42 protein-coding genes (2 of these 42 only partly in view) are annotated in these 57,671 nt (G+C 73.7%); 21 read left to right on the top strand and 21 right to left on the bottom strand.

Translation table 11 applies throughout. The features are described from left to right. Window positions 1-939, bottom strand: the 5' portion of a protein-coding gene (locus tag IE219_RS17515; protein WP_189978564.1) for a SulP family inorganic anion transporter. 720 nt of this gene lie to the left of the window's left edge; 939 of the gene's 1,659 nt are visible here — the first part of the coding sequence; it begins with the start codon at window positions 937-939; its stop codon lies off the left edge, out of view. Window positions 940-1,279: 340 nt separating this feature from the next. Between IE219_RS17515 and IE219_RS17510 the strand changes: the two genes are divergently transcribed. The 3 genes from IE219_RS17510 to IE219_RS17500 are packed head-to-tail and all read left to right on the top strand — an operon-like array spanning window position 1,280 to window position 8,349. Further along, complete coding sequence (locus tag IE219_RS17510) at window positions 1,280-3,277, top strand: SPFH domain-containing protein (RefSeq protein WP_189978350.1); 1,998 nt, start codon at window positions 1,280-1,282, stop codon at window positions 3,275-3,277. A 49-nt stretch (window positions 3,278-3,326) separates the two neighbouring features. Continuing rightward, a complete protein-coding gene (locus tag IE219_RS17505) occupies window positions 3,327-7,961 on the top strand; it encodes a DNA repair ATPase (protein ID WP_189978349.1) in 4,635 nt (1,544 codons plus the stop codon). A 46-nt stretch (window positions 7,962-8,007) separates the two neighbouring features. Continuing rightward, window positions 8,008-8,349: a GNAT family N-acetyltransferase gene (locus tag IE219_RS17500; RefSeq protein WP_189978347.1), complete on the top strand. Its 342-nt coding sequence runs from the start codon at window positions 8,008-8,010 to the stop codon at window positions 8,347-8,349. A 106-nt stretch (window positions 8,350-8,455) separates the two neighbouring features. On the opposite strand, the gene IE219_RS17495 is transcribed toward IE219_RS17500, so the two are convergent. Both IE219_RS17495 and IE219_RS17490 read right to left on the bottom strand, forming a co-directional pair. Beyond that, window positions 8,456-8,824, bottom strand: a complete 369-nt coding sequence (locus IE219_RS17495; protein WP_189978345.1) for a BlaI/MecI/CopY family transcriptional regulator — start codon at window positions 8,822-8,824, stop codon at window positions 8,456-8,458. A 96-nt stretch (window positions 8,825-8,920) separates the two neighbouring features. Continuing rightward, window positions 8,921-9,139, bottom strand: a complete 219-nt coding sequence (locus tag IE219_RS17490) for a heavy-metal-associated domain-containing protein (RefSeq protein ID WP_189978343.1) — start codon at window positions 9,137-9,139, stop codon at window positions 8,921-8,923. A 553-nt stretch (window positions 9,140-9,692) separates the two neighbouring features. On the opposite strand from IE219_RS17490, the gene IE219_RS17485 reads away from it, so the two are divergent. From IE219_RS17485 to IE219_RS17475, 3 genes are all read left to right on the top strand, one after another. Next, window positions 9,693-11,102 (top strand): family 2B encapsulin nanocompartment shell protein, encoded by a 1,410-nt coding sequence (locus tag IE219_RS17485; protein ID WP_189978341.1) that lies wholly within the window; start codon window positions 9,693-9,695, stop codon window positions 11,100-11,102. A 116-nt stretch (window positions 11,103-11,218) separates the two neighbouring features. Further along, window positions 11,219-12,463 (top strand): family 2 encapsulin nanocompartment cargo protein terpene cyclase, encoded by a 1,245-nt coding sequence (locus tag IE219_RS17480; protein WP_189978339.1) that lies wholly within the window; start codon window positions 11,219-11,221, stop codon window positions 12,461-12,463. A 3-nt stretch (window positions 12,464-12,466) separates the two neighbouring features. Further along, window positions 12,467-13,360: a geranyl diphosphate 2-C-methyltransferase gene (locus IE219_RS17475; protein ID WP_373298851.1), complete on the top strand. Its 894-nt coding sequence runs from the start codon at window positions 12,467-12,469 to the stop codon at window positions 13,358-13,360. 33 nt (window positions 13,361-13,393) lie between these two features. Here IE219_RS17475 and IE219_RS17470 read toward each other — a convergent pair whose 3' ends face one another. The 5 genes from IE219_RS17470 to IE219_RS17450 all read right to left on the bottom strand — a co-directional run bounded on the left by IE219_RS17470 (window position 13,394) and on the right by IE219_RS17450 (window position 19,327). After that, the gene (locus IE219_RS17470; RefSeq protein WP_229849820.1) at window positions 13,394-14,278 is read right to left on the bottom strand and encodes a glycerophosphodiester phosphodiesterase; all 885 of its coding nucleotides are present in this window, start codon (window positions 14,276-14,278) and stop codon (window positions 13,394-13,396) included. A 115-nt stretch (window positions 14,279-14,393) separates the two neighbouring features. Further along, window positions 14,394-15,836 carry a GH1 family beta-glucosidase gene (locus IE219_RS17465; RefSeq protein WP_189978333.1) on the bottom strand — a complete coding sequence of 481 codons (1,443 nt, stop codon included), beginning with the start codon at window positions 15,834-15,836 and terminating at the stop codon, window positions 14,394-14,396. A 125-nt stretch (window positions 15,837-15,961) separates the two neighbouring features. Continuing rightward, window positions 15,962-16,888: a carbohydrate ABC transporter permease gene (locus IE219_RS17460; protein WP_189978331.1), complete on the bottom strand. Its 927-nt coding sequence runs from the start codon at window positions 16,886-16,888 to the stop codon at window positions 15,962-15,964. 3 nt (window positions 16,889-16,891) lie between these two features. Next, window positions 16,892-17,896 (bottom strand): carbohydrate ABC transporter permease, encoded by a 1,005-nt coding sequence (locus IE219_RS17455; protein ID WP_189978330.1) that lies wholly within the window; start codon window positions 17,894-17,896, stop codon window positions 16,892-16,894. Between the two features lie 90 nt (window positions 17,897-17,986). Next, window positions 17,987-19,327 (bottom strand): ABC transporter substrate-binding protein, encoded by a 1,341-nt coding sequence (locus IE219_RS17450; RefSeq protein ID WP_189978329.1) that lies wholly within the window; start codon window positions 19,325-19,327, stop codon window positions 17,987-17,989. A 378-nt stretch (window positions 19,328-19,705) separates the two neighbouring features. Here IE219_RS17450 and IE219_RS17445 point away from each other — a divergent pair, with 378 nt between their 5' ends. After that, complete coding sequence (locus IE219_RS17445) at window positions 19,706-20,728, top strand: LacI family DNA-binding transcriptional regulator (protein ID WP_189978328.1); 1,023 nt, start codon at window positions 19,706-19,708, stop codon at window positions 20,726-20,728. Between the two features lie 34 nt (window positions 20,729-20,762). Further along, a complete protein-coding gene (locus IE219_RS17440) occupies window positions 20,763-21,350 on the top strand; it encodes a hypothetical protein (RefSeq protein ID WP_189978327.1) in 588 nt (195 codons plus the stop codon). Between the two features lie 108 nt (window positions 21,351-21,458). On the opposite strand, the gene IE219_RS17435 is transcribed toward IE219_RS17440, so the two are convergent. Then, window positions 21,459-23,192 carry a glycoside hydrolase family 6 protein gene (locus IE219_RS17435; RefSeq protein ID WP_189978326.1) on the bottom strand — a complete coding sequence of 578 codons (1,734 nt, stop codon included), beginning with the start codon at window positions 23,190-23,192 and terminating at the stop codon, window positions 21,459-21,461. 17 nt (window positions 23,193-23,209) lie between these two features. Then, the gene (locus IE219_RS17430) at window positions 23,210-24,757 is read right to left on the bottom strand and encodes a cellulase family glycosylhydrolase (protein ID WP_189978325.1); all 1,548 of its coding nucleotides are present in this window, start codon (window positions 24,755-24,757) and stop codon (window positions 23,210-23,212) included. Between the two features lie 502 nt (window positions 24,758-25,259). On the opposite strand from IE219_RS17430, the gene IE219_RS17425 reads away from it, so the two are divergent. The 4 genes from IE219_RS17425 to IE219_RS17410 all read left to right on the top strand — a co-directional run bounded on the left by IE219_RS17425 (window position 25,260) and on the right by IE219_RS17410 (window position 28,813). Then, the gene (locus IE219_RS17425) at window positions 25,260-25,805 is read left to right on the top strand and encodes a SigE family RNA polymerase sigma factor (RefSeq protein WP_189978324.1); all 546 of its coding nucleotides are present in this window, start codon (window positions 25,260-25,262) and stop codon (window positions 25,803-25,805) included. Further along, the gene (locus IE219_RS17420) at window positions 25,805-26,485 is read left to right on the top strand and encodes a hypothetical protein (protein WP_189978323.1); all 681 of its coding nucleotides are present in this window, start codon (window positions 25,805-25,807) and stop codon (window positions 26,483-26,485) included. The genes IE219_RS17425 and IE219_RS17420 overlap by 1 nt, the downstream gene beginning before the upstream one ends. A 353-nt stretch (window positions 26,486-26,838) precedes the next feature. Next, on the top strand, window positions 26,839-28,008 hold the full coding sequence (locus IE219_RS17415) for a Cmx/CmrA family chloramphenicol efflux MFS transporter (protein WP_189978321.1): 1,170 nt from the start codon (window positions 26,839-26,841) through the stop codon (window positions 28,006-28,008). A 112-nt stretch (window positions 28,009-28,120) separates the two neighbouring features. Beyond that, a complete protein-coding gene (locus tag IE219_RS17410) occupies window positions 28,121-28,813 on the top strand; it encodes a hypothetical protein (protein ID WP_189978319.1) in 693 nt (230 codons plus the stop codon). An 11-nt stretch (window positions 28,814-28,824) separates the two neighbouring features. Here IE219_RS17410 and IE219_RS17405 read toward each other — a convergent pair whose 3' ends face one another. The 4 genes from IE219_RS17405 to xylA form a co-directional block, all read right to left on the bottom strand. After that, on the bottom strand, window positions 28,825-29,463 hold the full coding sequence (locus IE219_RS17405; RefSeq protein WP_189978317.1) for a LutC/YkgG family protein: 639 nt from the start codon (window positions 29,461-29,463) through the stop codon (window positions 28,825-28,827). Further along, window positions 29,460-30,884, bottom strand: a complete 1,425-nt coding sequence (locus IE219_RS17400; RefSeq protein ID WP_189978315.1) for a LutB/LldF family L-lactate oxidation iron-sulfur protein — start codon at window positions 30,882-30,884, stop codon at window positions 29,460-29,462. Before IE219_RS17400 ends, IE219_RS17405 begins: the two co-directional genes overlap by 4 nt. Beyond that, window positions 30,881-31,597, bottom strand: coding sequence for a (Fe-S)-binding protein (locus tag IE219_RS17395; protein WP_189978313.1), 717 nt, complete (start codon window positions 31,595-31,597; stop codon window positions 30,881-30,883). The genes IE219_RS17400 and IE219_RS17395 overlap by 4 nt, the downstream gene beginning before the upstream one ends. Before the next feature lie 226 nt (window positions 31,598-31,823). After that, window positions 31,824-32,996 carry a xylose isomerase gene (gene xylA / locus IE219_RS17390; RefSeq protein ID WP_189978311.1) on the bottom strand — a complete coding sequence of 391 codons (1,173 nt, stop codon included), beginning with the start codon at window positions 32,994-32,996 and terminating at the stop codon, window positions 31,824-31,826. A 112-nt stretch (window positions 32,997-33,108) separates the two neighbouring features. On the opposite strand from xylA, the gene xylB reads away from it, so the two are divergent. Further along, window positions 33,109-34,587: a xylulokinase gene (gene xylB / locus IE219_RS17385; RefSeq protein ID WP_189978309.1), complete on the top strand. Its 1,479-nt coding sequence runs from the start codon at window positions 33,109-33,111 to the stop codon at window positions 34,585-34,587. A gap of 19 nt (window positions 34,588-34,606) precedes the next feature. On the opposite strand, the gene IE219_RS17380 is transcribed toward xylB, so the two are convergent. Both IE219_RS17380 and IE219_RS17375 read right to left on the bottom strand, forming a co-directional pair. Continuing rightward, entirely contained in the window at window positions 34,607-34,780 is a 174-nt protein-coding gene (locus tag IE219_RS17380; RefSeq protein WP_189978308.1) for a hypothetical protein, read from the bottom strand. Window positions 34,781-34,820: 40 nt separating this feature from the next. Continuing rightward, on the bottom strand, window positions 34,821-35,486 hold the full coding sequence (locus tag IE219_RS17375; protein WP_189978306.1) for a phosphoribosylanthranilate isomerase: 666 nt from the start codon (window positions 35,484-35,486) through the stop codon (window positions 34,821-34,823). A gap of 176 nt (window positions 35,487-35,662) precedes the next feature. Between IE219_RS17375 and IE219_RS17370 the strand changes: the two genes are divergently transcribed. The 3 genes from IE219_RS17370 to IE219_RS17360 all read left to right on the top strand — a co-directional run bounded on the left by IE219_RS17370 (window position 35,663) and on the right by IE219_RS17360 (window position 40,126). After that, complete coding sequence (locus IE219_RS17370; protein ID WP_189978304.1) at window positions 35,663-37,714, top strand: hypothetical protein; 2,052 nt, start codon at window positions 35,663-35,665, stop codon at window positions 37,712-37,714. Between the two features lie 96 nt (window positions 37,715-37,810). Next, window positions 37,811-39,073, top strand: coding sequence for an ROK family transcriptional regulator (locus tag IE219_RS17365; RefSeq protein WP_189978302.1), 1,263 nt, complete (start codon window positions 37,811-37,813; stop codon window positions 39,071-39,073). A gap of 9 nt (window positions 39,074-39,082) precedes the next feature. Next, the gene (locus IE219_RS17360) at window positions 39,083-40,126 is read left to right on the top strand and encodes a S66 family peptidase (RefSeq protein WP_189978300.1); all 1,044 of its coding nucleotides are present in this window, start codon (window positions 39,083-39,085) and stop codon (window positions 40,124-40,126) included. Here the strand turns inward: IE219_RS17360 and IE219_RS17355 are convergent. Continuing rightward, window positions 40,120-40,524, bottom strand: coding sequence for a nuclear transport factor 2 family protein (locus IE219_RS17355; RefSeq protein WP_189978298.1), 405 nt, complete (start codon window positions 40,522-40,524; stop codon window positions 40,120-40,122). The genes IE219_RS17360 and IE219_RS17355 overlap by 7 nt on opposite strands. Window positions 40,525-40,676: 152 nt before the next feature. Here IE219_RS17355 and IE219_RS17350 point away from each other — a divergent pair, with 152 nt between their 5' ends. Both IE219_RS17350 and IE219_RS17345 read left to right on the top strand, forming a co-directional pair. Further along, window positions 40,677-42,119, top strand: coding sequence for a WGR domain-containing protein (locus IE219_RS17350; RefSeq protein ID WP_189978296.1), 1,443 nt, complete (start codon window positions 40,677-40,679; stop codon window positions 42,117-42,119). Further along, window positions 42,116-42,613, top strand: a complete 498-nt coding sequence (locus tag IE219_RS17345; protein ID WP_189978294.1) for a hypothetical protein — start codon at window positions 42,116-42,118, stop codon at window positions 42,611-42,613. Before IE219_RS17350 ends, IE219_RS17345 begins: the two co-directional genes overlap by 4 nt. 70 nt (window positions 42,614-42,683) lie before the next feature. Here the strand turns inward: IE219_RS17345 and IE219_RS17340 are convergent, their stop codons facing one another. From IE219_RS17340 to IE219_RS17330, 3 genes are all read right to left on the bottom strand, one after another. Continuing rightward, window positions 42,684-43,106, bottom strand: a complete 423-nt coding sequence (locus tag IE219_RS17340; protein WP_189978292.1) for a DUF350 domain-containing protein — start codon at window positions 43,104-43,106, stop codon at window positions 42,684-42,686. Between the two features lie 201 nt (window positions 43,107-43,307). Continuing rightward, window positions 43,308-43,922 (bottom strand): HdeD family acid-resistance protein, encoded by a 615-nt coding sequence (locus IE219_RS17335; protein WP_189978290.1) that lies wholly within the window; start codon window positions 43,920-43,922, stop codon window positions 43,308-43,310. 28 nt (window positions 43,923-43,950) lie between these two features. After that, on the bottom strand, window positions 43,951-45,345 hold the full coding sequence (locus IE219_RS17330; RefSeq protein WP_189978288.1) for a dipeptidase: 1,395 nt from the start codon (window positions 45,343-45,345) through the stop codon (window positions 43,951-43,953). A 223-nt stretch (window positions 45,346-45,568) separates the two neighbouring features. Between IE219_RS17330 and IE219_RS17325 the strand changes: the two genes are divergently transcribed. Both IE219_RS17325 and opcA read left to right on the top strand, forming a co-directional pair. Continuing rightward, complete coding sequence (locus IE219_RS17325) at window positions 45,569-46,117, top strand: DoxX family protein (RefSeq protein WP_189978286.1); 549 nt, start codon at window positions 45,569-45,571, stop codon at window positions 46,115-46,117. 87 nt (window positions 46,118-46,204) lie between these two features. Next, on the top strand, window positions 46,205-47,110 hold the full coding sequence (gene opcA, locus IE219_RS17320; protein WP_189978284.1) for a glucose-6-phosphate dehydrogenase assembly protein OpcA: 906 nt from the start codon (window positions 46,205-46,207) through the stop codon (window positions 47,108-47,110). A 196-nt stretch (window positions 47,111-47,306) separates the two neighbouring features. Here the strand turns inward: opcA and IE219_RS17315 are convergent, their stop codons facing one another. Further along, window positions 47,307-50,300 (bottom strand): FG-GAP-like repeat-containing protein, encoded by a 2,994-nt coding sequence (locus tag IE219_RS17315; RefSeq protein WP_189978282.1) that lies wholly within the window; start codon window positions 50,298-50,300, stop codon window positions 47,307-47,309. Window positions 50,301-51,146: 846 nt separating this feature from the next. On the opposite strand from IE219_RS17315, the gene IE219_RS17310 reads away from it, so the two are divergent. Beyond that, window positions 51,147-57,671: the 5' portion of a ricin-type beta-trefoil lectin domain protein gene (locus IE219_RS17310; RefSeq protein WP_189978280.1), read on the top strand. 852 nt of this gene lie beyond the right edge of the window; 6,525 of the gene's 7,377 nt are visible here — the first part of the coding sequence; the start codon lies at window positions 51,147-51,149; its stop codon lies beyond the right edge, outside the window.

Raw genomic sequence — 57,671 nt, 5'->3', positions numbered from 1 at the left:
GAGGACGGCGGCGTGGGTGAGGGCGGCGAGCCGGGACGAGGCGCCGGTCCGGACGTTCACGGCGGTACGGGCGATGGCGCCGGTCGCCGGGACGCCGCCGAACAGCGGCGCGGCCAGGTTCGCCAGGCCCTGGCCGAACAGCTCCCGGTCGGGATCGTGCTTCTGCCCCACGGTCATGCCGTCCGCGACCTGTGCCGACAGCAGGGACTCCAGGGCGGCCAGCGCCGCCACGGCGACCGCCGGGGCGAGCAGCGAGCCCAGCGCGGACGGATCGAAGAAGGCCAGGGAGGGCGCGGGCAGTCCGGCCGGCAGCGCCCCGATCGCGGTGACGCCGTCGAAGACCGGGAGCTGCGCCGCGAGGGTCGCGGCGGCGACCGCGACCAGCGAGAAGGGGACGGCGGGCCGCAGGCGGGCACCGGCCAGCATGAGGGCGGCGACGCCGAGGGCGAGCGCGGGCGCCGCCCAGTGCGGGGAGCGGACGAACTCCTCGACGGCCCGCCAGGTCACCACCAGCACCCGGTCCCCCTCGGGCTGGGGGACACCGAGGGCGTGCGGGACCTGCTGGAGGCCGATGACGAGGGCGATGCCGAGGGTGAAGCCCTCCACGACGGAGGCCGGGACGTACGCCATGTACCGGCCGGCGCGGAGGAGGGCGAGGGCGACGACGAGGACACCGGCCAGCAGTCCGACCATGAGGACGCCGTCGGGGCCGTACCGCGCGACGATCGGGACGAGGACCACCGTCATGGCGCCGGTCGGCCCGGACACCTGGAGGTTCGAGCCGCCGAAGACGGCGGCGAGGGCGCCCGCGACGACGGCGGTCGCGAGGCCGGCCTCGGCGCCGAGGCCGGAGGAGACGCCGAAGCCGAGGGCCAGCGGCAGGGCCACGATCGCGACGGTGAGTCCGGCGAGCAGGTCGCGGCGGGGGTCGCGGGTCATGGCGGTGAGGTCGGCGCGGCGGGGGAGCAGTGCTCCGATCCCCCTCGTCACGGCGGTCAGGTACGGCGGAACCGACACGGTCGCGCACTCTCCTCACTGCCCGCGGATCTCCGACCGGGCGCCCACACCTGCGAACACAGCCAATACATCATGTATGTAATTGCAGAATTATGCAATTCATGGAGTCCCGTGATCGTTGCGGGATGGAACCACCCGGCATCAAGAAGTCGTCAACACTGCCGGAGACCGGCAGTGCGACCCACCCCGCCCACCCGGAAGTATGCCCCTGACGCGGTCTCGTCGATCCGGGCGATGCCGGGTACCGGAAGGAGACATTCTCATGGACGCCCTCACCTCGGGCCTCGGCGTGCTCATCGCCGTCCTGCTCATCGCCGCCGTGGCGACCGTCCTCGCCCTCGGCCGGCTGTTCCGCAAGGTCGAACAGGGCAAGGCGCTCATCGTCTCCAAGATGCGCAAGGTCGACGTCACCTTCACCGGCCAGGTCGTCCTCCCCGTCCTCCACAAGGCCGAGGTCATGGACATCTCCGTCAAGACCATCGAGATCTCCCGCACCGGCCGCGACGGCCTCATCTGCCGCGACAACATCCGCGCCGACATCCGCATCTCGTTCTTCGTCCGCGTCAACAAGACCGTCGAGGACGTCATCAAGGTCGCCCAGGCCATCGGCACCGCCCGCGCCAGCGACCAGGGCACCCTCCAGGAACTCTTCAACGCCAAGTTCTCCGAGGCCCTCAAGTCCGTCGGCAAGCAGATGGACTTCACCGACCTCTACACCAAGCGCGAGGAACTCCGCTTCCGGATCATCGAGCTCATCGGCATCGACCTCAACGGCTACAGCCTGGAGGACGCCGCCATCGACCACCTGGAGCAGACCCCGCTCGCCCAGCTCGACGCCGGCAACATCCTCGACGCCCAGGGCATCCGCAAGATCACCGAACTCACCGCCGCCGAGAACGTCCGCACCAACGAACTCCGCCGCAACGAGGAGAAGGAGATCACCCGCCAGGACGTCGACGCCCGCGAGGCCATCCTCGAACTGGAGCGCCGCCAGGCGGACGCCGAGATCAAGCAGAAGCGCGAGATCGAGACCGTCCGCGCCCGCGAGGAGGCCGAGACCGCGAAGGTCGTCGAGGAGGAGCGGCTGCGCGCCCAGAGCGCCTTCCTGCGCACCGAGGAGCAGCTCGGCGTCCAGCGCGAGAACCAGGCCCGCGAGGTCGCCGTCGCCCAGAAGAACCGCGAGCGCGTCATCGCCGTCGAGAACGAGCGCATCGAGAAGGACCGCGTCCTGGAGGTCATCGCCCGCGACCGCGAGACCGGCCTCACCCGCATCTCCGCCGAGAAGGAGCTGGAGGCCGAGCGCCGCGAGATCGCCGAGGTCATCCGCGAGCGGGTCGCCGTCGACCGCACCGTCGCCGAGCAGGAGGAGTCCATCAAGCGGCTCCGCGCCGTCGAGGAGGCCGAGCGCGAGCGCCAGGCCCTCGTCATCGCCGCCGAGGCCCAGGCCCAGGAGCGGCTCGTCAAGGACATCAAGGCCGCCGAGGCCGCCGAACAGGCCGCCGTCCACCGCGCCGCCGAGGAACTGACCCTGGCCGAGGCCCGCATCAAGGCCGCCGACCTCGACGCCCGCGCCCGGATCCGCCTCGCCGAGGGCGCCCAGGCCGAGGCCGCCGCCGAAGGACTCGCCGCCGCCCAGGTCCGCGAGCGCGAGGCCGACGCCATCGAGAAGGCCGGCCGCGCCGAGGCCGACGCCACCGAGGCCCGCCTGCGCGCCGAGGCCGAGGGCCTGCGGGCCAAGGCGCTCGCCGAGGCCACCGCCATCGGCGAGAAGCTCAAGGCCGAGGCCGAGGGCCTGCACCAGAAGGCCGTCGCCGTCGCCGCCTTCGACGAGGCGTCCCGTACCCACGAGGAGTACCGCCTGCGCCTGGAGGCCGAGAAGGACATCCGGCTCGCCGGACTCGACGTCCAGCGGCAGGTCGCCGAGGCCCAGGCCACCGTCCTCGCCACCGGCCTGGAGAACGCCGACATCAACATCGTCGGAGGCGAGTCCGTCTTCCTCGACCGCCTCGTCGGCTCCGTCTCGCTCGGCCGCTCCGTCGACGGCTTCGTCGAGCACTCCGACACCGCCCGCGCGCTCGCCGGCCCCTGGCTGAACGGCGAACGCCCCTTCACCGACGACCTCACCCGCGTCCTCTCCTCCCTCTCCACCGCCGACGTCCAGAACCTCAGCGTCTCCACCCTCCTCGCCAAGGTCATGAACTCCGGCGCCCTCGACCGGCCCGCCCCCGTGCCCGCCCCCGCCCCGGAACCCACCGCCTGACCGGCGCCGGGGGAGCGGACGAGGACGGAACGGAGAGGGGCACGACGACATGACCACCACGGACACCCGGCAGGGCGTCGACGAGGACGCGTACGGGGTGCTGCGCGACCGGCTCACGGCCCAGGCCGCCGAACTGGCCGCCCGCGCCGAGGAGCTCAACCGCGCCCGCACCCGCCTCTACGGCACCGGCGAACTGGAACTCACCGGCACCGCGCAGCTCCGCACCGAGGCGCCCTGCGTCCTCACCGACGTCGTCGCCGTCGGCGGACTCCTCCTCGTCGGCCGCACCCGGCCCCCCGGCACCACCGCCGAACCCCGCGTCGCGGACGTCCTCTCCCTCCACGACCCCGACCTCGACCGGCTCCCCGAGGACACCCTCCCCGGACTCCTCGACGACCCCGGCTTCGTCCGCGAGTTCACCGCCCTCCACCGCTACTACCGGGCCGCCCGCCTGGTCCGCCTGCACCGCGCGCAAGGCCGCCTCCTCGCCGTCTTCCGCACCGGCGCCAAGGCCGACGACCTGCGCGTCCTGCGCTGGTCCACCGGCCCCGGCCGCGACTGCCGCTTCCTCGACGCCCGCGGCGACCGCGACCTCGCCCCGCCCGCCGGCCAGGACCTCGCCTGGACCGAGGCCGGCCGCGACGACCACGTCCCCGGCCGCCACCCCCACGTCTCCCTCGGCGGCCGGCTGTACGTCTCCACCGTCGGCGGCACCCTCACCGTCAAGACCGCCGACGACACCGAGACCCCCGACGGCATCCACTCCGAACCCGTCGACGAACCCCTCCAGTCCCTCGCCGACGCCGAGATCGCCCACGCCGCCGTCGGCCCCCTCACCCTCCTCCGGGTCCGCCCCTACCGCGAGGACACCACCCGCCACCTCGTCCACAACGCCCTCACCGGCACCGTCGTCCGCCTCGACGCCCTCGGCCTCGCCTGCCTCCGCCTCCCCGACGACCGGGGCGTCGTCTTCCCCGGCGGCTACTGCCTCGCCGACGGCACCGTCCGCACCTTCGACACCGACACCACCGGCCTCGCCCACGACGCCACCCGCACCTCCCCGCACGGCGAGGACGTCCTCTACGCCTTCCGCTCCCCCGACGACGGCCGCACCCTGCTCCTCGCCTACGACCGCGTCCGCGAGGAGATCACCCGCCCCGTCACCGGCCGCGGCCACGCCCTCCTCGACGACGGCACCATGGCCGTCCTGCGCGGCAGCGGCACCGAACCCGGCCGCGTCCACCCCGTCCAGTTCTGGCGCACCCCCTTCGCCGCCGACGTCCACGCCGCCCCCGCCGGCGAAGGGCCCCTCGCCCGCATCGGCAACGCCGACCTCGTCCGCGGCGTCTCCGACTGCCTCGCCATCGCCCGCCAGGCCACCGAGACCACCCCCACCGGCGAGGTGTACGAAGCACTCCGCGCCGCCTGCGACCGCGCCGCCGACACCCACCACTGGCTCGCCGACCCCGGCACCGGCGACCTCGCCGCCCCGCTCGCCGCCCTCCGCGCCACCGCCGAACAGGTCCTCGCCGAGTTCGCCACCGTCACCGCCCTCACCGCCCGCGCCGCCGACGCCCTCGCCGACGCCGAACGCGACCTCCTCCGCCTCACCCGGCAGCTCCGCGGCGAGACCCCCGCCACCGCCGCCGACTGGATCGACCGCCTCACCGGCCTCCGCCGCGCCCAGGGCCGCCTCCTCACCGTCAAGGACCTCCGCCACGCCGACACCGGGGCCGTCGACGCCCTCGCCCTGCGCGCCGAGGAGGAACTCGCCACCGCCGGCCGCCGCGCCGTCGCCTTCCTCGGCCGCCCCGACGCCTTCGCCGACCACGCCGCCGAGGCCGCCCGCCTCACCGCCGACACGGCCGCCGCCGAGACCGTCGCCGCCGTCACCGCCCTCACCGAACGCCTCGACGGCCACACCCACGGCCTGCGCACCCTCAGCGAGGTCGTCACCGGCCTCGACATCGCCGACGCCACCGAACGCACCACCATCCTCGAACGCGTCGCCGACGCCCTCGGCGCCCTCAACCGCGCCCGCGCCGGCCTCACCGCCCGCCGCGCCGAACTCCTCGACCGCGAGGGCCGGGCCGCCTTCACCGCCGAGTCCGCCCTCCTCACCGAGGCCGTCACCGCCGCCCTCGCCGCCGCCGACACCCCCGAGGAGTGCGACGGCCGCCTCGCCGCCCTCCTCCTCCAACTGGAGAACCTCGAAACCCGCTTCGCCGACCACGACGGCTTCCTCACCGAACTCGCCGACCGGCGCACCGAGATCCACGACGCCCTCACCACCCGCCGCCGGCAGCTCACCGACGCCCGCGCCCGCCGCGCCGCCCGCCTCACCGAGGCCGCCGACCGCATCCTCGACGCCGTCGCCCGCCGCGCCGCCCGCCTCGACACCGACGAGGACGTCCACGCCCACTTCGCCTCCGACCCCATGGTCGGCCGCGTCCGCCGCACCGCCGACGAACTCCGCGCCCTCGGCGACCAGGTCCGCGCCGGAGAACTGGAGGGCCGCCTCACCGCCGCCCGCCAGGAGGCCGCCCGCGCCCTGCGCGACCGCACCGAGCTGTACGCCGACGGCGGCGACACCCTCCGTCTCGGCCGGCACCGCTTCGCCGTCCAGCGCCACACCCCCGAACTCACCCTCGTCCCCCACGAGGACACCCTCGCCCTCGTCCTCACCGGCACCGACTACCGCCGCCCCGTCACCGACCCCGACCTCCTGCGCACCCGCCCCCACCAGGACCGCGTCCTGCCCTCCGAATCACCCGCGGTCTACCGCTCCGAGCACCTCGCCGCCCGGCTCCTCGCCGCCCACGGCGCCGCCGCCCTCGCCGCCCACGGCCCCGGCCTGGCCGCCGTCGTCCGCGAGGCCGCCGGCACCGCCCACGACGAGGGATACGAGCGCGGCGTCCACGACCACGACGCCACCGCGATCCTCACCACGCTCCTCCGGCTCCACGACGGCGCCGGAACCCTCCGCCACCCCGGTACCGCCCGCGCCCGCGCCCAGCTCCACTGGGCCCACGACACCACCCCCGGGGCCCGCGACGCCTGGACCCGCCGCGCCGCCTCCCTCACCCGCGCCCGCGACCTCTTCGGCGCCGCCCCCGCCCTCGACGCCCTGCGGGAGGAGCTGGCCGGACGGCTCGGCGACCCGGCCGCCGCCGCGTACCTCGTCGAGGAACTCGCCGCCCCGCCCGCCGGGTTCGCCGTCTCCGCCGAGGCCCGCGACCTGCTGGAGAAGTTCCGCCGCGCGGTGGGGGAGCGGGCGTACGACGACGACCTCGCCGCCCTCCCCGACCCGGCCGCCCGCCGCCAGCTCGTCGAGGGCTGGCTGCACGCCTACGCCGCCGCCTCCGGAGCCCCGCCCGCCGACGGCGTCCTCGCCGAGGCCGCCGCCCTCGAACTCGCCCCCGGCCTCGACCGCTACGACGTCGAGGCCGCCACCACCGCCACCGTCACCGGCCTGCTCGGCACCCACCCCCGGCTGCGCGGCGGCGCCCTCCCGCTCCGCCTCGACGAGTTCCTGCACCGCACCGCCGCCTTCGCCGCCGACGAGGTCCCGGCCTTCCGCACCCACCAGCGCCACCGGGCCCGGCTCGTCGCCGCCGAACGCGCCCGGCTGCGCCTGGACGAGTACCGCCCCCGCGTCATGTCCTCCTTCGTCCGCAACCGCCTCGTCGACGAGGTCTACCTGCCCCTCGTCGGCGACAACCTCGCCAAGCAGCTCGGCGCCGCAGGCGCCGAACGGCGCGCCGACAGCCACGGCCTGCTCCTCCTGCTCTCCCCGCCCGGCTACGGGAAGACCACCCTCGTCGAGTACGTCGCCGACCGCCTCGGCCTCCTCCTCGTCAAGGTCGACGGCCCCGTCCTCGGCACCGCCACCACCTCCCTCGACCCCGCCGAGGCCCCGGACGCCGCCGCCCGCCGCGAACTGGAGAAGATCGCCTTCGCCCTGGAGGCGGCCAACAACGTGCTGCTGTACGTCGACGACATCCAGCACTGCTCGGCCGAGTTCCTCCAGCGCTTCATCCCGCTCTGCGACGCCACCCGCACCCTCGGCGGCCACGACCTGCGCGGCAAGCGCTTCGCCGTCTGCATGGCGGGCAACCCCCACACCTCCACCGGCGACCGCTTCCGGATCCCCGACATGCTCGCCAACCGCGCCGACGTGTGGAACCTCGGCGACGTCCTCACCGGCAAGGAGGACGCCTTCGCCTTCAGCTTCGTGGAGAACGCCCTCACCTCCCACCCCGACCTCGCCCCGCTCGCGGGCCGGGACCGCGCCGAGGTGGACCTCCTCACCCGCCTCGCCGCCGGTGACCCGCTGGCCGACCGGCAGCGCCTCGCCCACCCCTACCCGCCGGCCGAACTCGACCGGATCCTCGCCGTCCTGCGCCACCTGCTGACGGCCCGCGCCACCGTCCTCGCCGTCAACCGCGCCTACATCGACTCCGCCGCCCGCGCCGGCACCGGCACCGAACCGCCCTTCCGCCTCCAGGGCTCGTACCGCAACATGAACAAGATCGTCGCCCGCATCTCGCCCGCCATGGACGACGCCGAACTCTCCGCCGTCGTCGACGACCACTACCGCGCCGAGGCCCAGACCCTCCCCACCGGCGCCGAGCACGACCTGCGCGTCCTCGCGGCCCTCCGTGCCCGGGCTACCCAGGAGTAGGGTTGAGCCGCCGCAGCAGCGCCCGCACGATCCGAAAGGCCGCCCCATGAGCGAGCAGACCCCCGCCCCCGACGTCCGGCTCGACGACGCCCGGCACCGGTACGAGATCCGGGTGGAGGGGGCGCTCGCCGGCTTCACCTCGTTCCGCGACCGCGAGGACCGCCGGGTCTTCTTCCACACCGAGATCGACGACGCCTACGCCGGCCAGGGCCTCGCCGGCATCCTCGTCCGGCACGCCCTCGACGACGTCCGCGCCACCGGCAGGCGGATCGTGCCGGTCTGCCCGTACGTCGCCAAGTTCCTCAAGAAGCACGAGGAGTTCGCCGACCTCACCGACCCGGTCACCCCCGAGGTCCTCCAGTGGCTGGACGCCCGCCTCGGCCGCTGACCCCCGGCCGTCCGCCGGGCGGCTCGGACGCCCGGCGGACAGGCCACCAGCAGCGGCGCGGCGGCGCCGACGAGGGCGGCGCAGCCGAGGGGGACGGGCGCCGCGTTCACGCCTCGGTCCGCCGCTCGGCCTCGTCGAGGGCCGCGCGCAGCGCGCCGAGTTCGTCGGCGCCGAGGTTCTCGACGAAGCGGGCCAGGACGGCGGGCCGGTCCTCGCCGGCGCCGAGGCCGTCCTCCATGAGCGCGGCGGCGTACGCCTCGCGGGTGGCGGCGGCCCGGTAGAGCCAGATCCGGCCCTCCCGGGTCCGGGTGAGGTGGCCCTTGTGGAAGAGGATGCCGGTCACCGTGGTGACCGTGGTGTAGGCGATGTCGCGGTGGAGGTTGAGGTCGTCGACGACCTCCCGCACGGTGGCGGGGCGCCGCCACCGCCAGAAGCGGTCCATGATCTCCGCTTCCAGCTCTCCGAGCCGACGCATGCGCGTGTCCGTCCCCTCCGCAGGTGCCGCCCTCCCGCGGCCGGCCTTCATGGTAGTCGGGCCGGTCGCGGGGCCGGGCGGCCCGGCGGGCGGTGCTCAGGCGCGGCCCCGGTAGTCGTAGCCGGCGTCCTCGACGGTCTCCTCGACGACGGCGTCGTCGAGCGGGGCGGAGCTGTGCACGGTGACGAGGCCGGTGGAGATCTCGACGTGCACGGTGTCGACGCCGGCGAGCTCCCGGAGGGCGCCGCTCACGATCGCCTTGCAGTGGCCGCTGTTGACGCCGGCGACCTGATAGGTGGTGGAGTGCGCGGACATGGGGACCTCCGTGTCGTTCCTCGTCGAACCATACCCCCGGGGGGTATGTGCCTCGCGTTCATGTATACCCGCCGGGCCGGGTGCGGGCAAGGGGCTCCCGAGGGTTGCAGATACCTGCCAGGGGTATAGCGACCTGCGGAGGCGTGAACCGGCCGCCGCTCCTCCGGCCCCGCGGAACCCCGATTGACGCCCGCCGTTGACTTGTGTGACGGGAATGGCAGGTTGTCAAGGTGCCGTCGGCGTACCGAAGCTGGCCGGAAAGCGTGCGGTCCGTCCGGGTGGCGGAGCGGCCCCGGAGCCTCCACCGGCCCACACCCTCCGACCCCTCCGGAGCGCATGGCGGAAAGTCGCCGGGTCGAGGGGCAAACCGGACCCGAACCAAGATCACCGCATCGAGTTAATGCCCCTCCGCCGCCGGGCGGAGAGCTTCGACGGGCCGTTACTGTTCCCCGGGATCTGGACGGATGACCAGATCGCCCCCATTCCTCCTCGTCGACCGGACCGGCGTGCCGCCGTGCCCGTTCACACCCTGCTCGAAGGAGAGCCCGCTCCGATGACCGTCGACACCAACCCGGAAGCCCAGGCGGCACCCCCGCAGCAGTCCCTCAGCACGCACGCCGCACGGAACCTCGCCACCACCACCAAGTCCGCCCCGCAGATGCAGGAGATCACCTCCCGGTGGCTGCTGCGCATGCTCCCCTGGGTGGAGACCAAGGGTGGCGCCTACCGGGTCAACCGCCGGCTCAGCTACACCGTCGGCGACGGGCGCGTGGAGTTCGTCCAGGACGGCGCCACGGTCCGTGTCATCCCCCGCGAGCTCGGTGAACTCGCCCTGCTGCGCGGCTTCGAGGACATCGACGTCCTCACCGCGCTCGCCGACCGCTGCGTCCAGCGCGACTTCTCCGCCGGCGACATCATCGTCACCCGGGGCAACGCCGCCTCCGAGATCCACCTCCTCGCCCACGGCCGCGTCAGCCAGACCTCCGAGGGCCCCTACGGCGACGACGTCGCCGTGGCCGTCCTCGGCGACGGCGACCGCTTCGGCGAGAACTCCCTGCTGGACGCCGACGCCACCTGGGACTACACGGCCACCGCCGAGACCTCCGGCACCCTGCTCACCCTCTCCCGCGCGGACTTCGCCTCCGTGCTGGCCTCCTCGCCGGCCCTCCAGGCCCACATCGAGACCTTCAGCAGCCTCCCGGACCAGGCGCAGAACAAGCACGGCGAGGCCGAGATCGCCATGTCCTCCGGGCACATCGGCGAGGCCGTCCTCCCCGGCGCCTTCGTCGACTACGAGCTCAAGCCGCGCGAGTACGAGCTCTCCGTCGCCCAGACCATCCTCAAGGTCCACACCCGCGTCGCCGACCTCTACAACGGCCCGATGAACCAGACGGAGGAGCAGCTCCGCCTGACCATCGAGGCCCTGCGCGAGCGCCAGGAGCACGAGCTCGTCAACAACCGCGAGTTCGGCCTCCTCCACAACGCCGACTTCAAGCAGCGCATCCAGACCCACTCCGGCCCGCCCACCCCGGACGACATGGACGAGCTGCTCTCCCGCCGCCGGGGCACCAAGCTCTTCCTCGCCCACCCGCGCACCATCGCCGCCATCGGCCGCGAGTTCAACGCCCGGGGCCTCTACCCGGACCACGTCGACCTCGGCGGCCAGTCCGTCCCGGCCTGGCGCGGCGTCCCGATCCTGCCCTGCAACAAGATCCCGATCACCAAGGAGCAGACCAGCTCCATCATCGCCATGCGCACCGGCGAGGAGAACCAGGGCGTCGTCGGCCTGCGCCAGACCGGCCTCCCGGAGGAGTACGAGCCCGGCCTCTCCGTCCGCTTCATGGGCATCAGCGAGCAGGCGATCATGTCGTACCTCGTCACGACCTACTACTCCGCCGCCGTCCTCGTGCCCGACGCGCTCGGCGTGATGGAGAACGTGCAGATCGCCCGCCGCCGCGACTGACCCGGACCCGGCGGACCCGGCGGACCCGTCCGCAGGTTCGCCGGCCCGGACCCACCCGGCCCGGGCACCCCGCCCGGGATCCGGGACGGCCCCACCCACGCAGCAAGGAGCTACGGATGCCCGACCCCGGGCTCTCCCCCCTCCCGGCGGGCCCGCCCGCCGCGGCGGCCCGCCTCGGCGCCGACCTCCTCCTCCAGGCCCTCACCGGCACGCCCGACGCGCCGCCCGCGCCGCGGGCCGAGCCGGCGGCGGCGCCGCGCTGGATTCCCGGCGGCCCCAGCGGACTCGGCGCCACCAGCGTCTCGCTGGCCCGCCGGGCCGAGGCCCCGGCCCTCCCGGACCCGGCCCCCGCGCCGGACCCGGCCGCCACCACGGCGGAGCAGGGCCACCCCATCCCCGGCCTCTACTTCCACCCGATCCAGGAGCCCGACCCCGTCCGGGTCGAGGAGGTCAGCCGCCGCATCAAGGACTGGGCGGTCGACGAGATCCAGCTCTACCCGGAGGAGTGGGAGGGCCAGTTCGACGGCTTCTCCGTCGGGCGTTACATGGTGGCCTGCCACCCCGACGCCCCCACCGTCGACCACCTCATGCTCGCCACCCGGCTCATGGTCGCGGAGAACGCCGTCGACGACTGCTACTGCGAGGACCTCGGCGGCTCCCCGGTCGGTCTCGGCGGGCGCCTCCTCCTCGCCCACACCGCCCTCGACCCCGTCCACACCACCCCGGAGTACGCCCCGGCGTGGGCGGACTCGCTCGGCTCGGACGCCCCGCGCCGCGCCTACCGCTCCGCCATGGACTACTTCGTCCGCGCGTCCTCGCCCTCCCAGGCGGACCGCTTCCGGCACGACATGGCCCGGCTCCACATGGGCTACCTCGCCGAGGCGGCCTGGACCGAGACCTCGTACATGCCGGAGGTGTGGGAGTACCTGGCCATGCGCCAGTTCAACAACTTCCGCCCCTGCCCCACCATCACCGACGCCGTCGGCGGCTACGAACTCCCGGCGGACCTGCACGCCCGCCCCGAGACGCAGCGGGTCATCGCCCTCGCGGGCAACGCGACCACCATCGTCAACGACCTGTACTCCTACACCAAGGAACTCGACATCCCCGGCGTCCACCTGAACCTTCCGGTGGTGCTCGCCGAGCGCGAGAAGCTCTCCGAGCGCGACGCCTACCTCAAGGCCGTCGAGGTCCACAACGACCTCATGCACGCCTTCGAGGCCGCCGCCGCCGAACTGGCCGCCGCCCTGCCCGTCCCCACCGTGCTGCGCTTCCTCAAGGGCGTCGCCACCTGGGTCGACGGCAACCACTACTGGCACCAGACCAACACGTTCCGCTACAGCCTGCCCGATTTCTGGTAAGAAATGGATTCCCCTGTGACAACCGAGCTGACCGCCACCGACGCCGCCTCCGCGCTCATCCCCGGCCCGGCCACCCCGTACCAGGGCGACATCGCCCGCTACTGGAACGCCGAAGCCCGGCCCGTGAACCTGCGCCTCGGTGATGTGGACGGCCTCTACCACCACCACTACGGCATCGGCGCCGTCGACCACGCCTCCCTCGGCGGCCCCGAGGACAGCGAGTACGAGAAGAAGCTCGTCGCCGAACTGCACCGCCTGGAGTCCGCCCAGGCCGAGGTCCTCCTCGACCACCTCGGCCCCATCACCGCCGAGGACACCCTCGTCGACGCCGGCTGCGGCCGCGGCGGCTCCAGCGTCATGGCCCACCAGCGCTTCGGCTGCAAGGTCGAGGGCGTCACGCTCTCCACCACCCAGGCCGACTTCGGCAACAACCGCGCGCGGGAACTGGGCATCGACGGCCACGTCCGCGCCCAGGTCTGCAACATGCTCGACACCCCGTTCGAGAAGGGCTCCGTCGCGGCCTCCTGGAACAACGAGTCCAGCATGTACGTCGACCTCGACGACCTGATGGCCGAGCACTCCCGCTTCCTCAAGGTCGGCGGCCGCTACGTCACCATCACCGGCTGCTGGAACCCCAAGTACGGCCAGCCCTCCAAGTGGGTCTCCCAGATCAACGCCCACTTCGAGTGCAACATCCACTCGCGCCGCGAGTACCTCAAGGCCATGGCCGACAACCGCCTGGTGCCCCAGGCCGTCATCGACCTCACCCCCGACACGCTGCCCTACTGGGAGCTGCGCGCCACCTCCTCGCTGGTCACCGGCATCGAGGAGGCCTTCATCGAGTCCTACAAGGACGGCTCCTTCCAGTACGTGCTGATCGCCGCCGACCGCGTCTGATCCACCGCGCGTACGACCCCGGGCCGGGCCCCGTCACCGAGACGGGCCCGGCCCCCGGCGCGCCGCGTTCCACCCCGCCAGCTCCGCCGGCCGGTCGGTGATCACCCCGGTCACGCCGAGACCGGCCAGCACCCGCCAGCGCTCCGGATCGTCCACCGTCCACACGTCCACCGCCACCCCGGCCGCGCGCAGCTCCGCGACCACCCCGGTACGGGCCGAGAGACCCCGGTACGAGACGTTGTACGCGGACAGCCCCAGCTCCCGGGCCACCGCCACCGGATCCGCGTCGAGCCGTTCCCGCAGCAGCGCCCTCGGCAGCTCCGGCGCCAGCTCCCGCACGTACCGCAGCGACGCCGGGTCGAAGCTCTGCACCATCACCCGCCGCGCTATCCGCTGCTCCCAGACGTCCCGCACGATCCGCGCCACCTCCGCGCGGGAGTGCGGCCCCTTGATCTCCAGGAGCAGCCGTCCGCCCCGCGTCCGCAGGTCCGCCAACTGCGCCGCCAGCGTCGGCACCCGGGCGCCCGCGAAGGACGGGGCGAACCAGGAACCGGCGTCCAGCGCGTCCAGCCGCGCCGAGGTCAGCGACCGGACCGGGCCCGACCCGTCGGTCGTCCGGTCCACCGTCGCGTCGTGCACCACGTACGGCACCCCGTCCCGGCTCGGCTGCACGTCGTTCTCGATCCACTCCGCCCCGGACCGCCGCGCCACCTCGTCCGAGACCAGCGTGTTCTCGGGCGCCGCCGCCGACGCGCCGCGATGGGCGATCACCGTCAGGGCTCTCGCCACGGGCGCCGCGGCCGGGGCGGCGGGTCCCGGACCGGGGTCGGGGAGGGGAGCGGGGGTGGCGACGAGGAGGGCCGCGGCCAGCGCGGCACCGGAGACCGCGGCGCGTCGGCGGAATCGCAGGGGGGTCACGGAGAGCCACCCTACCGGCACGCCGGAGCCGGGCGGGGCGCGTTCGAACGCGGCCGGGCAGTCCCGGTCCGCGCCCCGCCGCCCGGCCGTCGGCGCGGCCCCCGCCGCGTGCGGGTCAGTCCGCGCCGGGGGCGTGCAGCTCGCCCGAGCGGGCCACCCGGGCGTACCACAGGGCGCTCGACTTCGGGGTGCGCTCCAGGGTGTCGTAGTCCACCCGGACCATCCCGAACCGCTTCGCGTACCCGTACGCCCACTCGAAGTTGTCGAGCAGCGACCACAGGAAGTAGCCGCGCACGTCCACCCCGTCGGCCATCGCCCGGTGCACCGCCTCCAGGTGCGCGTGCACGTAGGCGGTGCGCTCCGGGTCGTGCACCCCGCCGCCGTCGCCGACCACGTCCTCGTACGCCGCCCCGTTCTCGCTGATCACCAGCGGCAGTTCGGGGTACGCGGCCGAGACCCGGCGCAGCAGGTCGTAGAGGCCGCTCGGGTCGACCGGCCAGCCCATCGCCGTCCGCTCGCCGGGGGCGCGGTGGAAGGCGACCGAGTCGGCGCCCGGCCACGGCGAGTGCGCGCTGTCGCCGTGCCCGTCGTCCTGCGGCTTCTCCCCGCCCTCGGCGACGTGCGCGACGAGGGTGGGCGTGTAGTAGTTGATCGCGAGGAGGTCCAGCGGCTGGTGCGCCGCCGCCGTGTCGCCGTCGCGGACGAAGGACCAGTCGGTGAGGTGCCGGGTGTCGGCGTACAGGTCCTCCGGGTAGGCGCCCTCCAGCATCGGGCCGAGCCAGATCCGGTTGCCGACCGCGTCGATGCGGCGGGCCGCCTCCCGGTCCTCGGGGGAGTCCGAACGGGGCCGCACCTCATGGAGGTTGAGCGAGACGGCGATCTGGCTCTCCGCCGGCAGGGCGGCGCGCAGCGCCTGGACGGCGAGGCCGTGGCCCAGGTTGAGGTGGTGGGCGGCGCGCAGCGAGGCGACCGGGTCGGTGCGGCCGGGGGCGTGGACGCCGGAGCCGTACCCGAGGAAGGCGCTGCACCAGGGCTCGTTGAGGGTCGTCCAGCGCTTCACGCGGTCGCCGACGGCGTCGGCGACGATCCCGGCGTACTCGGCGAACCGCTCGGCGGTGGCCCGCTCCGGCCAGCCGCCCGCGTCCTCCAACTCCTGCGGCAGGTCCCAGTGGTAGAGGGTGAGGGCCGGCTCGATCCCGGCGGCGAGCAGCTCGTCGACGAGCGCGCGGTAGAAGTCCAGGCCCTTCTGGACGGCCGGGCCCCGGCCGGTGGGCTGGACCCGGGACCAGGAGACGGAGAACCGGTAGGCGTTCAGGCCCAGTTCGGCCATGAGCGCGACGTCCTCGCGGAACCGGTGGTAGTGGTCGACGGCCACGTCGCCGGTGTGCCCCTCGAAGACCTTGCCGGGGGTGTGCGAGAAGGTGTCCCAGATGGACGGCGTGCGGCCGTCCTCCCGGGCCGCCCCCTCGATCTGGTAGGCGGCGGTGGCCGCGCCCCAGAGGAAGCCGGAGGGGAACGAGCGGACGGCGGTGAGCGGCCGGGTTTCGGACGCGGTCATAGGGGAGCGCTCCCAACGCGGGGTACGGGCCGGGGCGTCCGGCTCCGGCGCATGCGGCGGAACCGGGCGCCCCGGCGGGAAGGGCGGTGCGGAGAAAGGGGGGGAGTGGGGGAGGGCGGGGCCGGTCAGCTCTTGACGGCGCCGGCGGTGATGCCGCCCACGATGTGCTTGCCGAGGAAGGCGAAGACCAGCAGCAGCGGCACGGTCGATATCAGCGCGCCGGTGAGCACCACGGCGTGGTCCACGGTGTGGTTGCCCGCGCCCAGACCGGCCAGCGCCACCTGGAGGGTCGGGCTGCCGTCCGGGGTGAGCGCGATGAACGGCCAGAAGAAGTCGTTCCACGCCTGGACGAAGACCAGCATGCCGAGCACGGCCATGGCCGGGCGGGCGACCGGGAAGACGACGTGCCAGATGATCCGGAGGCTGTGCGCCCCGTCCATCCGGGCCGCCTCGACCAGTTCGACGGGGAGGGCCTCCAGGAGGTACTGGCGCATGAAGAAGACGCCGAAGGCCGCGACGAGCGAGGGCAGGACGACCGACTGGAGCTGGTCGAACCAGCCGAGGTCGGTGATGATCTGGTACAGCGGGATGACGCTGAGCTGCGGCGGGATCGTCATGGTGGCGACCACGAGCGACAGCAGCATCCCCCGTCCCTTGAAGGGGAGTTTGGCGAAGGCGAAGCCGGCCAGGGTGGAGAAGAGGACGGTGGAGGCGGCCACCAGGCTCGCCACGATCGCGGTGTTGACCAGCGCCTCGCCCATGTCGACCTGGTCCCAGGCGAAGCTGAGGTTGTCGAGGAGGCGGGAGCCGGGCAGCAGCGGCGCCGGAGCCTGGACGACCCGGTCGCCGGTGTGCGAGGCGGCGACCACGTTCCAGTACAGCGGGAAGAGGGAGACGAGGGCCGCGACGACCAGCAGGACGTAGGTGAGCGGTCCGGCGTGGTGCTGGCGGCCGGCGGTCTGGCGGAAGCGGCGCCGGGGCGGGCGCCCGGCCGGCTCCGCCGGGGCGCGGGGCGCGGTGCCGGGGGGTGCGGTGTCGGGGGTGCGGGCCACGGGTCAGCCTCCCAGCTTCTTGCGGTTGTGGCGGGAGACGAGCGCCTGCACGCCGCCGATGAGCAGCAGCAGCGCCAGCATGACCCAGGCGATGGCCGAGGCGGAGCCCAGCGCGCCGGTGACCCAGCCCTTTTCGTACATCAGGAGGCTCAGGGTCTGGAACTGGTGGCCGCTGCCGCCGCTGATGCCGACGCTGCCGCCGTAGAGCATCGGCTCGCCGAACAGCTGGGTGGCGCCGATGGTGGAGACGATGACGGTGAAGAGGATCGTCGGCCGGATGGAGGGGATGGTGACGCTGATGAACTGGCGCCAGCGGGAGGCGCCGTCCAGGGAGGCGGCCTCGTACAGGTCCTGCGGCACGGCCTGCATGGCGGCCAGGTAGATCAGCGCGTTGTAGCCGGTCCAGCGCCAGGTGACGATGGTGGAGATGGCGATCTGGGCGGGCCACTTGGAGGTGTTCCAGTCGACCGGGCCGACGCCGATCCGGTCGAGGACGCCGTTGATCATCCCGTAGTCGGTGTTGAACAGCTGGGCGAAGACCAGCGTCGCCGCCGCGATGGAGGTGGCGTACGGGGCGAGGACGGCGACCCGGAAGAAGCCGCGGCCCCGCAGCTTGTAGTTGAGCAGGTGGGCGAGGCCCAGGGCCATCAGCAGCTGGGGGACGGTGGAGATGACCCCGATGGTGAAGGTGTTGGTCAGCGCGGTCCAGAAGAACTCGCTGGTGGCGAGGGAGGTGTAGTTCTCCAGGCCCTTCCACTCGGGGGTGCCGCCCAGCTCCACCCGGTGGAGCGAGAGCCAGCCGGTGTAGAGCAGCGGGAAGAGGCCGAAGGCGGCGAAGGTGAGGAAGAAGGGGGCGATGAAGACGTACGGGATCGCCTTGACGTCCCACCGGTAGAGCCTGCTGCGCAGGCCGCCGGGGCCGGTGCGGCGACCGTGCGGGGAGGCGGGGGAGGGCGGTGCGGCGGGCGGCGGGGTGCCGCCCCGCTCCGCCCGGACGGAGGTGGCCACGGGGGCGGTCCTTCCAGGTCGATGCGTGCGGTGGTGCGGACGGTGCCGGCCCGCCGCGGGCAGGAGGGCGGCGGGCCGGCGGGGTCCCCGCTACTGGCCGATCTTGTCCTCGACCAGCTTCCTGACGTTCTCCCAGGCGGTGCCCGGGTCGGTGCCGCGCTGCTCGATGTCGAGGATGCCGTTGTCGGTGAGGAAGGTCTTCACCTGGCCGTCCCAGCGGCTGATGGCGGCGGGCCGGATGCCGGCGGCGGCCGAGGAGAAGATCTTGCCGACCGGGGTGTCGCCGAAGTACGGCATCGTGGCGTTCTGGACGGCGGGCGAGAGCAGGGTGTCCTTGGTGGACGGGATGTTGCCGTTCACCGCGAAGACCTTGGCGTGCTGCTCGGGGGCGGTCAGCCAGGCGGCCAGGGCGGCGGCCTCCTTGGTGTGCTTGCCGGCCTTGGGCACGGCGAGGAAGGAGCCGCCCCAGTTGCCGGCGACCGGCGGCGCGGCGATGTCCCACTTGCCCTGGTTGGCGGGGCCGGCCTGGTCCTTGATGATGCCGGTCATCCAGGAGGGGCAGGCGACCGTGGCGAACTTGGAGTTCTTGAACGCCGCGTTCCAGGTGCCCTTCTCGTCGAACTGGCGCAGCTTGGCGGTGAGGCCGCTTTGGGCCGCCTTGACGCCGAGCTCCCACGCCTTCTTCACGCCGGGGCTGTTCTCCCAGTCGAGCTTGCCGCCGCTGTCGGCGTACTGGACCGGGTCGCTGGACAGGACGGCGTTGAACAGGCCGCTGGCGGAGTCGTGGAAGGCGGTGCCGGCCGGGGCGTTCTTCTTGTACGTCTCGCCCGCGGCGATGAACTTCGACCAGTCGCCCTCCCACAGCTTGGCGACCGCCTCGCGGTCGGTGGGGAGCTTGGCCTTGGCGAAGAGGTCCTTGTTGTAGCAGATGGCCATGGGGCCGATGTCGGTGCCGAGGGCGATCAACTTCCCGTCGGCGGTGGTGGCCTGCTTCACCTTCCAGTCGAGGTACGTGGAGGTGTCGGCGCCGCCCTCCTTGGAGAGGTCCACCCACTTGCCGGCCATGTTCTCGCCGGTGGCCTCGGCGATGTAGCCGACCTCGACCGCCTGGATGTCGGCGAGGCCGCTGTTGCGGGAGAGGCGCAGCTTCAGGGCGTCCCAGTACTTCTGGCCGTCGGAGACGTTCGACTCCTCGATCTTGATGTTCGGGTGGAGCCGCTCGTACTCGGCGTAGAGCTTCGCGCCGGTCTTGTCGTCGTAGCCGAAGGAACCGTAGGTGCCGATCCGCAGCGTGATCGTGCCGCCGTCCTTCCCGCCGGCCTCGTCGTCCCCGTCGCTTCCGCAACCGGTGAGCAGGACGGTGCCGGTCACCGCGGCGGCGACCGCCGCCGCTGCCGTACGGCGACCGCGTCTGCTGCTGGAAGTGCGCATTCCACTCTCCTCGTCCAAGGTGGTGCTCGTTGTGCGCCAAGAGGTCCGGCCGGCTGCTCGCGGCTCGGCGGGTGCTGCCGGGACCTGATGCGGGCGGTGTGACGCCCTGTTGATGGGAGCGCTCCCACGTCGTTGCCGGAAGGTTGCCGCCGGGCGGGTGGGGGTGTCAAGAGATGAACGCGGATTCGTTACCGGAAGGTGTTCGGCGGGTTTCGTGCCCCCGGGGCGCGGGTCTTCACGTCATCTCCTGAACACACGCGTGGCGGACCGGGGTCCTGGTGCCCTAATGTGGGAGCGCTCCCATTCCTGGTGCGGTCCGGTACGGCCCGCCGGGACGCGGCGGGCGGCACGGAATCCGGTGAGGGGAGCACGGCGGCGGTGAGCGGACGGCGGGGCGGCAGGCCCACCCTGGAGGAGGTCGCGGCCCGCGCGGGCGTCGGCCGGGGCACGGTCTCCCGGGTCATCAACGGCTCCCCGAGGGTGAGCGAGCAGGCCCGCGCCGCCGTGGCCCGCGCCGTCGCCGAACTCGGCTACGTGCCGAACCAGGCCGCCCGCGCCCTCGCGGGAAGCCGCACCGACGCCGTCGCCCTGGTCATCCCCGAGGCCGAGGCGCGCCTCTTCGCCGAGCCGTACTTCCTCGACCTGATCCGCGGCGTCAGCGCCGAACTGGCCGATGCCGACAAGCAGTTGCTGCTCACCCTGGTCCGCACCGCGCAGGAGCGGCAGCGCTTCGAGCAGTACCTGGCGGCCCAGCGCGTCGACGGCGTCCTGCTCGCCTCCGTCCACGGCGACGACCCGCTGCCCGACCGGATCAGGGACCTCGGCATCCCGGTCGTCATGAACGGCCGCCGCTCCGAGGCCGAGCCCGTCCCGTACGTCGACTCCGACAACATCGGCGCCGGGCGCGCCGCCGTCGCCCGCCTGGTCGGCCGGGGCAGGCGGCGCATCGCCACCGTCACCGGTCCCCTCGACATGTACGTGGCCAGGGCCCGCCTCGGCGGCTACCGGGCCGGCCTCGCGGAGGCGGGCCACGCCCCCGACGAGGGCCTCGTCGCCACCGGCGACTTCACCGAGGAGGGCGGCCGCCGCGCCATGCGCGAACTGCTGGACCGGCGGCCCGAGCTGGACGCCGTCTTCGCCGCCTCCGACGTGATGGCGGCGGGCGCCCGCGCGGCCCTGCGGGAGGCGGGCCGCACCGTGCCGGGCGACGTCGCCCTCGTCGGCGTCGACGACTCGCCGGTCGCCCGTCTCATGGACCCGCCGCTCACCAGCGTCCGCCAGCCCATCGAGGAGATGGGCCGCACCATGGCCCGCATGCTGCTCCGGCGGGCGGCGGGCGCCCCGGAGGAGGAGCCGAAGCGGGTCCTGCCGACGGAGCTGGTGGTGCGGGACTCCTGCTGAGGGCCGTCGCCCCCGCGCGCCGTAGGGTGCGCGGATGGAGACGGAGCGGTGGCGTGCCCACCGGACGACACGACCGGACCCGATCGCGGTCGCCGGTGCGGGGGCGCTGGTCCTCGCCGTCGCGGCGGGATGGAGCGATCCGCTGCTGCTCGTCCTGGGGCGAGTGGTCCCCGGCTGGGCGGTCGGCGGGGTCCTGCTGCTGGGGGCGCTGGTCCTCTTCCGGATCGCCGCCGCGCGGAACCCGCCGGGGGCCGGCCGCACGGTTTTGCGGCGGGTCGCGCGCGGTGTGCTGACCACCGGGGCGGCACTGGGCTGCGCGCTGGGCGCGCTGGGTGAACTGGGCGCGGAATACCACGTGTTGAGCCCCACGGGTCCGAACGGCTGCACGGCGGTGGTGCGGGAGGAGGCGTTCCTGCTGGCGGGGAGCGGCGAGGTGTACGCGGTGGGCCCGTCCGGCATCGCCTGGGGGCCGTCGGGCTCCTGGCGGACCGACGACGGCTACCGGCCCGTCGCGCGCGGCACGTACGAGCTGTCGTGGGGCCCGAGCGACGGCGCCCTGCTGGTCATGGGGTCGTCCGTGGATCCGGTCATGGACGGGCTGCACGGCGTCGACTGCGGCTGACGGGCCGGGAGAGGCGGCCGTACGGACCCCGGGGTCCGTACGGCCGCCTCCGTGTTCCTCAGGTCCCGGGCCCCGGTCCCGCCGGGCCGGGGCGCGGGACCGGGAGGGTCACAGCGCCGGGTGGGCGTTCTTCAGGAGTTCCTGGAACTGGGCCGAGAACCACTGGCCCGAGATCGGGGCGTCCGGGAGGGCGCCCGACATGCTGTTGCCGTTGCGGGCGTTGCCCGTGTAGGTGGGGTCGCACATGCGGTCGAAGCCCTTGCCCTCGTCGTTCGGGATCTCCTTCGAGGCGCCGTCGGACTCGCCCGGGGGCTTCATCCAGACGTAGGCGTCGATGCCGGCGGCCGGGGCGGCCTGGGGCCGTTCGCCGAGGCCCGCGCCGGCCTGGTTGCACCAGTTGCCGAGATGGATGCGGCGGTCGTAGCGGCCGCCGTTGACATAGGTGTCGACGCTGGTCAGGGCGCCGGGGCCGGTGGGCCGGGCGGTGCCGCCCCAGCCGTTGCGGGAGGTGTCGATCAGCATGCCGATCCTGCTGTCGAAGCCGAGCGAGACGAGCTTGTCGCGCATGGCCTGGGCGTAGGACAGCTCGTCGGTGTACCGGTTCCAGTCGACCCACTTGGACTGGCGCACGGAGGTGCCGTTGACGCTGTCGCCGATGGTGAAGTGGTCCTCCTTCAGGGCGCTGTAGTTGGCGGTGTTGACGATGAAGCCGGTGACGTTGGCGAGGGTCGAGCCCTCGGCGGTCGCGGCCTGCTTGAAGAGTTCGGCGGAGGCGCCGAAGTTGTCGTCCCAGCCGAGCCAGCCGTGGTGCCCGGCGTCCACGTAGTTGTAGACGTTGGCGATCGAGCCGAGCTTGTTGAGCGCGTAGCCGACGCCCTTGACATAGTTGCCGTTGGCCTTCATCACGTCGCAGTTGGGCGTCGCGGTGGGCCGGCCGGTGACGTTGGTGACCAGGTTGGGCAGGGAGTCGATCTCGACCGTGGTGACGATCCGCAGGCCGGCGTACTTGGCGTCGGAGAGGATCGCGGCGATCGGGTCGATGTACTGGGTCTTGTACCTGTCGATCTCGGTCGGGCCGAGTTCGCCGTTGGAGGCGAGCGCGGCGCAGTCGCGGCCGGGCAGGTTGTAGATGACGAGCTGGACGACGAGTTCGCCGGAGCCCTTCTGCTTCAGGGCCTCGTCGAGGTGGGCGCGCAGGCCCATGGAGCCGTTCGCGCCGTTGATGGCGGCGATGCGGTCCAGCCAGACGCCGGTGGGCTGGCCGGACACCTTGCCGCCGCCCGGCTCGGCGGCGGCCCTGGCGGACCACTCGGGGTTCACGTACACCTTGGCGCCCGCGTAGGGGTTGTCGGCCTTGGAGCCGGCCGGCGGGGGAGTGGTGGGCGGGGTGGTCGGGGGCGTGGTCGGCGGGTCGGTGGGCTGGGTGGCGGTGTTGCAGGTGACGCCGTTCAGCTTGAAGGTCGCGGGCACCGTGTTGGCGCCGCTGTAGGAGGCGTTGAAGCCGAAGGAGGTCGAACCGCCGGTGGCGAGCGCGCCGTTGTAGGAGAGGCTCTTGGCGGTGACGGCGGCGCCGGACTGGGTGAGGTCGGCGTTCCAGCCCTGGCCGATCCGCTGGTCGCCGGCGTAGCTCCACTCCAGCGTCCAGGAGGTCACCGGGTCACCGGTGTTGGTGACGGAGACGTTGGCGCCGAAGCCGGTGTTCCACTGGTTGGTGACGGTGTAGTCGACCTTGCAGCCGGGGGTGGCGGCGCCGGCGGTGGCGCCGAAGACCGTGGCGGTGGCTCCCGTCGCGGTGACGAGGCCGAGGGCCGCCAGGAGGGCGGTGCGGCTGGTGCGGCTCATGGGAGTGGGGGTTCCTTTCAGGGGGTGAGGGCGCGCAGGTGGTCGCGCAGCCCGGTGCCGAATGCGGTGGGGGTGCCGTCGTACGAGGTGATCAGGGCGGGTCCGGAAGCGCAGTCCCAGGTGTTCCAGGTCCAGCCGAGGTACGACAGGCCGCGGTCGTCGAACCACGTCATGACGCGGTCGGTGAACGCGTGTCCGCAGGTGTTCTCGCCGATCTCGCCCGCCAGCAGGGGGACCTGCCGCGCGACGGGGGCGAGGGTGTCGTTCCAGCACGTCTCGGTGGAGCAGGTGTTGAAGTTGTAGACGTGCCAGGCGGCGGCCAGATTCGCCGCCGGGTCGGTGGGGCGGTACGCCGGCCACTGGCTGAGGTCGTTGGCGTACGCGAGGCCGGGCACGAGGACGAGGTTCTTCGCCCCCGTGGCGCGGACCGCGTCCACCAGGTCCTGCATGCCGGCGACCTCGTACCCGATGCCCGGACAGGTGCCGCCGTCGCGCCAGCAGGTCCACGCCTGGGCCGCGGTGGGGGTCGCCCGGTCCGGATAGGGCTCGTTGAAGAGGTCGAAGACGACGCGCCGGTCGTCCTTGAAGGTGTTCGCGACCGAGGTCCAGAACGCGGGGGTGTACCGCGCGTTCGGCATCGGTTTCTGACAGGTGGCGTGCACGTCGGCGCAGCCCGCCGAGTTACCGGTGTACTGGCCGTGGGTCCAGTGGAGTTCGACCACGGGGGTCATCCCGTGGGCGAGCACCTTGGCGACCAGGTCCTTCACGGCGGCCGTGTAGGGCGCGCCGCGGTACTCGGGCTTGACGTTGTCGAGGCCGAGCCAGCACTCCTCGTTGAGGGGGATGCGGACGGTGTTGGCCTTCCAGTCGGCGATCGCCCGTACGGAGGCGTCGTCGGCCGGGCCGTCCCAGATGCCGTGGCCCTGGACGCACATGAACTCGCCGCCGGAGCGGTTGACGCCGAGGAGGCGGCGGACCGCGCCGTTCTGGTCGGTGAACTTGTTTCCGGTGACGGAGAGTTCGGGCGCGCCGGCGGCCGGGGTCGGCGGCGGCGAGGTGGGCGGGGTGGTCGGGGGAGTAGGCGGGGTGGTCGGGGGAGTGGTCGGGGGTGTCGTGGGCGGGTCGGTCGGCGGGGTGGTCGGTCCCTCCGTGGCGCAGGGCGCGCCGCCGAGCGTGAACGAGCTCGGGGCCGTGTTGGCCCCCGTCCACGAGGCGATGAAGCCCGTCGTCGCCTTCGCCCCGGTGTCGAGGCGGGCGTTCCAGCTCTCGCCGGTGACGGTGACGGCGGCGCCGGACTGGGTCCACGTGCCGCCCCAGCCCTGGCCGACGCGCTGGCCCGCGGGGAAGGAGAAGCCGAGGCTCCAGCCGTTCAGTACGGTGCTGTGGTTCGTGACGGTGACGGCGCCCTGGAAGCCCCCGGTCCACTGGTTGGTGACCGAGTACTCCACGGTGCAGACGGGTGCGGCCGGGGCTCCCGAGGCCGTACCCGCGACGGCGAGCGCGGTGCCCGCCAGGGTGAGCGCCGCTCCGGAGAGCAGCGCGACGAGACGTGGGGGATGTCGCATGAGCGGAGTCCTCGCAGCGAGGGCACGCCCCGGTGGCGTGCCGACTGGGTGGAACCGCTCCCACTGGTCCGGCAGACCGTAGCGTCAACTTCCGCCAAGCAAAAGAGGCTTCGGGGAAATTCTCCGTGACCCGCCTTCGACTCTTCACGCATCTTGACGTGGTTGCGTCACGCTTGCACAGTGGGAGCGCTCCCACTGGTTCAGGGCTTGTTCACCGTGCCCACCCCGCACCACCGGGCACGGCCCGCCGCACCACCGGGCACCACCCCCGCGCCACCCGGACGACCCGACTCTTCGCACCCCCACCCCCGATCCGCGAGGAGAACCACCCCGTGCCCCACCCGAACCCCGCCCCGCCCCCGGGCCGGCCCGTCGAGGCCCCGGCCCCTCCTGGACAGCCCGACGGACCCCCGCCTAGGGTCGGAGGACACCCCCGTCCCACCGGACCGGCCGAGGAGCGCGCCCGTGGCCACCCCCGCCGGCCCCGCGCCGGAACCCCGCCGTGACCGCTCCTGAACCGCCGGGGGAACTCCCCGGCGCCGAGGCCGAGTTCCACGTCTTCTTCGACCGCCACTACGCCGAACTCGCACGCCTCGCCCACCTCCTGACCGGCGAGACCGACGCCGCCGACGACCTCGCCGCCGACGCGATGCTCGCGCTCTGGCACCGCTGGGACCGGGTCCGCGCCGCCGGCCACCCCGCCGCCTACGCCCGGGGCGTCGTCGCCAACCTCGTCCGCACCCGGATCCGCGGCACCGTCCGCGAGCGCCGCCGCGTCGCCGCCTTCTGGGACCGGCGCCCCGAGCACACCGAGGACCCCGACGTGCCCGCCGTCCTCGACGTCCGCACCGCCCTGCGCGCCCTGCCCTTCCGCAAGCGCGCCTGCGTGGTCCTCCGGCACGCCTTCGACCTGTCCGAACGCGACACCGCCCGCGCCCTCGGCATCTCCGTCGGCACGGTCAAGAGCCAGACCTCCAAGGGCATGGCCGAACTCCAGCGCCTGCTCGGCGACGGGGCCGCCACCGCACTCGCCTCGGGGAGGCGCTGATGGACGAGACGCGACTGCGCCGCGAACTGCGCGAGGCGGCGCGCGCGCACCACCCCGACCGGGCCCGGATGCTCGCCCGCGTCGCCCGCGGCCGGGCGGCCCCGCCCGGCCGCGCCCGCCACCCCGCCCCGCCCGCCCGCGTCCGGCGCCGGCCGGCCGGTCTCGCGGTCGCCGCCACCGTCGCGGCCGTCGCCGCCCTCGGCGTGTTCGGCGCGCTCGCCGTCCCCGTGCTCCCCGCCCTCCGGGACCGGCCCGCGCCCCCGCCGGCCGCGACCTCCCCCGCGCCGGGACCCGCCGCCCGCGCCACCGGCACCCTCGGCGCGGCGAGCAACCGCTGGTGGGCGCAGAACGACCTCGCCGTCACCCTCGACGGCGGGGCCGCCGGCGCGGTCGTCGAGATCCGTGTCGCCCGCACCCCGGGCACCGCCGCCACCGGCCGCTGGCACACCCGTCCGGCGGAGGACTTCACCACCGCCGTCACCGAGGAGCCGGACGCCCTCGTCTACCGCTGGACCCTCGCGCCGGGCCGCACCCTGCCGCCCGGCGCGCACACCTTCGCCGCCCAGTACGCGCACGCGGAGGGCACCCGCACACCCTCCGCCGACACGTACACCGTCGTCCTCACGGCCCCCGACGGCGGCCGCACCACCCTGCGGGGCGGCTTCACGGGATCGCCCTAGGGTGTCCCGCGAAGATCCGTGGACAGGGCCTGAGGTCCGGCCCGCGAAGATCCGCCGGACAGCCCCCGGAGGGCCGGACCGCCGAGGGCACGGCGCCGGAAAACCCCGTGCGGCCCCGGCGGGCCGCCGCTACAGTGCCCCGCATGGCAGGCCCCGAGGCGTCCAGAGGCCCGGGCCGTCGGTCACCCCGCCGGCCCCGGAACCCCTGACGCGATCCACTTCCTCCGACCGCCCCCGCACGCGGGGCGGCGGCGAGGCGTGTCGTGCCGCCCGTGAGGCGGAGGGGTGCGGGTGCGGGGCGTGGTGACGCGGCGACCGCGCGTTCTCGTCCGCCCCCGCCCCGGAGTCCTCCGATGCCCCTTCCGCTCTTCTTCCTCGCCCTGGCCGTCTTCGCCATGGGCACCTCCGAGTTCATGCTCGCCGGTCTGCTGCCGGACCTCGCCCGCGACCTGGGCGTGGGCCTCGGCGCGGCCGGCGCGCTGACGCCCGCCTTCGCCGCCGGCATGGTGGTCGGCGCCCCGCTCGCGGCCGTGCTCGGGCGCCGCCGCTCCGTCCGCGCCCGGCTGCTCGGCTTCCTGCTGGTCTTCCTCGCCGCGCACGTCGTCGGCGCGCTGACCGACAGCCTGCCGGTGCTGCTGGCCACCCGGTGCGCGGCCGCCCTGTCCTGCGCCGGTTTCCTCGCCCTGGCCCTCACCACCGCCACCGCCCTGGTCCCGTCGGACCGCAAGGGCCGCGCCCTGTCGGTGCTGCTGGCGGGGACGACCGTCGCGACCGTCGCCGGTGTCCCGGGCGGCGCCCTGCTCGGTGCCCTCGCGGGCTGGCGGGCCGTGTTCTGGGCGGTCGCCGTCCTCTGCCTGCCCGCCCTGGCGGGAGTCCTGTACGGGGTCCCCGCCCGCACGCCCGCCGACGTGCGCGAACGGACCCCGCTGCGCGCCGAGTCCGCGGTCCTGCGGGCACCCCGCGCGGTGGCGGCCCTGGGCCTGGCCGCGCTGGTGAACGCCGCCACCTTCGGCTCCCTCACCTACCTGGCCCCGGTCGTGACCGGCCCGGCCGGGCTCACCGCGGCCTGGGTCCCGGCGGCCCTCGCGCTGTTCGGCGCGGGCTCCTTCGCCGGAGTGACCCTCGCGGGCCGCCTGGCCGACCGGCACCCCGGCCGGATCCTCGCCGTCGGCGGTCCCCTGCTCCTCACCGGCTGGCTCGCCCTCGCGGCGCTGGCCGACCGCCCGGCGGTCCTGCTCGGCCTCCTCCTCGTCCAGGGCGCCCTGTCCTTCGGGATCGGCACCACGCTGATCTCCCGGGTGCTGTACGAGGCGGCCGGCGCGCCCGTGCTCGCCGGGGCCTGCGCCACCGCCGCCCTCAACGTCGGCGCGGTCGCGGGCCCTTCGCTCGCGGCCCTGGTCCTCTCCCCGCCGACCGGCCCGTTCCTGCTGAGCGCCGGACTGGTCGCCGCCGCGCTCGGCACCGCCCTCGCCCTGCGGGCGGCGGCCCGGACCCGCGCGGCCGCGACCGCCCCCGGGAGCTGACGGGACGCGCCCCGGAGCCGGACCCGGCCGGTCCCCGGGGCGCGGCAACCTTTCCCGCCCCGGCGGCGACAGAAGGACGGCACCCGTCCCCCGCATCCCCGGAGGAGCACCCATGACCGCACCGGACCCGCTGCCCGCCGCCCCGCTCCCCGCCCCCGGCGGCGTCCTCCTGCCCGGGACCGGCGGCCACCGGGTCCTGGCCGACGGGGACGCCGCCGAGGAGCGGGTGACCCTCACCCATCCGGCCCTCCCGGCGGACGGCGCCTTCCGGGCCGGGTTCCGCACCCGGCTGCGGGACGCGGGGCGGGGCGGGGGCGGGGTGGGGCGCCGGGGGGTCGAGCCCGGCACCGGTGTCGTCACCGCCGGGTCCGGAGGGCGTACCTCTCGGGTGTTCTTCTTCCGGGCCGACGGGGTCCTCGTCCAGTACGTGACCGGGGTCGGTGCGCGGGTCCGGGTGGATCTCGACCACCGGGTCGACGGGGTCCCGCCCGGTCTGGACACGGGGCGGGGGGTCGTCGCGGGAGGCCGCACCGCCCTTCTCACCCTGCGCGTCCGCCACCCCGGCCCGGTCATCGGCCACACCGCGCTCGCCCTCCTCGTCGCCGACGCCGGGCGGACCGCCGTCACCGACCGGGGCGTCCGCGTCGAGGGCGCCGGGCGGCTCCTCCTGCTCACCCGGGCGGTGCGCCACGACGGGCCCGGCGACCCGGCGGGGGAGGCCGTCCTGCGGGACCTCGCCGGGGACGACGGCCCCGCCGCCGCGTACCGGCGGCTCCTCGGCCGCCACACCGCGCACCGCGCGTGAGGGGGCGGGGCTCAGCCGCGCAGCAGGACGACCTCCAGGGTGCGGGGCCCGTGCACGCCCTCGACCCGGTCCAGCTCGATGTCGCTCGTCGCGGACGGCCCCGAGATCCAGGTCAGCGGGCGGCGCGGATCGAGCCGGGGCAGCGCCTCCGGCACCGACGCCACCACCTGTTCCGGGGCCCGTACGACGCAGACGTGCAGGTCCGGGACGAGGGTGAGGGCCCGCCGACCCTGCCCCGGGCCGCCGTCGAGGACGATCGTGCCGGTCTCGGCGACGGCCAGCGCACACCCCGTCACCACCGCGTCCACCGCGTCCAGTTCGGCCGGGCCGAGTCCGGGGCCGTCCGCCACCCGCTCGGCCGCCGACGCGGCGAGCCACTCCTCAGGCAGCCCCGGCGGCACCACGACGCTCCGCGCCCCGCGCTCGTCGAGGAGCCGCGCGACCAGCTCCGGCAGCTCCGCGGGACCGGCGCGGTGGACGTGCGCCCGGTAGTCGGCCAGGTTCTCGTGCAGCAGGTCGAGCACCGCGTCCGGATCGTCCGGCGCGTGCCGCGTCCGGTAGCCGCGCACGTCCTCGGGGGCCTCGGGCGCGTCCGCGACGGCGGCCCTGATCCGGGCGAGGATCCGCTCGCGGGAGGTCGGGGTCGTCATGGGCGGTTCTTCCTCCACCAGTCGCGGAAGGGCTCGGCGGGCAGGTCGGGCAGGTCCCGGTGGTCGGTCCACTGCCGGGCGCCCGGCCCCGGCAGCCGCTCGGGCAGCAGCCGGCCGGCCGCGCCCGCGATCCGCTCCCCGGCGGCGAGCGCCCCGGGGTGGTCGAGGACCCAGCCGGCGGCCTTCATCGCGGCCTTCTCCAGCCGGTGCCCCTTCCCGCCCCGGCCGGCGACCTCCTCCCGGAGCCGCACCAGCACCTCCGGGATGTCGATGGCGACCGGGCACACCTCGTAGCAGGCGCCGCAGAGCGAGGAGGCGTACGGCAGCGAGGCGTCGATCTCGCTGGTGGTGCCGCGCAGTTGGGGGGTGAGGACGGCGCCGATCGGCCCGGGGTAGACGGAGCCGTACGCGTGCCCGCCGGCCCGCTCGTACACCGGGCAGACGTTGAGGCAGGCGGAGCAGCGGATGCAGCGCAGGGCCTGCCGGCCGGTCTCGTCGGCGAGCGCGCGGGTGCGGCCGTTGTCGAGGAGGACCAGGTGGAAGGCGTCCGGGCCGTCGCCGTCGGCGGTGCCGGTCCAGGTGCTGGTGTACGGGTTCATCCGCTCGGCGGTGGAGGAGCGGGGCAGGGTCTGGAGGAAGACCTCCAGGTCCCGCCAGGTCGGGACGACCTTCTCGATGCCGACGACCGAGATCAGGGTCTCGGGGAGGGTGAGGCACATCCGGCCGTTGCCCTCGGACTCGACCACGACGAGGGTGCCGGTCTCGGCGACCATGAAGTTCGCCCCGGAGATCCCGACCCTGGCGCGCAGGAACTTCTCCCGCAGGTGCAGCCGGGCCGCCTCCGCGAGCTCGGCCGGCTCGTCGGTCAGTCCGTCCGGCGCCGGACGGCCCCAACGTCCCATCTCCGCGCGGAAGATGTCCCGGATCTCGGTGCGGTTGCGGTGGATCGCCGGGACCAGGATGTGCGAGGGCCGGTCCTCGCCGAGCTGCACGATCAGCTCCGCCAGGTCGGTCTCGTAGGCCCGGATCCCGGCCTCCTCCAGGGCCTCGTTCAGCTCGATCTCCTGGGTGGCCATCGACTTGACCTTGACGACCTCGCGCTCGCCGGTCGCCCGCACCAGACCGGTGACGATCCGGTTGGCCTCGGCGGCGTCCTCTGCCCAGTGCACGGTGCCGCCCGCCGCCGTCACCCGCTCCTCCAACTCCAGGAGGTACGTGTCGAGGTGACGGAGCGTCCGGTCCTTGATCCGCTTCCCGGCCTCCCGCAGCTCGGCCCAGTCGTCGAGTTCGGCGACGGCCCGCGCCCGCTTGTCGCGGATCGTGTGGGTGGCGTGCCGCAGATTGCGCCGCAGCCGCTCGTCGCGCACCGCCTCGCGCGCGGCGCGCGGGAAGGACGGCATTCCCAGGAACGTACCGCTCACCGCCAGGGCTCCTCTTCCGTGCTCGCCAGGACCTCCGCCAGGTGCACCGTCCGCAGCGGCGCCTTCAGCCGGCTCGCCGTGCCGCCGACGTGCAGCAGGCACGAGTTGTCCGCGCCGCACAGCACCCCGGCGCCGGTCTCCACCGCGTGCGCCACCTTGTCCGCACCCATCGCCGCCGACACGTCCGGGTTCTTCACCGCGAAGGTGCCGCCGAAGCCGCAGCACTCCTCCGCCCCCGGCAGCTCCCGCAGTTCGAGCCCGCGCACCGCCTCCAGGAGCCGCCGGGGCCGGTCGCCCAGGCCGAGCAGCCGCAGCCCGTGGCAGGACGGGTGGTAGGTGACGGCGTGCGGGAAGTACGCGCCGACGTCGGTCACGCCCAGCACGTCCACCAGGAACTCCGTCAGCTCGCGCACGCGCGGCCCGAGCGCCGCCGCCCGGGGCCCGAAGGACGGGTAGTGGTGGCGGACCATCGCCGCGCACGAACCGGACGGCACCACCACGTGCTCGTACCCCTCGAAGGCCCGGACCGTGCGCCGCACCAGCGGCGCGGTCTCGCGCCGGTAGCCGGTGTTGAACTGCGGCTGCCCGCAACAGGTCTGTGCCGAAGGGAAGTCCACCTCCACGCCGAGCCGTTCCAGCAGCCGGACGGTGGCCACCCCGGTCGACGGGAAGACCGCGTCGTTGACGCAGGTGACGAAGAGGGCGACGCGCATCGGCTTCCTCGGGAGGGGGACGGACCCGGGCACGGGGGCGGACGGACGGGGCGTGCGGGCAGGGGTACGGGGCGGGGCGGGCGCCCGTAGTCTCGCAGACGCCCGGGTCCGGACCGCCGTCCGGCACGCGGAGGGGCGGCCGGTCCGGGGCCGGGCGTCCGGCCCGCGGGGTCCGCCGGGGACGGGGCCGCTGGGGACGGGGCCGTCCGGGGCGGGGCCGTCCGGATCAGGGCCGTACGCCCAGCAGGTGTTCCAGGGCGAGCTGGTCGAGCCGCTCGAAGGACATCGAGCGGGCCGCCGCCGCGTCCGCGTCGAAGGTCTCGTACGCGGTCGGGTCGGCGAGCAGCTCGGCCAGGCCCTCGGCGGCGGTGGGCACGGCCAGTTCGGGCAGCCGGGAGGCGGCGAGGGCCGCGCGCACCTCGGGGTCGGCGCGGAAGGCGGCGGCCCGCTCCCGGAGGATCAGGTAGTTGCGCATGCAGCTGCGCGCGGACTCCCGGACGCCGTCGGCGCCGTCGGTGCGCACCGGCTTGAAGTCGAAGTGGCGCGGTCCGGCGTACCCCGCCGACTCCAGCAGGTCCACCAGCCAGAACGCCTGGCGCAGGTCGCCCGCCCCGAAGCGGAGGTCCTGGTCGTACTTGATGCCGGACTGGCCGTTGAGGTCGATGTGGAAGAGCTTGCCCGCCCACAGCGCCTGCGCGATGCCGTGCGGGAAGTTGAGGCCGGCCATCTGCTCGTGGCCCGTCTCCGGGTTCACGCCGACGAGTTCCGGCCGCTCCAGCCGCTCGATGAAGGCGAGGGCGTGGCCGACGGTGGGCAGCAGGATGTCGCCGCGCGGCTCGTTCGGCTTGGGCTCGATGGCGAAGCGGAGCCCGTAGCCCTGCTCGGTGACGTACTGGCCGAGCAGGTCGAACGCCTCCTTCATCCGGTCCAGGGCCACCCGCACGTCCTTGGCGGCGCCGGACTCGGCGCCCTCGCGCCCGCCCCAGGCGACGTACACCTCCGCGCCCAGCTCGACGGCCAGGTCGATGTTGCGGATCGTCTTGCGCAGCGCGAAGCGGCGGACGTCCCGGTCGTTCGCGGTGAACGCGCCGTCCTTGAAGACCGGGTGCGTGAACAGGTTGGTGGTGGCCATCGGCACCTTCAGGCCGGTGCGGTCCAGGGCCTCCTGGAACCGCTTCACACAGGCCGCCCGCTCCGCCTCCGGCGCGCCGAAGGGGATCAGGTCGTCGTCGTGGAAGGTGACGCCGTACGCCCCGAGCTCCGCCAGCCGCTCGACCGACTCGACCGGGTCGACGGCGGGGCGGGTGGCGTCGCCGAAGGGGTCGCGGCCCTGCCAGCCGACGGTCCACAGGCCGAAGGTGAAGCGGTCCCCGGGGGTGGGGGAGAAACGATCGGTCATGGGAGGCCCTTCTCCTGGCGATCGGATTTGTTTTCTGGGATAACTAATCTTGCACGAGGGGGTGCGGGACCGGAACCCCGGATGCCGACAGACGTGGAAGAGGAGTGTGGACGTGCCCGTCAGCCGTTCCGTCGTGATCGGGGTGGACAGCTCCACCCAGGCCGCCAAGGCCGTCGCCGTCGACGCCGCCACCGGAGCCGTCCTCGGCACCGGCCGCGCCCCGCACACCGTCACCGGCACCGGCGGCGCCCGCGAGAGCGACCCCGAGGAGTGGTGGACCGCCCTGGTCGCCGCCGTCCGCGCGGCGGTACGGGACGCGGGCGCCGCGCCCGGGGAGGTCGCGGGCCTCGCCGTCGCCGGGCAGCAGCACGGACTCGTCGCGCTCGGCGCCGACCGGCGCCCGGTCCGGCCGGCCCTGCTCTGGAACGACACCCGCTCCGCCCCGCAGGCCGCCGCCCTCACCGCCCGGCTCGGCGGCCCGGCCGCCTGGCTCGACCGGACCGGCTCCGTCCCCGTCGCCGCCGTGACCGCCGCCAAGTGGCAGTGGCTCCGCGAGCGCGAACCCCGCCGCGCCGGGGCCGCCACCGCCGTCCGGCTCCCGCACGACTTCCTCACCGAACGGCTCTGCGGCGCCGCCGTCACCGACCCCGGCGACGCCTCCGGCACCGGCTGGTACGCCCCCGCCGCGCGCGGCTACGACCCCGGGCTCCTCGACCTCCTCGGCCTCGACCCCGCCGCCCTGCCCGCCGTCGCCCCCACCGGCGCGACCCGCGCCGGCACGCTCGTCCCGGCCGCCGCCGACGCCCTCGGCCTGCCCGGCACCGTCGTGGTGGCCGCCGGGACCGGCGACAACATGGCCGCGGCCGTCGGCCTCGGCCTCGGCGCCACCGGCCTCCTCGACCACCCGGTCGTCAGCCTCGGCACCTCCGGCACCGTCTTCGCCGCGACCCGCGCCCGTCCCGCCGACCCGGCGCTCTCCGGCTTCGCCGCCACCGACGGCGTCTTCCTGCCGCTCGGCTGCACCCTCAACTGCACGCTCGCCGTCGACCGCTTCGCCGCCCTCCTCGGCCTCGACCGCGAGGACGCCCGGCCCGGCGGCGACGTCGTCGTGCTCCCGTACCTCGACGGCGAGCGCACCCCCGACCTCCCGGCCGCCTCGGGCCTCGTCACCGGTCTGCGGCACACCACCGACCCGCGCGCGATCCTCGGCGCCGCCTACGAGGGCGCCGCCTTCACCGTGCTCCGCGCGCTCGACGGGCTCCTCGCCGCCTGCGGCCTCGACCCCGCCGACCCGGCCGTACGGGACCGGCCGCTGCGCCTGATCGGGGGCGGGGCCCGGGGCCGGGCCTGGACGGACACCGTCCGCCGGCTCTCCGGCCGCCCCCTCGTGCTCCCCGCCGCCGCCGAACCCGTCGCCCTCGGCGCGGCCGCCCTCGCGGCGGCCGCGGTGACCGGCGAGGACCCGGTGGCCGTCGCGACGGCCTGGGGCACCGGCACGGGGGAGACCCTCCCGGCCGTCCCCCGCGACGAGGAGGCCCTGTGGCGGATCGGCGGCGTCCTCGACGCGGCCGCGCCGACCCTGCTCGCCTGAAGCCCTCGCGGAGGGCCGGTTACGAGGCGGAGCGCGTGCGGGCGGCGTCCTTCGCGGCGCGGGCGCGGCGGCGCTCCCGGGAGCGCCGGGGCTCGGGGAGCTCCGTGCCGCCGAGGACGTCCGCGACCCATCCGGCGCCGCGCGCCGCCCAGCCGGTCGCCTTCGCCACGACCTGCGCCAGTTCCTCCATCACGATCCCCTTCGTACGCGGCCCGCGAGCATCGCGGTCACCCCTACGGACCCGCCGGGGCGCCGGAAGGTTGCGCCGGGGCGGAACCGGTCGCCGGGGAGGCCGCGGCGGCCTTCGCCGCGGCGACGAAGGCGCGGATCAGGGCGTGGTCCTTCACCCCGGGCGCCGACTCGACGCCGCTGGAGACGTCCACGCCCCACGGGCGGGCGGCGGCGATCGCCCCGGCGACGTTCCCGGGGCCCAGACCGCCCGCGAGGAGCCAGTGGCCCTCCGGGCGGGCCGCGTCCAGGAGCGACAGGTCCCAGCGCGCGCCCGAACCGGCCCGGGGCGAGTCGAGCAGCAGGACCTCCTCGCCCAGCGCGCCCACCCGCGTGTCGGGCCCGTCCGCGAGCGCCGTCGCCCGCCACAGGCGCGGGAAGACCCCGGCGGCGGCCCCGAACTCCCCGGGGCCGTACGCCCGCCCGTGCAGCTGGAGCGCGCCGAAGCCCAGCGCGGCGGCGATCCCGGCGGCCTCGACGGCCGGGGTGTCGTTCACGACGAGCACCGACAGCACGCCGTCCGGCACGTGCGCGACGAGCTCCGCCACCCGGTCCCGGCCCAGCCCGCGGACACTGGTCCCGCTGATCACCAGGCCCACCGCGTCGGCGCCCGCCTCCGCGGCCACGTCGATGTCGGCGGTCGTGGCGAGCCCGCACACCTTGACGAACACTCCGGCGCTCCTCTGTTCCGCTTGTTGCGCTGTCTGTCCCGATCCCTGTCCCGCCGAGCCTACTGAACGGCCCCGCCCGCCCGGTCCCGGAAGGGCCGTCGGTGCCGTGTGGCAGGGTGACCGCCGGGGCGGGGACACCGCCCGGAACGGACCCCGCACCATCCAGGGAGCAGGACGTGGACGACCGACGCACCGACCGGAAGCGCTCCGACCTCGCCGTGCTCACGGCCTGGTGGCGCACGCGGGGCGGCGACGGCTTCCTCGCCCTCCCGCCGCCCACCCGGAGCCGCTACACCCAGTCCGACGGGCACGAGGACGCCGCCGAGCTCCGCGCCCGGCGGGGCCTCGCGGGACCGGTCTCCTTCGCCTACTGGCACTGGCAGTCCCACGAGCGGGCCTTCGACCGCTCCGGCGCCCTGCAGGGCGAACTGCTGCTGCACTGGGGAGGCGACCACGCGGCCGTCGCCGCGGGCCTGGGGGAGGGCCCGGCCGGCTTCCGGCTCGTCGACGACGGGCCGGGCAGCGCCTTCCGGCTGGACCGGATCACCCTGCGGGACGCGGCCGGCCTGCCCGACCCGGCCGACGCCGCCGGGGTGCGCCAGTTCCTCGCCGCGCTCGACGAGCCGCTGGAGCGCACGGCCGACGCCGTCCGCCGCCGCCCGCTCTCCGACGCCGAGGCCGCCTGGCTCCACGCCCGCCTCGACGATCTCCCGGACCTCGCCGCCGCGGCCCGGTTCGCGCTCCCGCTGGAGCGGCGGGACGCGCTCACCCCCGACGAGGCGGACCGGCTGCTGCACGCCTGGCGGGAGGAGTACGGCGGGCCGTCGGCGCAGTGGGCCGGCTGGCGCGAACTGCTCCGCGCCCTGCTCCGCCACGACCACCCGGAGGCGTGGGAGACCGTCGCGGCCCTCGGTGCCCCGGCGGCCTCCGTCATGGCCGCCGTGCCGTCCGAGCGGGCCCTGGAGACCGCCCGGTCCCTCGCGCTCGCGGGCGGCCCCGGCACGGCCTCCGCCTGGCTGGCCCTGCACCGGGAGCTCCGCGAGCCCGACCCGGTGAGGGCCGCCGCCGCCCTCGCGGCGGACCTCGCCGCCCACGACGCCCCGGAGGCCGCCCTGCGGGGGCTGTACGCCGCGCTGGTCGGATCCCTCACGCGCGCGTGGCGCCGCGAGACGGGCGCGGGGCCGCTGGCCGGCCGGTCCCACGCGGGCCTCGTCGCGGTCCGCCTCACCACCGAGGAGCGGCTGCCGCGCGCCCTGCGGGTCCTCGCCGCCCTGGACGCGCGCGACCGCGTGGAACACGTACGCGAGGCCGCTCTCGGCACGGGGTCCGCCGCCCCGGCCGTCCCCGCCGATCCCGACGGGGCACTGGCCGCGATCGGCCGTTACGAGGCCGTGCGGGACGGCCTGCTGTCCGGAGCCGGTCCCGACCTCACCGCCTCCGAGAGCGTGCTGGGCGACGAGTGGGACCGCTACCGGACGCTCACCGACGCCGACGTGCGCTGGCTGCGGGAGCGGGTCGCCGACCCGGCCACCGGCCTCCAGGGCCTCGGCTTCTGTCTCGAACTGCTCTACGCCCACGGGCTGGCGGGCCCGGCCGAGGTCGAGGCGCTGCTGCCGCGCCGGACGAAGGACCTCGCCAAGAAGTACCCGACCACGTACACCGAGTGGCGCCATCCGCTCGTCACCCTCACCTGCCTCGCCCTCGATCTGGGCCATCCGGCCGCGGACCGGCTGGTCTCCTGGTGGGACGGGGCCCGCCCGGTCTGGAAGGGCGAGCTGCGGCTCCTCACCCACCTCGGCGCCCCCGACGAGGCCAAGGCCGCCGCACTGTGGGACTTCGTCACCTCGCCCGCCCACGACGTGGGCCAGCTGATGACCTGGGTCCTGCTCCGGGCCCGCCTGGACGGGGAGCACCCGCTGCTGGTGGCCGACCGGCTGCTCGGCACCCCCGGCCTCTCCCCGTACGTCCTGCACCGGGTGCTGATCGGCGTCGCCGACCCGGCGCAGCCGCTGTGGCACTACGCCGTCGACCCCCGCAGCCGGGGCTGGTGGCGGCGTGCCCTGGAGGTGGCCGAGCACCCGGACCTCTCCCCGGAGGCCCGCGCGATCGGTCGGGAGACGGCCCGCGAGCACTGCCTCGTCCGCTACCCGGACCAGGTGAGCCCCGCCCCGACGGAGGCCGAGCGGGCGGCGGCCCGGGAGTGGATCGCCCGGCACGCCGACGCCTGAGCCCGGGTGCCCGCCCGCCGTCCGGAGCCCGCCCCCGTCCGGCTTCCGGACCGGCGTCGGGGGTGAGCGAAAGGGGCGACTAGGCTCTCGCTCACCATGAACCAGCCCACGGAACCCAAGGCCGACAAGTCGGGCGTGCGCCGGCACAACCTGAGCCTCGTCCTCAGGACCGTCCACGACGCCGGAGAGACCACCCGGGCGGCCGTCGCCGCCCGCGTCGGCCTGACCCGGCCCGCCGTCTCCTCCCTGGTCGAGCAGCTTCTCGACCTCGGGTTCCTGGTCGAGTCCGGCAAGACCTTCAGCGGCCAGGCGGGCCGCCCCGGCACCGTCCTCAAGCCGGCCGGCACCGGGCCCGCCGGCCTCGGCGTCGAGATCAACGTCGGGCACGTCACCGTCTGCCTGGTGGACCTCGCCGGCACCGACCGGGTCCGCCGCACCACCGCCGTCGACAACCGCTCCGCCGGTGCCTCCGACGTCCTCGCCCGCGCCGCCGGGATCGCCGCCGGGGTCCTCGACGAGGCCGCGGCCCTCGGCCTGCGCCCGGCCGGCGCCGCGCTGGCCCTGCCCGGACTCGTCTCGCACGGCATCGTCCGGCAGGCCCCCAACCTGGGCTGGCGCGACGTCCCCGCCGCCGCCCTCTTCCGCGACGCCCTCGCCGCCCTCCGCCCCGCCGCCCACGGCCTCCCCGCCGTCTCCGACAACGAGGCCAACATGGCGGCCCTCGCCGAACTCCGCTGCGGCGCCCCCGACGCCCCCCGCACCTTCCTCCACCTCACCGGCGGGACCGGCGTCGGCGGCGCCGTCGTCGTCCACGGCGAACTGCTGCGCGGCGCCCACGGCTTCGCGGGCGAGATCGGCCACCTCGTCGTCGACGCCCGGGGACCCGAATGCCGCTGCGGCTCGCGCGGCTGCCTGGAGCAGTACGCCGGCCGGCACGCCCTGCTGCGCGCGGCGGACGCCCCCGACACGGACGAACTGGCCGCCCGCGCCGGGCGGGGCGAGCCCCGCGCCCTCGCGGCGCTCGCCGAGGCGGGCCGGATGCTGGGCCGGGCCCTCTCCGGCGCCGTCAACCTCCTCGACCCCGAGGCCGTCGTCCTCGGCGGCGTCTACCCCCGGCTGATGCCCTGGCTGGCCCCGGCCGTGGGCGAGGAGCTGGCCGCCCGCGTCGTCTCCGGCCTCTGGCCGGCCGGCGCGCCCCGCCTGCGCGCCGCCTCCCCGGCCGCCGACGCGGCCCGGGGGGCCGCGGGGCTCGTCCTCCACGACGTCCTCGCCGACCCGCTCGCGCACACCGCCCCCGAGGCCCGGCCCCCGGGCCGGCTCGCGGAAACCGGCGGGCGGCGGCGGACCGGGGCGGGCTAGGGTGCGGAGATGACGGACCTCATCCACCCGCCCAAGCCCCGGCCCGGCGACCGCGTCGCCGTGCTGTCGCCCGCCGCCGGGCTGCCCGAAGTCCTGCCGCTGCCGCACGAACTGGGCCTGCGGCGGCTGACGGAGCAGTACGGGCTCGTGCCCGTCGAGTACCCGACGACGCGGAAGCTCGGCGCGTCCCCCGAGGCGCGGGCCGCCGACCTGCACGCCGCCTTCGCCGACCCCGGGATCGCGGCGGTCGTGGCCACCATCGGCGGCGACGACCAGATCACTCTGCTGCCGCACCTCGACGACGCGCTGCTGCGCGCCCACCCGAAGCCCTTCTTCGGCTTCAGCGACAACACCAACCTCCTCATGCGGCTCTGGAACCTCGGCGTGGTCGGCTACCACGGGGCCTCCGTCATGACCCAGTTCGGGCGGCCCGGCGCCGTCCACCCCGTCACCGACGCCTCCGTGCGGGCCGCCCTCTTCACCCCGGGACCGTACGAACTCCCGCGCCCGACCGAGACCAACGACGTCGAGCGGCCCTGGGAGGACCCGCGCACCTTCGACTCCGCGCCCGTCATGGAGCCGGCCGGCGACTGGCGGTGGCACCGGGCCGACCGGGTCGCCGAGGGCCGCTCCTGGGGCGGCTGCCTGGAGGTCCTCGCCCAACTCCTCATGGCCGGCGGGGAGATCGCGCCCCCGGAGGCGTACGAGGGCGGGGTGCTGTTCCTGGAGACCTCCGAGCTGCTGCCCACCGCCGACGAGGTCTTCCGCGTCCTGCGCGCCATGGGGGAGCGGGGCCTGCTGGGCCGCTTCGGCGCCGTCCTGGTGGGGCGGGCCCGCGCCTGGTCCTTCGACGCGCCCCACGACGCCCCGGCCCGCGCCGCCTACCGCGAGGCCCAGCGCACCGCCGTCCTGCGGGCCCTCGACGCCTACGCGCCCGGCGCCGTGGTCGTCCTCGATGTGGACCTCGGGCACACCGACCCGCAGGTGGTGATCCCGTACGGGGGGACCGTCCGGGTGGACGGCCCGGCCCGCCGGATCACCGTCACCTACTGAGCCGCGCCGCCGTCCGCCGCCTCCCGGGCGATCCGCTCGAACTCGGCGCCCATGGCGGCGGCGAGGGCCTGGGCGGCGGAGAGCGGCCGGACCATGACGGTGAAGTCGTCGATCAGGCCGTCCTCGTCGAAGTGGAGGAAGTCGCAGCCCTGGATCCGCTTGCCGCCGACGGTGGCGGTGAAGACGAAGGCGTGGTCGCGCCCGCCCGGGTCCGCGATCTCCCGGACGTAGGAGAAGTCCTCGAAGACGCGCATCGCGCCGCGCAGGATCGCGGCGGTGAGGGCCCGGCCCGCGTAGGGGGCGAAGGCGACGGGGCTGGTGAAGACGACGTCCTCGGCGAGGAGCGCCTCGACGGCGGCTCCGTCGCGCTTCTCGACGGCGGCGCGGAACGGGTGCACGGGACCTCCACCCACGGAGTGGGGATAGTCAACGAGTTGATTAAACGTATCGGAGATTAGGGTTCGCCGACGGGCTTGTCCAGGGCCCGCGCCGCACCCGGCGGGCCCGGCCGCCGGGGCGGCTGTCAGTGGCGGCGCCTACGGTTCCTTCCATGACCACGACTTATCTGGAGCTGTCGCAGGACGGCGGCGGTGCCCACAAGTTCTACGAAGTGACCGTCGAGGGCCTGGAGGTGTCGGTCCGCTACGGCAGGATCGGCGCGACCGGACAGGTCCAGCGCTCCTCCTTCGCGACCGCCGAGAAGGCGCGCGCGGCGGCCGCGAAGAAGATCGGCGAGAAGGTCCGCAAGGGCTACGCGCCGGCCGTCGCCGGTCAGCGCGCCGCCCGCGCGGTCACCCGCCGCACGGTCACCTCCGCCCCCTCCACGGTCCGCGCGGTCGCCCCCGCCCTCTGGCGCTTCCGCACCGGCTCCGCCGCCTTCGGCATTCACGTCGACGAGGACCGCATCTGGGTGGGCAACCAGGCGGGAGACGTCTACACCCTGGCCCACGGCGGCGAGGTGCTGGCCCGCTTCAGCCTCCCCGACGGCGTGAAGTGCCTGGTCGCCGACGACTTCTGGATCTACGCCGGCTGCGACGACGGCAAGGTCTACGACCTCTCCTCCAAACTGCCCTTCGCCGCCTACGACATCGCGGGCGAGGTGGACATCTTCTGGCTCGACATCCACGAGGGCGTGCTGAACGTGGCCGACCGCTCCGGCCGGCTCACCGTCATCGACCACGAGGACGAGCACCAGTGGTCCCGCTCCGGCCGGGGCGAGCACGCCTGGATGGTCCGGGCCGACAGCCGCGCCGTCTACTACGGCGACACCCACGGCGTCGCCGCCCACGCCCCCGACGGCACCGGCGAGCTGTGGCACACCCCCACCGACGGCCCGGTCCTCTTCGGCTGGCAGGAGGACACCGCCGTCTACGCGGGCACCGGCCGCCGCAAGGTGCAGCGGCTCGCCAAGAGCGACGGCCGGATCGAGGCGGTCTACGACTGCGACGCCGTCGTCTACTCCTGCGCCACCTCGCCCGGCGGCCGCTTCGTCTTCGCTGGCGACTCGTCCTCCTCCGTCTACTGCTTCGCCGAGGACGGCACCCGGCTGTGGAAGCTGGGCACCGGCGGCGGCTCCGCGCTCTCCATGCAGTACCGCGACGAGCGGCTCTACCTGGTGACCACCGACGGCTCGCTGGTCTGCGTGGACGCGAGCGAGGCGGCGATCACCGCCGCCCAGCAGGGCAGCGTGCCCGTCGTCCGGGACGTCAAGCTGGCCGCCGCCCTGCCCACCTACACCCCGGCGACCACCGTCTCCGCCGTGGCCTCGGTCGCCTCCGCCGCCGACGCCCCGGCCGGTTCGATCGTGGTCGAGTGCGTCCGGGAGGGCGGTCGCAGCCGGGTCCGGGTCGTCAGCGAGGGCTACGAGTCCTCGTGGAACGTGCAGTTCCCCCGCGCCATCCGGGAACCCGGCGTGCGGTACGTCGTGGAGGCGCTGCACCCGGCCGCCGGAGGCTTCTACCGGGTGCGCGGCGAGATCCGGCGGCTGCTGTGAGCACCGGCCCGGACGGCAAGGGGGCCTTCGAGGCGGCGACGGGGGACGGACCGCCGCTCACCGGCGACCCCGAGCAGCGCTCCCGCGAGGTGCGGTCCGCGCTCGACGGGCTGCGCCAGATCCGGCGCCTCACCGCCCCGCCGGGCGCCGCCGCCGGAGCCGTACCGGCCGACTGGGAGCGCCGGCAGCCGGTCCGGGCGGTGGCCCTGGCCCTGGAGGCGGGCGGCCTCGCCCCCTCGGCGGTGGACGCCACCGGCGCGCGCACCGCGACCGGCTACCGGGTGGGGGCGGGGGATCGGCCCGCCACCGCCGTCGTCACGTGGCTGGGACCGCCCGGCTCCGGCGCCGCCGGACAGGAGACGGAGGCGCTGGCCGCGTGCGCGGCCGCCCTCGGCCGGCTCGGCTGGGAGGCGCTCCTCTACAAGGGGCCGCGCGGCCGCCGCTTCCTGGAGGTCGAGCCCGCCCCGACGGCCGCCGGCCCGGGACCGTCCTGAGCGGACGGGCACCGGGCCGGCGAGAGCGGCGCGCGCTCCGGGTCACCGGGGCGCGGAGAGGAGCGCGGGGTCAGGCGATCGAGGCGGAGACGATCGCGGAGACCGCGATGTTGCAGGAGGCGGTCACCCACACCGCCGGGTGCGGCTCGGGGTCCACCAGCGTCGCCCCCAGCTTGCCGGGCGTCACCAGGTCCACCACCAGGAAGGCCACGGCCATCAGGACCAGGCCGAGCAGACCGAAGGCGGCCGTGGAGAGCAGGCCCTTGCCGAAGTTGTCGTACGTGGTCCAGATCGAGGTGAAGACGATCCCGCCGATGCCCAGCAGCGCGGAGCTGAGCAGGACGGAGGCGTTGCGGTTGCGGTCCTCCCATATCTGCCGGCCGAGCTTGCCGGGGGTGAGGACGTCCACCAGGACGATGCCGAGGATCAGCAGGACCACGCCGAGGGCGCCGTAGGCGGTGGCACGGCCGAGGCCGTTGACGATGTCGGTCATGGAAGGCCGGCTCCGGAGAGTGGTGATCGCGAGCGATCGACGGTCATGGACCGGCAAAATCTAGCGCACGGATCAAGCCGTCCGCCGTCCCCCCGGAGAACGGGGGGACGGCGGACGGGGCGGGCGGCCTCCGGGCCGGTCGCCGGAGCGGTCCTCCAGGCGGCCTCCCGGACGGCCGTGGTGGTCGGCCCGGCGGGCCGGTCAGACCCCCGGCGGGAGGCGCTTGGCCCGCGCGCGGACCTGGAAGCCGGTGATGATCTCGACCGCGCCGACCGCGATCAGCCAGATCCCGACGAGCAGCGTCAGCACCGCCACCGACTCCAGCGGCGAGACGATCAGCACGATGCCCGCCAGGGCGCTGACGACGCCGAGGAAGACCTGCCAGCCCCGGGCCGGCATCCCCGGGTCGGAGGCCGCGGCCACGGTCTGCGTGATGCCCCGGAAGAGCCAGCCGATCCCGATCCACAGCCCCAGCAGCAGGATCGACTGCATGGTGCCCCGGAAGCAGAACAGACCGAGCAGGATCGACAGGGCGCCGCTGATGAAGGCCATCACCCGCAGTGCCGTCGTGGTGTGCGTGCCGAAGGCCGCGACCAGTTGCAGCACGCCGCTGAGCAGCAGGTAGAGGCCGAAGAGGACACCGGCCACCACCAGCGAGGCGTGCGGCCACACCAGCACCATCACACCGAGGACGAGGGCGATCCCCCCGGCCAGCATCAGGGCCTGCCACGCGGCCCCCGCGAGCATCCCCAGCGGTCCCGGCGGCACCTCGCCCCGGGCGGACCCGCCGGGAGGCCGTGCGTGCGTCTGCGTCATGGGCTCTCTCCTCTCGTCCCGCGGCCGGTCACGAACCGGCCGCGCGTGCGAACACCCCGGCGTAGGAGCCGAGGAAGAGCGCCTCGGCCAGCGCCATCCGCTCGATCTCGGAGGGGTCGACGCTCTCGTTGGGGGCGTGGATGAGACACCCCGGCTCCTCCACGCCGATCAGTGCGATCTCCGCTTCGGGGAAGCGGTCCGCGAGCACGTTGCACAGCGGGATCGAACCGCCCTGCCCCGACTGGACCATGTCCTTCCCGTACGCCTCGCGCAGCGCCGACCCCAGGGCCGTGTACGCCGGCCCGTCGGTGCGGGCCCGGAAGGGCTGCCCGGCGCTCTCCGCCTCCACCTCGACCCGGGCGCCCCACGGCGCCGCCGCCACCAGGTGGTCGGTGAGCGCCTTGCGGGCCTGCTCGGCGTCGGTGCCCGGCGGCACCCGCAGGCTGACCCGGGCCCGCACCCGCGCCTGCACGGCGGCGGAGGAGCCGACCACCGGCGGGCAGTCGATGCCGAGGACGGTGACGGCGGGCCGCGCCCACAGCTCGTCGGCGACCGACCCGGTGCCGACCAGCCGCACCCCGTCCAGGACGCCCGCGTCGGCCCGGAACTGCTCGGGCGGATAGGCCACCCCGTCCCAGGTGCCGTCCCCGGGCAGGCCCTCGATCGCGGTGTTGCCGTCCGCGTCGCGCAGGCCGTCCAGGATGCGCACCAGCGCGGCCAGCGCGTCCGGGGCGGGGCCGCCGAACATGCCCGAGTGCATCGCGCCCTTGAGCGTCGAGACCGTCACCACCACATTGGTCAGACCGCGCAGCGAGGTGGTCGTGGTGGGCAGGCCGAGCGCGAAGTTGCCGGTGTCGCAGATCAGCAGGGCGTCGGCGTCGAACAGGTCCGGCTGCTGGGGCACGAGCCGCTCCAGGCCGCCGGTGCCCTGCTCCTCCGACCCCTCCGCCACGAACTTGATGTGGACGGGGAAGCCGTCGCCGTCCGGGCCGCCGAGCGCCCGCAGCGCCGTCAGGTGCATGGCGATGTTGCCCTTGCAGTCGGCCGAACCCCGCCCGTACCAGCGGCCGTCCCGCTCGGTCAGTTCGAACGGCGGGGTCTGCCAGGCGGCGTCGTCCAGCGGCGGCTGCACGTCGTAGTGGCAGTAGAGCAGGACCGTCGGGGCGCCCTCGGGGCCGCGCCCGTGCCCGACCACCGCGTCCGTGCCGTCCGGCGTGGTGACCCGCCGCATGTCCGTCAGCCCGGCCTCGGTGAAGGCCCGGACCAGGAAGTCGGCGGCGGCGGCGCACTCCTCGGGCGGGAACTGCCGGGGATCGGCCACGGAACGCAGGGCGACCAGGGCGGTCAGGTCCTCCTTCGCCCGGGGCATCAAGGCCCGGACCCGCTCCCGGAGCGCGGCGGTGTCGGCGGACTCGGCGGTCATGCGTACCCACTTCCCTCGGGCCGCTCCCGGGGCGCCGTCCGCGCGGACGGGCGCGGGCGGCCGGGACGGCGGCGGCCACCTCAGTCAAGCAACACCCGGCAAACGCCGCAAAACATGACTCAAGTGGAGTATTCGCCGATCCTTCGGGCGGCGGCGGGGGAGGGGCGCGCCGACAGTGGAGGGGTACGCGTCCCCTCCCGCACTCCCGCACCTGGAGAACCCCATGGCTCACTCCGACCGACGCGACCTCGGACTGCTCGCGCTGCGGGTCGGCACCGGTGCCGTCCTCGCCGCGCACGGCACCCAGAAGCTCCTCGGCTGGTTCGGCGGCGGCGGGATCGAGGGCACCACCCACGCGATGGAGGCCATGGGCTTCCACCCCGGCCGCGAGGCCGCCGTCGCCGCGGGGCTCGGCGAGGCCGGCGGCGGCGTGCTGCTCGCCCTCGGGCTGGCCACCCCCGCCGCGGGCGCGGCGGCGGCCGGCGCCATGGCGGGCGCCGTCGCCGTGCACGCCCCGGCCGGCTTCTTCGCGACGGCCGGCGGCTACGAGTACCCGGCCTTCCTCGGCTTCACCGCCGCCGCGCTCGGCATCACCGGCGCCGGCCGCTTCTCCCTCGACCACGTCACCGGGCACGTCCTCGACCGCCCCTGGGTGGTGGCCACCGCCTTCGTCGGCGCCGCGCTCGCCGCCACCGTCGTCGTGGGCCGGCGCGCCGACCGGCAGAGCGCCCCGCCGGCCGACGACGAGCCGGACCCCGCCGACACCCCCTGAACCACCCCGCCCCCGACCGGGGGGAGCCGCACGCGCGCGTGCCGGGGGCGTTAGGCTCGCCGCAGAGGAAGGGACGGACGCCGGGCAATGAAGATCGATCTCACGGACACCAATTCCAGCGCGATCAACAAGGCGATCCTGGAAGGCCGCAGGGCCGTCGGCACCCCCGCCGTCGGTGTCGTCCTCACCCTGGTGATCGTCACCGACGAGGAGAACGCCTACGACGCGGTGCGCGCCGCCAACGAGGCGTCGAAGGAGCACCCCTCGCGCACCCTCGTGGTCATCCGCCGCCGGGCCCTGTCGCCGCGCGAGCGCCACGTCACCCGGCTCGACGCCGAGGTCCGCCTCGGCACCGACGCCGGTTCCGGCGAGACGGTCCTGCTCCGCCTGCACGGGGAACTCGGCGCCCGTGCCGACTCCGTCGTGCTCCCGCTGCTGCTCCCGGACGCCCCGGTGGTGGTGTGGTGGCCGGTGGACGCGCCCGCCGTCCCCTCCCGGGACCCGCTCGGCGCCCTCGCCCAGCGGCGGATCACCGACACGTACGCGGTCGAGGACCCGCTCGCGGCGCTGGACGCCCGGGCCGCCTCGTACGCCCCCGGCGACACCGACCTGGCCTGGACCCGGCTCACCCCCTGGCGGTCCCTGCTGGCCGCCGCCCTCGACCAGGCCGGGAAGGACGTCGTCTCGGCCGCGGTGGAGGCGGAGGAGGACAATCCGAGCGCCGAACTGCTGGCCCGCTGGTTCGAGGTGCGGCTCGGGGTGCCGGTGGAGCGGATCGTCTCGGACGGCCCGGTCGTCACCGCCGTCCGGATGGGCACCCCGCAGGGCGAGATCCGCATCGACCGCCCCGAGGGCCCGGTGGCCCGGCTCGCCATCCCCGGCCAGCCGAGCCGCGTCATGGCCCTCAAGGTCCGCTCGACCGCCGAACTGATCGCCGAGGAACTCCGCCACCTCGACCCCGACGACGCCTACGCGGCGGCCCTGCGGCGCTGACCAGACGACCGACGCCCCCGGACTTCGGGTCCGGGGGCGTCGGCGGATCTCCCCCGGCCCGGCGGAGGTCTGTCGGTTTCGTCGGGTGGCACGGTTGTCTCTGATGGGAGGGTGCCCGGCCTGAGAGGTATCGCCCTCGCTGTCCCGCTCCACGGGGCGGAGCGGGACAGCGAGGGCGATGGTTCGGACGAAGGGGTCAGCCGAGGGCGAGGAGCAGGTTCCAGCCTCCGGTGCCGACGACGGTGGGTGTGCCGTGAGAGGTGCGGCCGCCGGGGTAGAAGCGGATGTAACCGTCGGTGGCGGAGACCGCCCAGAGGTCGGGGATGCTGTCGCCGTTGGCGTCGGGGGCTCCCATGACCATGGCCATGGAGGCCCGGTTCCAGCCGCCCGTCCCGTACACCTCCTCGCGGCCGGTGCCGGAGGCGGCCGCGGTCGCGAGCGAGTTGAGGTCCACTCCTCCGCCGGCGGCCGCCTTGCCATGACGGAGCACGAGCCCGCGTCCGGTTTCTTCCGTCCGGGCGAGGAGGTCCGCGACGCCGTCGCCGGTGATGTCGGCGACGGTGACGATGTCGCGGTTGTCCCAGCCGGTGGCGGCCAGCATCCGGGCTTCCTTGAAGCTTCCGCCGGTGTATCCGCTGAAGGCCCAGAGCTGGGTTCCGGCACGGGCGAACAGGTCGGGCAGGCCGTCTCCGGTGATGTCGGTGGTCGAGACGATCTGGGTGAGCGTCGCCGGATCCGGGGCCCCGGGAGGCAGGAGGAGGTCCAGACGTTCTTCGACGTTGAAGGTTCCGTAGCCGTCGCCGGGGTAGAGGTAGAGCTTTCCGTCGGGCATCCGGGCGACGATGTCGTTCACCCCGTCACCCGGGTACCAGTCACCCCAGTGGCTGATCAGCGCGGGAGTCTGGGTCGCGAGGTCGGCCCAGTGTCCCTCGCCGAGCGGTCCCTTGGAGTCGTAGGCGGCGGGCATGTGGATGTGGACGTCGCCGGCCGGCTCGGTCGGGTAGTTGCGCAATTTGCCCGCGGTGTCGATGGCGAGGACGTCCGGAGTGCCGTCGCCGCTGAGATCGCCGGGCGGGTCGAGGACCTTGCGCGGGGTCACGTAGAAGGCGTACTTGGCCGGCGTGGGGGAGCGGTTGCCGGCGGCGTCCACGGCCCAGGCATAGAGGAAGTTGATGCCGGTCATGGGGGGCTTGAGGCTCTTGGTCACCGGACCGCCGCTGGTGGTGGCCAGGGGCGGATTGGTGGAGTAGGTGCCGCCGTTGAAGGCGTACTCGTACTTCACGACGCTGGTGTCGGTGCTGCTGATGGTGAAGTTGCCGGCGGTGCCGAAGGGGACCGTGCTCCACTCGTTGAGATCCTTGCCCGGGGGCGGGAACTCCGGAGAGGAGACGGTGGGACTGCCGGGCGCGGTGTGGTCGACGGTGAACTGACAGAAGGCACTGGTGCCGGCGGGGCCGTAGCCGGAGACGGCACCTTCGGTGTCCTTGGTCCAGGCGGACCAGGAGTACGTCTTGCCTCCGGTGAAGCTGCCCCAGGGGATTCGCTTGCTGATGGCGCCGTTGCTCGTGGGCGCCATGTCCGCGTCCCACACGGGCGTGTCGGGATATCCGGTGGGCCAGACCTTGAGGTGGACGTACTTGAGGTTGCCGTCGGGGTCGGAACCGGTGGCGTTGAAGGTGATGTCGCTCTTGCCGATGGTGACCGGGGGGCTGGTCGTGTCGCAGACCCCACCGGGCACGGACGTCATGTTCCGCTGCTGGGGTTCGTCGGGCGTGCGGTTGTAGACGGTCTCGATGTACGGCGAGAGTTCGCCGTTGGCCATGAACTTCTTCCAGGCGGAGGTGTCGCTCTCATTGGCGGCACGCAGCCCCAGGGTGATGGTGGGCCACTTCTTGTTGGCGGCGTCCTGAGCCGCCGAGTCGATGCGGATGGCGGTCCACTGGTCCGGGCAGCTGTCGCTCTTGTACCCGTTTCCATTGCTGACACTGCCGACGACGCGGCCCCAGGCCGCGCCCTGGAAGTTGTTCCAGGTCGTCGTGCTGGAGATCGCGCTGGTCAGGTGGATGTTGTACTGGCGGGCGGAACAGCTCCAGGAGTAGGTCTGCCAGAACCTGACGGTGGACGACTTCACGGCGACGCCGTGCATCGTGCTCGGATACTCGAAGGTGAACACGGACCGGGAGAGGCCGCCGGTGGTCGCTTCGTAGCCGACGCGGGCCTCGTTGGTGCCTTCGTTGAAGTTCTGCCCGTTGTAGAAGCTGGAGCTGGGTGCCTTCGCGTAGAGCAGGGTCCAGTTCTTCTTGCGGCTCTTGAAGGAGGGGTCGATGAAGACCGGGTACACGGTGTCGGGGTCTTTCAGAGCCCTGGCATCCACCGCCAGGTCGAGGAGGCCGTCGTCTCCCAGGGTCGCGCCGAGAGCCGATTCGTGGCTGCCGGGCTGCGGGCCCGCCAGCCCGGGAAGAGCCAGCGCCGTATCGCCGGTGGAGGGATCCGGATCGGGCTGTGCCTCTCCCACGGTCTTCTTCACCGTTCCTGCGGAGTCCCACAGGTAGGGCGTGGGGGCGGCGGCCACCTCCTGCCCGCTCGCGTCGCGGGCGCTGACGACGTCAGAACCCTCGTTCAGGGTGAACGACAGCGTGGGGGAGGAGAGCCGGTAGTCCAGGTCGGTGAGGACCGGGTCGTCCGCCGCTTCCCGCGTACGGACGACGAGTACGTGCGAGTAGCCGCCGTCCCGTGCCGTCAGGAGGAGGTCGATGCCCGGGCGCACGTTCTCGTACAGCGCCCGGGAGCCGTCGACGACCGGGGCGGGGAGCGGGCCGGGCCAACTGACGACGAGATCGTGTCCGTCGACGGTGAGCCGGACGAGTTCGCTCCAGGTACGGCCGTCGTCGGTACCGGAGGCCACCGTTCTGATGGGCGGGCGGGACGCGGCCCGTGAAGCCCTGCCAGAAGTGGTGGAGGTACCGGCGCTGAAGACCAGGGGTGCGTTGACCGCCCGAGGGGCGTACCCGTTCTCGACGCGCCGTAGCGTGGTGTCGACCTTCTTCCACTCGCTGCCGACCTTGGCGCGGAACGTGTCGCTGTGTACGCGTGTCCGCATGAGGCCGTCGGGCCGCGCCCAGGTGGTGGAGTTCGCCGTTCGTTCGGCGACGATCTCGACGTCCTTGCCCGTCCGCTTGGCTTCACGCACCGCATCCGACAGGCTCAGGGGCGATTGCTCCTCCTGCACTGGAGAAGGAGCGGCCCGCTCGGGCTCATGGGCGGTCAGGTGAATGCCGAGCGAAACGGCCAGGGTGCCGGCGAGCAGCCCCGCCAGGACGGCATAACCGCGCCGTATGGATTTCCTCTTCGTGACCTCGGGTGTATGCGAGGGCAGTTCCTTGTGAGCAGGAGCGGATCCTGTCGTGTCCGAAGCCTTCGAGGCGTCCATGAGTCCCTTTCCCCCGTGGGCGCCTGGATGCTGAGCTGCCCCGGATTTCCTGCCGCGTGCACACGTGTGCCAGCAGAGCATGGCTCATCTTCACCGCTTCGTCACAGCTTTCCGTTCCAGAGGTGGGGCGGGGACTGGGAAGGGGGGCCAGGCCCGACCCTAAGCGGAATCCATGCCACCGGATATCGAGGAGGGAAAGGAAAGAGGTTAAATCGGCCTCCAATGCCCACTTTTATGGAGTGATTTGATGGCCTCCTCCACCTAAAGGGTTACTATCTAGCGTGCTAGCTCGAAAGGGTGGAAATGTATGAATGGGTTTTTTAGGGCCTTAGAGTGAGTTGAGGGCATTTAATCTCGATTGGTCGAGTGATCGACGTCACGCGAATAGAAAGGGTGTGGATTTTTTGTGCCCGCTCCTTGCATAATCTGCTGGCTATTCATCGTTTTCCCCGTTCGGCCGCCGCCTGGTCGGCGGCGGAAGTGGGGGGTTTCATGTCCTCGTCGGAGTCCGGACGCCCGTTCAGCCTGTCCGCAGGCCGAGGTCTGCTTCTTTTGCGGACCGCACGAGGTCGTGGAGGCCGTCGAGGGTCCCGCGTCATCGGTGTGATGACATCGGTGCTTCTGGCCGTGACGCTGCTGCCGGCAACGGCGGTGGCGATACCACCGCCCAACGACCCGGTCACGCATGCGGTCCAGCTGCCCGATCTCCAGAAGACGGAGCAGGCACCCCAGGACGAGGCGAAGTCCGAGGAGCTCACCAACTGGGCGGGAGCCCCTGCCGATCCTCCCGCCGAGTACATCCCGGCCAAGGTGGCGCCGCCGGCACCGGGCAGCGCTGCCGTAGCCCTGGATCAGGCAGGCGATGCCATGGTCCAGGCCGGTGACCTTCCGGTGAGACTCGGGAAGGCCACCCCCACTGCCGAAGATCCCGCCCCACCCGCGCCGTCGGGCAACTGGAGCGTTCAGGTCGAGGCCCGGGAGGCGACCGAGGCGGCTGACGTCGACGGTGCCCTCATCACCGTCACCCCTCCCGCCGCAGGTTCCACTCCGGTCGATGTCGAGCTCGACTACAGCAAGTTCGAGGACCTGTTCGGCACCGAGTGGTCGTCCCGCCTTCAGTTGCAGCAGCTGCCGGAGTGCTTCCTGACCACGCCGGAGCTGGAGGAATGCGCCACACCGGTGAGCGTCCCCACCACCAACGACCCTGCCACCGACACCGTGCGCGCCACCGTGGACCCGGCATCCAGCCAGGTCCAGGGGCTGTCCGCGCAGGCGGGTGGCGGGCCCGTCGTCCTCGCCGCCACCGACTCCGCCGCCGGTGCCGGCGGCTCGTACAAGGCCACCTCGCTCGCCCCCTCCGGTTCGTGGACCGCGGGCGGCAGCAGCGGGGCCTTCACCTGGTCCTACCCCCTCAAGGTGCCTGCCCCGCCCGCCGGGCCGGCACCCAAGGTCGCGTTCACGTACTCCTCGCAGGCCGTCGACGGCAAGACGTCCGTCGCCAACGCCCAGGCGTCCTGGATCGGCGACGGCTGGGACTACCACCCCGGATTCGTCGAGCGGCGCTACCGCTCCTGCCCCGACGACCGGAAGAACGCACCCAACAACGACAACACGGCCGACAAGAAGAAGTCGGACCTGTGCTGGGCCAGTGACAACCTCGTCATGTCACTGGGAGGGACGTCGACCGAACTCGTCCACGACGCCGACGGCAGATGGGTGCCGGCCGACGACGACGGCTCCCGCGTCGAGTACAAGGCCAAGGACGGGACGAAGAAGAACAGCCAGGACGGCAAGTACGACGGCGAGTACTGGCAGATCACCACCCGCGACGGGACCCGGTACTACTTCGGCCTCAACGACATCGACGGAGCCGGCAGCCGACCGGTGACGAACTCGGCCTTCACCGTCCCCGTGGCCGGAAACCACAGCGGAGAGCCCTGCCACCAGGCCACCTACGCCGCTTCCTTCTGCGACCAGGCATGGCGCTGGAACCTCGACTACGTCGAGGACGTCCACGGCAACGCCATGATCATCGACTGGAAGAAGGAGACCAACCGCTACGCCAAGAACGGCAAGTTCAAGGCCGCGGTCGAGTACGTCCGCGGCGGTTACCCCACGCAGATCCTCTACGGGCTCCGCAAGGACGCCCTGACGGCGCAACCGGCCGCGAAGGTCGAGTTCAAGACCGACGAGCGCTGCATCAAGGAGGGCACCAGCGACTGCTCGCTCACGGAGTTCGAATCCAAGAACTACGAGGACAAGCAGCCGTGGTGGGACACCCCCGCGACGCTCCACTGCAAGGCCGGCACCAACTGCTACGTGTCCTCGCCCACGTTCTGGAACCGCGTCAGGCTCACCGCTGTTCACACCTACGGACAGCGCACCCCGGGTTCCACCGCGCTCTCCCGGGTGGACACCTGGAACCTGGCCCAGTCCTTCCCCAAGCAGCGCACCGACACCCACCCCCCGCTGTGGCTGGAGTCGATCACCCGCACGGGCTACGGCACCACGAAGGACACGGAAGGCAACCAGACCACCACCGCGACGCCTCCGGTCTCCTTCCTCGCCAACAAGGTCGACATGCCCAACCGCGTGGCGACCGGCCTCGACGACCCCACCCCCGACTTCGACCGCCTCCGGGTGGAGACCATCCGCACGGAGACCGGCAGCGAGATCTTCGTCGACTACTCGGATCCCTGCCCCGTGGGAACGAACCACCCCGCACCCGAGTCCAACACCTCCCGCTGCTTCCCCGTCCACTGGTCCCCCGACCCGGACCTGGAGACGCCGCCGCTGCAGTGGTTCAACAAGTACGTCGTCGAACGCGTCGTGGAGATGGACCGCGTGGCCAGGGAGGCCGACGTGGTCACCCGCTACACCTACGGTGGCGGCGGGGCCTGGGCGAAGGACACCGACGAGTTCTCCAAGGCCGAACGCCGCACCTACAGCCAGTGGCGCGGCTACGCGACGGTGACCGTCGTCCGAGGCGAGACCTCCGCCGCCGACGCCGCTGACGCCACCGAGCAGTCCCGGACCGACACCCGCTACTTCCGCGGCATGTCCGGTGACGCCGGCCGCGCGACCATCATGGTCAAGGACTCGACCGGAACCGAGACCCTGGCCGAGGACCTGCCCGCCTATGCGGGGCGCGCCGCGGAGACGATCACCTACACCAGGGCGGGTGCGGGCGGAACCGTCCAGGCCCGGGAACTCTCCTGGCCCGACAAGACGATCACCGCCAGCCGTACGCGTGGAGACGGCCTGCCCGTCCTGAACGCCTACCGCGTCCAGGTCCCCCGGAAGGACGCCGTCCAGACGATCAGCGGCGGCAAGAAGCGGACGATCAGCACCCGCACCTCCTACGACACCACCTATGGTCTTCCGCTCACCGCGCACACCTATGCCTTGAGCCCGGACGGTGTCACCCGGACCGACCAGTCGTGCTCGACGACCACGTACGTCCACAACACCGCGCTCCACCTCATCGGCTTCCCCCAGCGCGTGCGAGGCACGGTCGGGACGTGCGCCGAGGCCGCCGCGGCCACCGGTGACCGGATCATCTCCGACGTACGCACCTCCTACGACAAGCTCAATGCCTTCGGCACCGCCCCCACCCGGGGGCTCGCCCAGCAGGTCGACACGCTCAACGGCGACGGCACGGGCTGGATCACCTCCGCACGGACCGAGTACGACGCCCTCGGCCGCGCCACCAAGGTGACCAACGCGGCAGGACACACGACGAAGAACGAGTACAGCCCCGCGACGGGCCCGGCCTTCTCGGTCAGCACCTGGAACGCGGCACTCCACAAGACCACCACGACGATCGAGCCGGGACGCGGTACCGCCCTCACGTCCACCGACCCCAACGGCCGCACGGTCACCAGCAGGTACGACGACCTCGGACGCGTCACGGACATCTGGCCGGCCTCGCGCAACCCCGCCGCCGACTCCCCCCTCGTCCAGCACTCCTACCAGCTCGACGACGACAAGGTCCCCGCCACCACCACGCGCACCCTGCGCGACGACGGCACCTACGAGAGCTCCGTCGTCCTCTACGACGGCTTCCTGCGGCCGCGCCAGACCCAGACCGAAGCCCTCGGCGGCGGACGGATCGTCACCGACACCCTCTACAACGCCAACGGCACGCCCCGGGAGACCAAGGACGGTTACGTCGCCCCGGGCGAACCCTCCGCCGAGATCTTCGTCCCGCAGACGGTCTTCGACGTCCCCCGCTCCACCAAGACCGCCTACGACGGTCTCGGCCGCGTCGTACGCACCACCACCTTGCACAACGACGTGCCCCAGTACGCCACGACCACCCAGTACGCCGGTGACTGGACCCTCGTCCGCACCGCCATGTCACCGGGTGGAACCACCCCGCTGCCGGGCAGCCGGGCAGTCAGGACCGAGACCGACGCCCTCGGCCGTACCGCCAAGATCCAGCACTACAACACCACCGATGTCACCGGCCCCGTACCGGCCACCATCGACACCCGCTACACCTACGACCCGCGGGGCAAACTGGCCGAGGTCACCGACGCCGACGGCAACACCTGGACCTACACGTACGACGTCCGCGGCCGGATGACCGCCTCCAGCGACCCCGACACGGGATCCGCCCGCTTCGGCTACGACGACCTCGACCAGCAGACGTCGTCGACGAACACCGACACCGGCCTCGCCCAGTACACCCGCTACGACGAACTCGGCCGCACCGTCGAAGTCCGTGACGACTCGCTCACGGGCCCGCTCGTCACCAAGCAGACCTACGACACGCTGCCCGGTGCGCTCGGACACCCGGTGTCCTCCACCCGCTACAACGACGGCGCCGCGTTCACCAGCGAGGTCACCGGATACGACGCCGAGTACCGCCCCACCGGCACCAGGATCACCATCCCCTCGACGCCGAACACCACCGGTCTCGCCGGCACGTACTCCTACAGCACCACGTACACGAAGACCGGAAAGCTCCAGTCCACCACCCTCCCGGCCACTCCCGGCGGCCTCGTCCAGGAAAAGCTGATCACCCGCTACGACGCCGAGGGATCGCCCACCACCACCTCCGGCATCGGCTGGTACACCGGCGGCACGGTCTACAACCCCTTCGGCCAGGTCCTGCGCACCGTCTCCGGACAGGCACCCCAGCGCGTCTGGACCTCCCACGACTACGACCAGTACACGGGCCGCCTGCACGAGACGCGAACGGACCGGGAAGCAACCGCCCCGGCCTCGATGATCTCCACCCTCACCTACGGCTACGACACCGTCGGCAACGTCACCTCCATCAAGGACACCCAGTCCCCGACCGCCGTCGACCAGCAGTGCTTCTCCTACGATCCGATGGGCCGCCTGGTCCACGCCTGGACCGGCACCGAAGGCTGCCCCAAGGTCTCCTCCGCGCAGGGACCGAGCCTCTCCCAGCTCTCACCCGGCGTGAACGGCAGCGGCTACTGGCAGTCCTACGAGTTCGACGCCATCGGCAACCGCACCAAGCTGACCGTCCACGACCTCACCGACAGCTCGCTGGACGACACCCGCACCTACACCTACGGCAAGACGGTCACCGGCAACGGCACCCAGCCCCCCACCACCGCCCAGCCGCACACCCTCACCCAGGCCGACGAGACCGTCAGGGCACCCGGCTCCCAGGTCACCTCCCGCTCCACGTACGCCTACGACTCCGCGGGCAACACCACTCGCCGCGTCATCGGCGGCGACACCCAGACCCTCGAATGGGACCGCCGCAACAAACTCACCAAGGCCACCGGTTTCGTCAACGGCAAGGTTCCGCTGATCAACCCGTCCGGCAAGTGCATGGACGTGGAGAACGGCTACACCACCGACGGCACCCCGCTCCAGATCTACACCTGCAACGGCACCGGCGCCCAGCAGTGGCAGATGACCGGCGGCACCCTCAAGTCCTTCGGGAAGTGCGCCACCGCCAACGGCACCAACCTGGTCCTCTCCACCTGCAACGGCAGTGCCGCCCAGAAGTTCACCCACCGCCCCGGCGACTCCTCCCTCCACCACCCGGCCACCAACACGTGCGCCGACATCCCCAACGCCGACTACAGCAACGGCAAGAACCTCCAGCTCTCCGCCTGCACCCAGAGCGATCAGCAGAAGTGGAACCCCGGCGACACCACCGGCTACCTCTACGACGCGGCCGGCGCACGCCTGGTGGAGAACACCGCCACCACCCGCACCCTCTACCTGCCCGACGCCCAGGTCACGGTCGGCACCACCGGCATCGCCCTGCGCGCCGAGCGCTACTACACCCACCCCGGCGCGCCCACCACGGTCCGCACCACCAACGGCCTCAACACCGGTCACAAACTCACCGTCCTGCTCGCCGACCACCACAGCACGGCCACCGTCGCCGTCGACCAGACCGACGGCCAGCCGATCACCCGCCGCAGCTTCGACCCCTACGGCAACCCCCGCGGCACCGAGCCCCCCAAGTGGCCCGGCCGGCAGTCCTTCCTCGGCACCGGCACCGACGACCCCACCACCGGCCTCACCCACATCGGCGCCCGCGAATACGACCAGAACACGGGCCGCTTCCTCTCCGCCGACCCCCTCATCGACCTCACCGACCCGCTTCAGATGAACGGGTACACGTACGCCAACGGCAGCCCGACGACGCTCTCCGACCCCACGGGCCTGCGCCCCGACGGCCCTGTAGGGGGCGCCAATTACAACGACAAGTGGCTCTACGACAACCAAGGAGGCTCGCTGGCACGGGAGGGAGAAGAGGGAAGTGGATGGTTCAAGGACAACCAGGACGGATGGAGCTACAGACAGAACAAACCTCTAGGGAAGCTGGGCGCGAGTGTCGTTACATGGTCGGATGCGGCTACTCGTAAGACTGGAAAGGTCATAACAGGGGAAACCTACGTCAGGGTCGAAGAAGGTCCGAAATCCACTGCGGGATTCCATGCCACAATGGACGCGGCTGGAATGTTCCCTGTTCTCGGAGGGTTTGCCGACGGCCTGAATAGCATCGTTTACATGCTGGAAGGGAACACGGAGGAAGCGCTTTGGAGCGCTACCGCTATGGTTCCTGGTCCAGGAGACGCGGTCGCGGCAGGGCGCAAGGGCGGCAAGATATGGGGCTGGCTTAATGGTGCC

Source organism: Streptomyces termitum, assembly GCF_014650175.1.
Lineage (GTDB): Bacteria > Actinomycetota > Actinomycetes > Streptomycetales > Streptomycetaceae > Streptomyces > Streptomyces termitum.
The sequence above is the reverse complement of the archived record's forward strand: the minus strand, read 5'-3'. Positions and strand labels throughout refer to the sequence as shown.

Bases quoted from the DNA above. Each gene is read 5' to 3' on its own strand.
- IE219_RS17490 (WP_189978343.1), bottom strand. From the start codon at position 9,139: ATGTCCGCGCACTCCACCACCTATCAGGTCGCCGGCGTCAACAGCGGC.
- IE219_RS17410 (WP_189978319.1), top strand. From the start codon at position 28,121: ATGACCGCACCGGACCCGCTGCCCGCCGCCCCGCTCCCCGCCCCCGGC.
- IE219_RS17415 (WP_189978321.1), top strand. From the start codon at position 26,839: ATGCCCCTTCCGCTCTTCTTCCTCGCCCTGGCCGTCTTCGCCATGGGC.
- IE219_RS17505 (WP_189978349.1), top strand. From the start codon at position 3,327: ATGACCACCACGGACACCCGGCAGGGCGTCGACGAGGACGCGTACGGG.
- IE219_RS17510 (WP_189978350.1), top strand. From the start codon at position 1,280: ATGGACGCCCTCACCTCGGGCCTCGGCGTGCTCATCGCCGTCCTGCTC.
- IE219_RS17480 (WP_189978339.1), top strand. From the start codon at position 11,219: ATGCCCGACCCCGGGCTCTCCCCCCTCCCGGCGGGCCCGCCCGCCGCG.
- IE219_RS17330 (WP_189978288.1), bottom strand. From the start codon at position 45,345: ATGACCGCCGAGTCCGCCGACACCGCCGCGCTCCGGGAGCGGGTCCGG.
- IE219_RS17485 (WP_189978341.1), top strand. From the start codon at position 9,693: ATGACCGTCGACACCAACCCGGAAGCCCAGGCGGCACCCCCGCAGCAG.
- IE219_RS17325 (WP_189978286.1), top strand. From the start codon at position 45,569: ATGGCTCACTCCGACCGACGCGACCTCGGACTGCTCGCGCTGCGGGTC.
- IE219_RS17430 (WP_189978325.1), bottom strand. From the start codon at position 24,757: ATGCGACATCCCCCACGTCTCGTCGCGCTGCTCTCCGGAGCGGCGCTC.
- IE219_RS17475 (WP_373298851.1), top strand. From the start codon at position 12,467: ATGGATTCCCCTGTGACAACCGAGCTGACCGCCACCGACGCCGCCTCC.
- IE219_RS17395 (WP_189978313.1), bottom strand. From the start codon at position 31,597: ATGCGCGTCGCCCTCTTCGTCACCTGCGTCAACGACGCGGTCTTCCCG.
- IE219_RS17420 (WP_189978323.1), top strand. From the start codon at position 25,805: ATGGACGAGACGCGACTGCGCCGCGAACTGCGCGAGGCGGCGCGCGCG.
- IE219_RS17440 (WP_189978327.1), top strand. From the start codon at position 20,763: ATGGAGACGGAGCGGTGGCGTGCCCACCGGACGACACGACCGGACCCG.
- IE219_RS17360 (WP_189978300.1), top strand. From the start codon at position 39,083: ATGACGGACCTCATCCACCCGCCCAAGCCCCGGCCCGGCGACCGCGTC.
- IE219_RS17340 (WP_189978292.1), bottom strand. From the start codon at position 43,106: ATGACCGACATCGTCAACGGCCTCGGCCGTGCCACCGCCTACGGCGCC.
- xylA (WP_189978311.1), bottom strand. From the start codon at position 32,996: ATGACCGATCGTTTCTCCCCCACCCCCGGGGACCGCTTCACCTTCGGC.
- IE219_RS17335 (WP_189978290.1), bottom strand. From the start codon at position 43,922: ATGACGCAGACGCACGCACGGCCTCCCGGCGGGTCCGCCCGGGGCGAG.
- opcA (WP_189978284.1), top strand. From the start codon at position 46,205: ATGAAGATCGATCTCACGGACACCAATTCCAGCGCGATCAACAAGGCG.
- IE219_RS17495 (WP_189978345.1), bottom strand. From the start codon at position 8,824: ATGCGTCGGCTCGGAGAGCTGGAAGCGGAGATCATGGACCGCTTCTGG.
- IE219_RS17450 (WP_189978329.1), bottom strand. From the start codon at position 19,327: ATGCGCACTTCCAGCAGCAGACGCGGTCGCCGTACGGCAGCGGCGGCG.
- IE219_RS17365 (WP_189978302.1), top strand. From the start codon at position 37,811: ATGAACCAGCCCACGGAACCCAAGGCCGACAAGTCGGGCGTGCGCCGG.
- IE219_RS17465 (WP_189978333.1), bottom strand. From the start codon at position 15,836: ATGACCGCGTCCGAAACCCGGCCGCTCACCGCCGTCCGCTCGTTCCCC.
- IE219_RS17350 (WP_189978296.1), top strand. From the start codon at position 40,677: ATGACCACGACTTATCTGGAGCTGTCGCAGGACGGCGGCGGTGCCCAC.
- IE219_RS17500 (WP_189978347.1), top strand. From the start codon at position 8,008: ATGAGCGAGCAGACCCCCGCCCCCGACGTCCGGCTCGACGACGCCCGG.
- IE219_RS17435 (WP_189978326.1), bottom strand. From the start codon at position 23,192: ATGAGCCGCACCAGCCGCACCGCCCTCCTGGCGGCCCTCGGCCTCGTC.
- IE219_RS17405 (WP_189978317.1), bottom strand. From the start codon at position 29,463: ATGACGACCCCGACCTCCCGCGAGCGGATCCTCGCCCGGATCAGGGCC.